The following is a 57,671-nucleotide window of genomic DNA, read 5'->3' as shown; positions in this document are numbered from 1 at the left end:
GGCACCATTCTTTTCTTCAGCCTCGAATATTATCCAGAAAAAAATAACAAAGAACAAGAAGGTTAAAATGATAGAGCTTATGGGTAAAACGGCTAACGCCCTTCCTGGGGGACACTATTAAAAAAGGCAAAAATGAAAAAATGACAAAAAAGGTCGCGAAACAAAAGTTTAAATTATTGCTTAAAGTGTGTATCCCGTTCACTTTAGCCGGAATGGCCGTTGTCCTGGGAGGAATTTACCTGCTGAAATATTTTTTTGAGGAGAGTGAACACCTTTTTGTTATTCTTTTATTATGGCTTGCTTTGTTTTGGTTTATTTATCAACCCATGTTCCGGAGACAAATGCATAAAGCCTTGCAAAAAATGTAACAAGCAAATCACGAATAAAATTCGTTTAGCTAAGGAGGTTCGAAATGAATCGCAAAGAACGGTTTATGCGTCAATTGGAAGGTAAAAGCGTTGACATGACCCCTGTGGGCTCTACAACAACATACGGCGTGGTTGATATAATGAAAAAATGCGGGGCTGAACGTCCCCTGGCAGATACCGATCCCCAAGCCATGGCCACTTTGGCCCTTGGCGGAGTGGAATATGCCGGTTTCGAGTGGGTCAAAGCCATGGGATGGGATATAACGCCTCTGAGCGAAGCCTTCGGCTGCGAGCTGGGAGAGGCGAAAATCGACAGACAGCACTCCATTGCCTCTCATCCTTTTGCGGAAAGCATAGAGGATTTGGAAAAACCAAAAGACCTTTTGCAACGAGGAAGATTCCCCGCCTATAAAGAACAATTCAAAATCCTGAAAGATAAAGTCGATGATGAAATGGTCATTTTCGGGGAAAGCGAAGGGCCCTTTACCTGCGGAGCGAATCTTGTCGGTACAGAATCTTTTATGAAATGGACATTTAAAAAACCCAACCAGGTGGATCAGGTCCTGAGTGTTGTCAAAGAGGGCATGATTGAAGTCATTAATTTTGCCTTTGATCATGGCGCGGATTACTATGTCATTGCTGAGCCCACTTCCGGTCCGGCTCTGATGAGCCCGAAATCCTGGAAAAAACATGTTCAACCCGTAATCACCGAAATAGTTCAAAAAATTAAAGGTCCTTTGGTTCTTCACATCTGCGGAAACACAGATTCTATTATCGAAATGATGTGCGAGACAGGCGTTGCCGGCATCAGCATCGAAGAAAAAGTCGACTTGAAACGAACAGTGGGAATTGCGGAGAAGATGGGCGTCAAAGTATTTGGCAATGTGGGCACAGCTCAAACCTTGTATAGCGGAACACCCGAACAAGCCTATCAAGAATCAATTGCTGCGCTTGACAATGGAACCCATTTTCTTTGCGCTGCCTGCGGTATAGCGCCCTTATCGCCGCTTGAAAACGTGCAGCAGCTGCGTAAGGCCAGAGATGATTATTTTAAAAAGGGATAAAGCAACTAAATCCACAGCCGAGAGAGGTTGAGCCGATGGAAATAAAAAATATCAACATTAAAAATATTCTATACACAACAGACCTTTCGGATACTGCATTGAAAGCCTTTAGCTATGCGGCGAGTCTTTCCTGCGCATATGGAGCGAAGCTAACCATTTTGCACGTTATCGAAGGAAGTTTTTCACCGGAAGAGATGCTTTCCGAATTGCTTACTGAAGAGCAATGGAAAAATTTCAAAGAACGCAATATTGACCAGGCAAAAGAATCGCTATCCGGAAAAAGCAAAGCTCATCTTTTAATGCATGAAGGGATATGCCAATTTACAGAAAATGTTCAGGCCAACGAGGAAACCAAGCCCTTTACCACCGATGAGGTTTTGGTTTTGTACGGGGATGAACCCGTCAGTAAAATTATTGAAACATCAAAAGAGCGTAACAGTGACCTTATCGTTATGGGGACCCACGGTCGCAAGGGACTGTTTGGGGACATTGGTTCAACAACGCGTGCTGTCTTACGGAAATCAAAAATACCTGTATTGGCAGTTCGACTCGATGAATAAGTCATAAACATATCGATATCTTTATGACTTATAATATATAATATTTCACAGATTTATACAGTTCGTTATAGGAGGTGTTATGCTTTTGTATGAAAATGAGCCTAAAGTATACCAGGTCGGAGACGTCAAGTTTGGCGGTCAGCCTGGAGATTACCCATGCGTTGTCTGTAATTCGATTTTTCAGAAAGGGGATCGGGTGTTTGAAGGCAAGCGCAAGGAAGGATTTAATGAAAAAAGGGCTGAAGAAGTTCTTAAAAAACAAGATCAGCTCTGGCAGGATACCGGCATTCCCGGTATGGCCGATATTGTGGCCAATACGGGGAAAGAATTTAAAACATACATCGACTTTGTCACATCAGTAAGCGATATGCCTTTTTGCATAGACGCCTGGGTATTGAAGCCAAAACTCGAAGCGGCTGCCTATTGCGCAGAAAAAGGCCTTTTAGACAGAATGTTTTATAACAGTCTGACGGTGTGGGAAAAAGAAATAGAGACAGAAATCCGGGAGATCGCCAACCTTGGGATCAAGCATGTGCTGCTTGTGGCCTTTGATCAGGAAGACCAAATGCCCACCGGAAGGCTCACCGGGCTACAAAAGCTAATGGACACCATAGAAAAAGTTGGCGCAAACTTTGAAACCATTATTGTGGATACGGCGACCATGAACGCACCTGCCACGGCCATGTGCAGCGAAGCGAACCGAATGATAAAGGAAAAATTTGGATTTGCGACATCCAGTGCGCCGAGCAACGGATCTTACATGTGGCAAGAGGCGAAAGACAAATGGGGTTTTAAGGGATGGGCCGCAGCTGATGCTGCACTTGAAGCTCTTGCTGCTTTTAATCACCATGACATTATTTTTTCCGGACCCATGGGTGGCGCTGACCGGGTGATGCCCGCTGTAGCAATGGCCGAGGCCTTCCTGGCCACATCCTTGTTTTCCGGTTATAAGCGATTGCCGAAAGATGCCAACCACCCGCTTTTTAAGTTGTTCCCTGATTTTGTGGATCAATTAAAGGCATTGTAGTTTATTCATATTAATAAGGAGTTGATCATGGCAGAATTAACATCAAAGGAACGAGTTCTAAAATTGTTTCGCAAAGAGGCTGTCGATACCATGCCTTTTTTTAGCGGAATGAGCATGCTTCCCATCCAGGTTATTGATGAAATGGGAATTCGATTCGCCCAAATCCATACTTCAGCCGAATACATGGCGGAATCCGCTTTGAAATCAGCACGGATGTTTGGCTTTGATTCCACGGTGATTCCATACGACATGTGTACTATCCCAGAGGCCTTGGGAAGAGGTATCAATCTTTATGACAAATCAGAGGGCATCTTATTTCCAACAGTGCCGACAAAATGGCAGACCTTGGCCGAGGTGGAGATTCCGTCCGATTTTATGGAACAAGGACGGATGCCGATGATAGACCAAGCCTATAAAAAGCTGATTGACGAAAGCAAAAATGGTGAATTTGCTGTGGGCGCTTGGTTGCTTGGTCCTTTTACCATGGCCGGCCAGGTGATTGAGCTTGATCTTCTGCTCAAAGGGGCCAAAAAGTACAAGGAACAAGTAGATGAGTTTCTACGAAAAATGACAGATGTGGTAATTGCGGCCGGACAGCATTATCAGAGTTTGGGCGTTGATTTTATCAATATTCGGGAAATGGGCTCCGGCACAGATATATTGTCGCCCCGTATGTGGAAAACCCTTATACAACCCAATTTGATTAAAGTTTTCAATGCGTTGAATTCGCCAAAAGTTTTACATATTTGCGGCAGCACGGATATGATTATTGAAATGATGAACGAATGTGGAGCAGATGCATTAAGTGTTGACCAAAAAAATAACGTTGTTGAATCACGAAAGAAATTGGGCAACGAAACCCTTATTTTCGGCAATTTTGATCCATTTGGAACATTGGTTACAAATCAAGACCCTGCTTTTGTTGAGACCACGGTTAAACAATGCATAGATGACGGAGTGGATGCTGTATGGCCCGGGTGTGATTTGTGGCCAGATATGCCAAAAGAAAACGTTGAAGCACTGGTGCAAAGTGTCAAAAAATACGGAATCAAACCTTCACCGGCTGTTGGCCGTTTAGGTTAATCTAATTTACGGAGGTATAACTTATGACAACAAAAGAAGAATTGCTTGAGAAAATGCACACTGCAGTTGTGGAATATGAAGAAGATGAAGCTAGAGATTTGGCCCAGGAATACCTGGATGCTGGTCATGATCCCCTGGAAGGAATTATGAACGGATTGGCCAAAGGCATGGAGGAAGTCGGGCAACTTTTTGAGAATAATGAATATTTTGTTCCCGAGGTTCTTATGTGTGCTGATGCCCTGTATGCAGGCCTGGGCGTACTTAGGCCTCATGTCCCTGTGGCTGAAAATGAGCGCGGAAAAGGCCAGGTTGTTATAGGAACCATTGAAGGCGATGTCCACGATATTGGCAAAAATATTGTTAAAATGATGTTTGATGTAGCAGGTTGGACTGTTCATGATTTGGGAAAAGATGTGCCTCTTGAAAAATTTGTTGAAGAGCAGCTGAAAACAGAGTCTGAAGTGGTGGCCCTATCGGCCATGATGACGACAACCATGCTTGGCATGCAAAAAGTTATTAAAATGATTAAGGAAAAAAATCCAAACGTACAGATTTTGCTTGGCGGGGCTCCCGTAACCCAGGATGTAGCCGGCAACTACGGTGCCGATGGCTATGCCGACAATGCCAGTAATGCCGTAACGGAAGCCATCAACATGGTCAGCAAATTGCGGGAAATTGAAAGTGACAGGAAAAAGTAATTTTATATGGGTTTTGAAAGGGTCAACTTATATATAACGTTTGATCATAAAAGAAGGGGTCCTGTAGAGGACTCTTTCTTTTTATCCTGTTGCAAAGGAGATAAAGATGCAAGACGATAAAGCAACTGTCATATTCCAACCATCTGGACGCCGAGGCGAAGTTCCCAAGGACATCACGTTAATAGAAGCTTCCCGTTTGCTTGGGGTGGATATTGAATCGTTATGCGGGGAAAAAAAAGTCTGCGGCAAATGCATTGTTCGTATTGAAGATGGTTTTTATGCCAAATACAACATAGAATCCAGTCCCAATCATTTGAGCGAGTGGCAGGAAGAAGAGGCCAAATTTATCAATGCGGAAAATCGAAAAAAAGGATACCGACTGGGTTGTTGTGCCAAAGTAGAAGGGGATGTTTTGGTTTTTGTCCCTGAAGAATCCAGGGCTGGCAAACAGGTTGTGAGCAAGGCCGCCAGGGACATCAATATTTTTCATGACCCCGCAGTTTGTGTTTATTACATAGAGCTGAAAAAGCCATCCTTTGATGAACCCACTGGAGACTTTGAACGACTTTGTGAAGGTTTGGCAAGGGAATACAGCCTGACCAACCTCCGCATTGATATCCAGGCATTGCGTGCTTTACCCGGAGCCTTACGGGACGGAGACTGGAAGGTGACAGTCAGCGTGTGGAACCAAACGGAAATCATCCGGGTTCGCCCTGGCAAAACAGAGGATTATTTCGGCATTGCCATTGATATCGGTACAACTACCGTGGCCGGTTATATGTGCAATTTACGAACTATGGAAGTCGTGGATACGGTGTCTATGATGAATCCGCAGTGTAAATACGGTGAAGATGTCATGGCCCGCATCACCTATCATATGACGACGCCAGACGGTCTGAAACGAATGAGTGAAGATATCATTGAAGGCCTGAATACACTTATCAGTAAGGCGGTAGAGGCCACCCATCCGCCCAAGAAAAAAGTGAAGAAAAAAAACAATGACGATGATAGCGAACTTACTGAGTGGACAGAAAAACATGAAGAAGGCAAAACATACTACAGACTGAGCCTTGATGATATTGAGGATGTGACAATCGGTTGCAATACAGCTATGCACCATATTCTGCTTCAGCTGGATCCTCAGTTTGTCAGTCTTGCCCCGTTCCCACCGGTTAACCACTGTTCACTCGATATTCGGGCCAGGGACCTGGGGCTGCAAATCAACCCTTCAGCTAACATTTTTGTTTTGCCAAATGAGGCCGGCTTTGTAGGTGCGGACAATGTTGGCGTTCTGATAGCTGAAGAGCCTTATAAAACAACTGATTACCAGCTAATCATTGACATTGGAACCAACGGGGAACTCGTATTGGGAAACCGGGATAAACTCATTTCTTCGTCTTGCGCCACTGGACCTGCCCTGGAGGGTGCACAGCTCTCTTTCGGAATGCGGGCGGCCCCGGGCGCCATTGAAAGAATCAAAATAGATCCGGAAACCCATGAAGTGGATTACAAAGTCATCGGACGTGAAGCCTGGCTCAAATTTTCTGCTCCTGAAGAAATGAAAACCAAGGGAATCTGCGGTTCAGGTATTCTGGATGTTCTGGCCGAGCTGTACGTGGCCGGAGTGATCGATAAAAGTGGTGTATTTAGCGAGAACCAAAAATCTAATCGGTGCCGAATCAATCCCGATAGCAACCAACCAGAATTTGTCCTGGCCTGGGCAAATGAAACAAGCATTAAGCGGGATGTGGTCATCAATCAAAAAGATCTGCGTCAAATTCAGTTAGCTAAGGGGGCGCTGTATGCGGGTTGCAAGCTTATGATGCGGCGTATGGGCTTGGATAAAATAGACAAAGTTAAAATAGCCGGGGCTTTCGGAACCCATGTAAACAAACAAAAAGCATTGATTATGGGACTTTTCCCGGATTGTGAAGTGGAAAAGATCCTTGGGGTGGGCAATGCTGCGGGCGATGGCTGCAGAGCGGCTCTTCTGGACCGACGAAAGAGGATTGAAGCCAATTGGGTTTCCAGAAATGTTGAATATATTGAACTGACTGTGGAGGAAGATTTTGAGAAGCAGTTCATGCAGGCGATGCAGATTCCGCACATGAAAGATGAGTTTCCCCATCTGGAGGAAATTGTTCCACCTGAGATCCTGCATCAGAAAGTTAAGAAAAAAAGGCGAACAAAAAATTGAACACCATGGGAACCAACCATAATGCTCCGGGAAAGCATGTCCGGGTTATTGTTCAGCCCGGAGATTGCGGGCTTGAAACCATTCTGACCCTGGTCGGTCAGTCCCCCCGCATGGTTGGCTTGAAAAGCGTTGACAGTGAATGTAAGCGGGTCCATCGTTTACCAACGCTTTTAGAGTCCATTGATCTTGAGCATATTTTTTACCCAATAAGCAAAAATCCTGTTTATATGGCCGCTGAAAAAGCACGACTTCATCCTTCATGTGCGGTCCCGGCCGCTTTGTTGAAAGGAATGGAGATCTCGCTGGATTTGGCTGTACCCAAAAACACATCGGCTATCTATGAGATATTATGATTATTAAAACATCAGCTTTAAAAAATAAGAGTGTGCCCTTTAAAACCGGCAAGGGCCTCTCCCGTGAGCTATTGAATAAAATCCAAATCACCGGTGGAATGCATGGATGGGACAGTATCGTTCCCTGCCCAACCGAAAACATTGTCACCAGACATTGGGTACAATTGAAATGCAGATATGGATGCAAAAATTACAATACAAACTGGTGCTGCCCGCCTGCCAGCATCGACACCGAGAAGGCTCGGGAAATTTTGAATGAATATGAAACAGCCATTATGTTAGTTGGCTCCCAGCAATGCTCATCTTTTTATAACAAAAAAAATCGCAAACGACTATCACAAGTGCGATATTGGAAAGAAACCGTAAGTGTTGAACGATTCCTCTTCTTAGAGGGATATTACAAGGCATTCAGTCTGGTTAGCGGCCCGTGCGCTCTTTGCAAAAATTGCGGCTATCCGGACTATTGTTATTTCCCCCAGGAAAGGAGGCCATCCATGGAATCCTTTTCCATCGATGTCATCGCCACTACAGAAAAACTGGAGATAGCTGCTCCGACTGTCGCCAACACCATTAAAGATACATACCATCATTATGCCATTATTCTCGTTGAATAGGCTATCATAAAGGATCGTGGACACGATGCATTTGCGGAAAATTTATACAGGAACCCATTACGTTATTTCTGGATAGCTGAAAACCCCAAAGGTAGGAGGTTGTTTCAAAAAAACCAAAGTTTCTAAAATATATAACATCTGATATTTAAAACTTTATAATATTTGTTGACAATACAAATCTAAGCTGCTATTTAGAAATGAAAGCTAAACAGGATATTCGACAGTATGCGCATGGCACTAACCTTTAAAAAAAACAGATAAACTAAATTCGGGATCTTTTATGGCTATGGAGTTTAATTTTCAAAACGTGAAACAAAGTAGGATTTCAAGTAATATTGCCGATCAGATACAGAAGGCAATTCTCAACGGAGATCTTAAGGAGGGGGAGCGCCTACCCTCAGAAAATGATCTCATCACGCATTTTGGTGTGAGCAAATCTTCATTGCGAGAAGCGTTTAGGACTTTAGAGGCTTATGGCTTATTAGAGATCAAGCAGGGTGTAAACGGCGGTGCTTTTGTGAAAAAGGTGGATATAGAAGTTGTAAAGAAAGGGCTTGAAAACTATTTGTTTTTTATAAACCCCACGCATGAAGACTATGCCCAGTTCCGCATTTTCAATGAAACACAAATTGTAAAAGTTGCCGCCAGTAAAATTACAGACAAAGATATTGAAGAACTAAAAGAAAATATTCGTGAGATGGAGCAGGAACCTGACGGGGAAAGGTTCTATAGCGATCTCGACGTGGCCTTTCACAAAAAAATTGCTGAAATTGGTGGGAATCCAATTGTCGCGGTGGTTGTTGAAAGCGTCCAGTCCGCTCTGATCCGATTGAAAAGAATAATTGAAACAGACAGGGAGTTTTTGGACATCGTCTGTCGGGGACACTGGGAAATCCTTGAGGCCCTTGAAGCCCGGGACCCGGAAAAAGCCAGTTATTTTATGCTGAAGCACATTAACGAAGTGGAAGAGGGTTTACGAAAATGTCAAAACCGTTCTTCTTCCAAGCAAAAAGAATTATTTAAGAAAAAGAATTATGAAGTCGCCTGAAATTTTAAAGTCGAGTGAAAAGCTTTTCCACGTTTTTTCAAGGGCCTCGCTATCGCTTTCAGGTTCCATACAGGGAAAAATTTTTGGGCTATGAAAAAACAACGTTTACAAAGATAAAGTCCATTAAAGTTTATAGACATACTTCGCACAAAGGATACGGCGAAGGCTTATTTACCTCAGAATTGGTGGATGATAGGCGCTAACAACAATAATTGTTTAGTTTATTAGGAGGTAAACAATGACAAAAACACCACAAAACGGAAACGTGGACCCAAAAATCACTAAAGCTTTGCAGGAGATCGTTGGCGAGACAAATGCAACCGATAAAATTCATATCCGGTATGCTTACTCTTACGATCTGTCATTTGTAGAGCGTAAAAGTCCGGACTATGTGGCAATGCCCACCACGGTTGAGCAGATTCAGAAAATTATGAAATTTGCTAACCAAGAAAAAATTCCTGTCATTCCTTATACAGCAGGAACCAATATCGGAGGTCTCTGCATCCCCGAAGATGGTGGGATATTGTTGGATCTTAAACAAATGAACAAAATCCTAACCATTAATGATCAACTTCATTATGCTGTTATTGAACCAGGCGTTTCACATGCACAATTTGCCCATTCGCTAGCCAAATATGGATTTCGATGGAGTTGGCCGGTCGGCCCCCCTTCAGCCTCGGTTTCTTCTAATGCTCTCTGTCATGGCATCGGGGGTATGAGCGGACGCTATGGTTTGAATAGTGAAGAAATCACAAGTATGGAAGTTGTGCTGCCCACCGGAGAGCTTGTAAGGGTGGGGTCTTGTGCTATTCAGGAAGATTCATGGCACAGTTGCCTGCCGTTGCCAAGAATGGATGGCCTTTTTACAGGTTGGCTCGGTACGACGGGCGTTGTAACAAAGATTGGCTTGAGAGTACATCCCATGCCACCATATCTAAAAGTTTTTACAACATCTGCAGAAAACCTGGGAGATATGGCCTCCTATTGCCGGACAATCGGAAATTATGAAATATGTGACGATATAACAACTGTTTCATGGTGGTTGTCACAGGTACCTATCCCGTATCCTTATAAGCCAAAACCTGAAGATGCACCAGAATGGGTTTCTTTTGCAACTACTTTTTCCTGGACAGAAAAGGAAAGAGATGCCCGGGAAGAAATTTGGCAAATGGCTATGGAGGAAGAAAAAAAGAAAGGAACCACAGTCAAAGAAGCTGTGTACCCTGAGGAAGCCTTGAAGGCCAGAACTCAGCTTCCGAGCCGGATTGTCGGCTCTACAAAAAACTATACGAAACAAGCCGGCGGGGGTATTTCCTGGCCTGGAACCTTTACGCCTCTGGATAAGTGGGAACCCGTTTATAACGAGTGGAAAAAAATCCTTACCAACAGAAATTTGTCCCCTTCCGTTCGTGCAACCAACTATCGTGGTGTGCATTACGGGATGCTGCGCGCTATGATTCCATTTCCCAAGAAAGATCCTGACGCTGTCGAAAATGCACGGCAGGGAATTGTTGAATGTCTGCAGGTCGTTCTAGATAATGGAGGGATTCCTTATAAACCACCCGTTGATTTCGGAGTAGAAATAAATAAACGAGCCCATCCGGGATACCTATCGCTTATGAAGCAGATAAAAAATATGCTTGATCCTAATGATATTATGAATCGCGGGAAATTGGGGGTATAGCTAATTCATTTGTCAGTGTGGCCCATTCAAATACAATTTTAGGAGGTTATTATGAAATGGAATATTCCTTCGCTGGAAGAGTTAGAAGACAAAATATGGAGATGCACTGCATGCGGAAACTGTAAAGTAGCCTACGATTTTGGCCCTCCGCCCTTTTTTGGACAGATCTGCCCAGCAGGGGTAGAATTTGGTTTTGAAGGCAATATTGCATCCAAAGGGAAGGTGGCCTTTGCCAGGGGAATTATAAACGGTGATCTGGAATGGAACGAAGACCTCCTGAATGACGTATACAAGTGTACAGTGTGCGCCGGTTGTCAGGAACAATGTGAACTGGATCATAAACCTTTCATTCCAGAAATCATTGAATCCATGAGGCGCAAAGCTGTGGACGAAGGGGTGGGCCCAATGCCTGCTCAAAAGGTAATTGCCAAGTCCATGAGGAGTTTTGACAATCCTTATCAGGGACCGCGCAGAATGAGAACTGACTGGACAAGGCCGTTTAAGAAGGCAAAAGCTCCCATTAAAGACATAATGAAGGAGGATGCGCCTATTCTTTATTATGTCGGATGTACAGGAGCACTTAATGTTCCTGTCAGAAATCTTCCGGTTGCAACAGCTTCCATTTTTCAGAAGCTTGGCCTGGATTTTGGAATTCTGGGAGAAAATGAGGTATGTTGTGGATCGACAGCAATGCGGATAGGCGATCATGAAGAATTTAAAAGGGTCGCGGAGCACAATTTGCGCCTATTCAAGGATCTTCATGACAATCATGGGGTTAATACCATCGTTACTTCATGTGCAGGCTGCTATCGAGCCATAAAAAAGGACTATAAACTTTCTGAAGAATATGATGAGTTAATGGATGGCATCCAGGTAATTCATACAGTAGAATTACTTTATAATTTCTTCAAAGAAGGAAAAATGAAGTTTACTAAAGAATTGCCCTGGAAAGTCACTTACCATGATCCCTGCCATACCGGAAGACATCTTTCTGAATTTGAGATCGACGAGGATGGATCAGAAGCATGGCAGGGGGCCTACCTTCGAAAAAAAGATGATAACTGCCTTTTCGATATACCGCGTGAAATGCTGCAGTCCATCCCTGATATTGACTTCAGAGAGATGGAACGGATACGCAACAATTCATACTGCTGCGGTGGCGGTGGCGGTGTTATGACAGGTTATCCTGACTGGGCAGCCAAAAATGCAAGTCTTCGCATAGAAGAGGGCGAAAGCACAGGAGCTGAGCAAATGGTGTCTATCTGTCCTTTCTGTCACTATAATTTAAATCAGGGAGCAAAAAGAGTCAAAAGCCCAATGCGGCTTTACGACTTGGTAGAGCTTTTGGATATGGCTCTATAACATTAAATAAAGTGCCGTTTATCAATAAAGCAGAAACAAGGGATGAATCTTTCCATGCCGGGTTCCGTGGATCAACAGATATATTTTTTTGGATGTCCTTTTGATTGCGACGAGCAGTATGATTCCATACAGGAAAAATGCAATGGGATGGGAGCGTTGCAAAAAAATCCTGATCCACTCGACGGCGTGCTGGAAATTTTGCGAAACAAGGAATATCAGTTTGATTTCCGCGAGGCTGGCAAAATTGAAGTGCCGTCCTGGTTGTTACCCAATCCTGCAGCAGAGGATCGTTCAAGTCTAACAACAAAAAACTTTACCGCCTTTATTGATAAGGGTGGTTGCCTGGAAATGGCACAAAAGGTTAGATCGTTTGTAACAGGTGAGATTCTTCCCTCCTCCGGTATACCTTGCTTGGTAGGCATTGACCATTCACTAACAGGGGGTGCTTACAAAGCCGTCTCGGATTACTACGGGAAGGAAAATGTTTCGCTTTTGGTCATTGACACGCATACCGATGCCATCCCCATGTCTGCACATGCAGATGCAATACAGTACGATATTGATATAAACCCTTCATCTGTATATGATCCAAAGGACCCTTATCTTTACGATCGACCGGATTCCTACAATGCCAGTTCCTTCCTTTATCATATGCTGCAAAGTGACGATGTCATTCCCCAAAACCTTTTTATTATGGGCGTTTCAGATTATCCCGAGAAAAAAACATTTCGCATAAAAGACGATAGAATCCAAAGATATACATCTGCATTTAGCTCATTAAAACGAAAAGGATGTAAAATCGTAACCAAAAAAGATTGTCAGTTCGGATTTAATAAACTCAAAACGATAATCAGTAACATTTCAACGGCTTATGTATATATTTCTGTTGACATGGATATTGGCGCCGCCAATGCTGTAAATGGGGTTAGATTTCTTAACTGGAAGGGATTAGATGAGCGAATGATATTTCAGCTTATCAATGAAATCTGTGAAGTTTTCAACCGAAATGTAAAACTGGCTGGCATGGATATTGTCGAGATAAACCCGAGAAAAGCTGGTGAACAATCTCATAACGGTAAAGATAAAACATATGAAATTGCTGCAGAGATAATCAAAAAAATCGGAACTAAGCAACGCATCAAAAATAAACAATAAGATTTAACGGTTATTGAGAATGCAATATCTAATCCAGATTTAAGACCAATTTTTATAATAATGACCTGAAGAATAATAAAAGAAATCAAATATTCTTCCCAAAAAGAAAGGAAAGACCAAAATGGCAGTAACAAAACTGAAGAATTACATTGACGGAGAATGGGTTGAATCTGAATCTACTGAAATCGGAAACATTACGTGTTCAGCTACCGGCGAAATGATAGCAGAGGTACCTTATTCGACAGCGAAAGAGGTAGACCAAGCTGTTAATGCCGCCCAGGAAGCGTTTGAGGCCTGGAGAACGACTCCTCCCCTGGCCCGCGCCAGATATTTTTTCCGGCTAAAAGATGCCTTTGAAGAAAATTTTGAGGATATTTCAAAAACTCTCACCACCGAGCTGGGTAAAGCGATAGACGAAGCCCGTGGCGAAGTCCGCAGGATGATAGAAAATGTAGAGCACTGCACCGGAGTCACCACTATGCAGTGCGGGTACACAATTGAGGATATTGCAAGGGGAATCGACTGCGCCGGCCACAGACAGCCTTTGGGAGTTTTCGCGTGTATTCCCCCATACAATTTTCCTGCTATGGTCCCCTGGTGGTTTCTTCCCTATGCAGTCGTCACAGGCAACACTTATCTTGTGAAGCCTTCAGAGCAAGTTCCCATGACTCAGACGAAAATTTTTGAAGTAATAGATGATGTTGGTTTTCCCAATGGGGTCATCAATATGGTTCACGGGTCAAAGGATGTCGTAAATGGCATACTAGACAATCCGAATATTCAGGGTGTATCGTTTGTGGGGTCTACCCCAACTGCAAAATACATCTACAAAAGATGTGGAGAAACAGGAAAGCGTGTACAGTCCCTGGGGGGGGCTAAAAATATCGTTGCTGTTATGCCAGACGCAAATCTGGAAGCCAGTATGCCCTCATTGATTACTTCCTTTTTTGGATGTGCGGGACAGAGATGCCTTTCCGGCTCTATCCTGGTGCCAGTTGGGGATAACGCCGATGATTTTATAAATAAATATGTCGAGCGGGTGAAAGCCATGAAAATAGGAGACCCATTAAATGAAGATGTTGATATGGGTCCTGTGGTGAGTGAAGAGCACAAGAAAAAAGTTCTTGGGTATATCGAAAAGGGAATAGAAGAAGGCGCCGAACTCATCCTTGATGGCAGAAACTGCCAGGTTGAGGGATATCCTGATGGATATTATGTAGGCCCGACAATATTTGATCATGTTACCCCGGATATGACCATCGCGAAAGATGAGATATTCGGTCCTGTTGTAAGCATTGTGCGTGTAAAAACCCTTGATGAGGCGATTGAATTGGCCAATTCACGTGGTTTCGCCAATGCGGCTTGCATTTATACCCAAGACGGCGGTGCCGTGCGAAAATTTAAATATAATGTCAAGCCAAGTATGATCGGTATTAATATAGGCATTGCCGCCCCAATGAGCTTTTTCCCGTTTGGCGGTGCCGGGGAATCATTCTTTGGTGATATCAAGGGGCACGGCCAGGAAATTTTTCAATTTTTCACTGACACCAAAGTACTTATTGAACGCTGGTTTTGATTAAAATAGAAATGTTTTTTTGAAGGGGCATTAATCCAAACAAAACCATTTAATTAGATATTTGCTTTTGTGGGATTTTTGCCCTGCTTGCTTGCCTTTATGGTGCGGGGAAGGCTTGAAATATAAACTCGCATAAAAATTAAATGATTTTTCCGAGAATGAAATACAACAAAAGCGATTGGCATTTAACTGCGCTTAAAACAAACCTTATTGTGAGGACAACAACATGCCATTGAAGGGTTTTGGAGTCATTTTAACGTTCGCCGAAACGATTGAAACAGAAAATAAGGACTTTTACCTCCAGGGGACATCGCAATTACCGGAGGGTGAAGTGAAATCCTTTCTTTACGAATTGATAAAGGAAAAAGAAAAGCAAATTAAACAGGTCCAGAGGGTGCGCAGGGAAAATGTCGCAGAAATGATTCTGGAGCCGGTAGAGGGTTTTACCCGGGATCGCTTTCTCGTTAATCTAAGTGGTGTAAATGCTGCAGACCCTGGTGCAGTTGTCGAAACTGCACGTAAAATTGAGGAACGCAACCTTAATTACTACAGGGAAGCGGCAAAGAAGATGAAATCTCACCCTGAAGTGGCATCAGCCTTACAGCAGCTTGAAAAAAAACAAAAGAAGCTCTTAAGCAAGATGGACAGTCTATAAGTTGGATTTCCGATAATTAAATTGACTTTCTTCAATAAAACTCATTAAACAGGCGAGGAAAGAAAATGAATATCCGAATTGACGCTTTAAAATGTATCAATTGCATGGCATGTGAAATGGCATGCAGTTTTCACAGAGATGATGGATTCGCTTTTCTATCTTCCTCAATTATGGCCTACCGAGCGCGTGAAAAAAAGGATTACTTTGGTGTTCTTCTTAAGGAAGAAGAAAATTTGATTACAGCGCGTCCAGAAGGCATTGACATTAGCCGAATAGGTGAAGAGGCCGATCCTGATAAAGAAGCAGATGCGTCAGCAAAACCAATACTTCTTAGGGAAGGTTGTGATCTATGTGAAGAGATGGAGGATTATGGCCCTCTGTGCGTAGTAATCTGTCCCGTGGATGCGATTACTTGTGAAGAATAAAAAGATAGAAGGAGCGTGCCATGGAATACTTATCAACCGATAAAATTTTAATTGTTGATTTGGCGACATCAGAATCCGAGGAAGAAGAAGTGGAAGAAAGCCTGGTATCGAGCAAAATCGGTGGGGCAGGCATCACCAAATACCTTTATGAAAAATATCAGGACGATGATCCCATTGTAATTGGTACTGGCCTGCTCACCGGGACAACCTATCCCGCTTCCGCAACGAGTGTCATGACCGCAAAGAGCCCTGTTACCGGGAAAATCTGTCACTGCCCTGTTATTTTTAAGGTCGGTGTTGAAATCAAGTACTCCGGATATGATTACATTGTAGTGAAAGGCGCCGCGAACTCCCCGGTTTATCTGTGGATACATGATGGGGTGGCGGATATCATGGATGCAAGCAATATTTGGGGAAAGGATGTCTGGGAATCGACAGACTACCTTAGGGGCTTTGCCGGTGATGATCTTCTACAAACTATGCTGATCGGCAAGGCAGGTGAAAACCAATTAGACCAGGCTCAAGTCTGCTTTAATCATTGGAGCAGCCCGGATCGATTTGGGATAGGAAAAATTTTTGGAAGCAAAAATTTGAAAGGATTTGCTTTCAGGGGAATGGGTCTTTTAGACGCTGCAGATCCTGAGAGTTTTCTTTCCCGCTCCCTTGAAATTCTGAAAGACATTAAGAAAAACGATTTCATCAGCAAAAAGGGTATTGGCGAATTGGGGGATGCTATTGGAAACCATGACCTCTCCGAGTGGCTGGCCCCTATTGTGCATAGGCACAGTGCCGATTATTTTACGCCCTATGCAACCATTACCGGCTTGTTTATGGACGAAGACCCCAACCTTGTTGAAGAAACAAAGGTTCAAGAACCCGGTGTACTTGTCACAGATATTAACGCCCTGAACAGTTGTAAAAATTTGGGTTTGTCTGCGGAAAATGCTGGCCGATTTCTGAAAGCATGCGCCAAATACGGCATTGATCCACTGGCTGTTACAACGCTTTCCGGCAAAAGTTCATTGGATGAACTCCAGGGAGCTTTTGATGGGTTGACAGGCACCCTCGAATATGAGGGCAAAGCCGTATTTAGCCCTTGGGCACCCCTTAAACCGATCTTCAACGACTTTGGCCTCTCTGACGATCGCGATGAAGTGATATCTTGGTGGGAAAGAAGACAGGCGATTGCCCTTATCTTCGGCATTCACCCTTTGTTTATCCTTATGTCCCCTGAAATCACAGAAGAAAATCTTTTGGAGCTGGCCAATATTGGCACTGATCTTGATATTGGCTTAGAGGCATTAAACGAAGTCGTTAGCTATGTTAGCGAACCGGCTTAACCTGGATTCAATCGACTTTGATCCAAATAAATATTAGTGAACGAAAACACAAGATAGAAAGACGTTTTTACTGGCATGGAATCCAAGGAATCTCATTTTTTCCCATTGCAAAATTTCGCTTGCGAAGGACTACGTAAGGCGAAAATAGGAATTTATGCAGGAAAAGGGGCATCTCACTCCTGGTTGTGGTTTGTGGATCTGTTTCAAAAAAAAGAATTTTTGAATCTTTCTTTTCTTGATGAGGAATTGATCCGGCAAAAAGATTACTTAAAGGCATTGGATGTCTTGATAGTCTCTGGAGGAGACACTTTTGCAGTCGCTGAAGCTCTGAAAAAAGATGGAGCATATCAAATTCAAAGCTTTGTAGAAAATGGGGGGATTTATATTGGCTCCTGCGCAGGGGCATACCTTCCGATGAATTCTTCAAAGGAACCTTTGAATTTGTTTAACTTCGTTAATGTAAAAATAACGAATTTGGCTAAACTGCTCCCTGAAACTTTACGCCAGAGCTACAAATCATTTGTTTTATACGGGTGTGATTACCTTTTTCATCCTGTCAGGGAAGCGGTTAATCTGAAAGTGGCGAATAATCTCTACGACAATGACGTCATAGAGTTTAATGCCCCTTTGTATGGTGGACCGGGAATGACTTATGACCACCCGGAACATATTGTCGCTTATTATGATGATTTTACAAATAAAACTTCATTTCTGGTTAACCGGGAAACGGCTGAACACACTTTAATCAGGAAAGCCGCAGTGATAAGGGTCCCGTATAACAAAGGATGCTTTTATCTTATGGGGCCTCATCTGGAACACCCGGATTACAAGGATGCCAATGATTTTTTAACAAACGTTCTGTTGGGGGAGCTTTCCGAGGCGTTAAGGAAAGCCCCCCAACATCATTTGTCTAATCCAAAGAAGGTAAGCAACCTCCAAGTTGTTTCCGGCCAGGCTGCAAGCAAAATCATTAGAAATATGAAAAGCGAGCTGAGCAACTCTAGAATTGCCGCTTCCGGACTGGAATTTGTTTCAGTCAGTTGGCTGATCGGAAAAAAAGTGTATGCCCCGGATAAAATAAGGGTGTTTCTTGAGTCCATGTGGAAAAGAATAAAACTTCTTGAAAAAATAGAAAAATTAGTGGCCCGCCCTGGGATGCTTTCCTTTATAGTTGGAAATATGGGGTATCTTTCCACAGATCTCAGACAAATTAAAAATGCAGTTGATCAAAACATAGAGTCCCTTGACCTGGCAGTATGCATGTTTGAACGTCTTCAAAAAGTATCCATCAACTTTTTTGATGTCGTCTTCAAGTCCTTAAGGGAAAGTCAGCTTTAAAAAAGTATTTTTATGAACTTTAGCAAATCTTTAACATTTCAAAATTCTGTCAACTATTTTCACGTGACAATTCACTATCATTTTTTCAAAGAGTTGCAGCATCTAAATGCGACATGATTTTAGCCAATAAGCTTAACCGCAGGCCTGAATGAATAACGAGTCATTTGAATTTTCATAAACTACTGAAAAATTGATCATTGATTCCATGATTCCTTAACGAATTTGTAATCATATTTAGGAAAACAAGAAGTTATGTTTTGAGTTTTTTATACCCCGGTCCAGCCTCCGGAGTTTACCTGCAAAAATCATTCAGAACACTCCGTGCAGGCTTAAATTCTCAAATATGGTCGATTTTTCACGAAACCATCAGAGATTATCATATTGCGCCTATTGGCATACTGAAAAGGAGAACCTCAGGCCTTTACAATTAATCTGTGGAATTGATTTACACTTTCCGGTGGAATTTGAAAATTCTGCACCAAGATAGATCTCAATATTGGAATTCGATACTCATCTGCCTCTAATAATCATGATGGGAGAATAAGTTTGGGAATATTACAATTTCACTCTATGATAAAGCAGAAAATTTTGACGTTGAGCACGATCCAGGTTTTTATTTTGGTCTGCTGTGCAATTATGCCTTTAACTTTTTATTCAGAAGCCAGGGCTGAGAACTCGCTTCTGCAAGAGTCTAACTGGTTTGTGGAAATGGATCGGTTTTCGGACTCGGCACATACAGGTATAAATTGTGAGGAATGCCACGGAACCATGACAGAGAACGACTCAGAGCATCCGGATCCCGAGGATCCGGACTACCTTAAAACAGATCCCAAAAGAAATTTCGACTATCAGCTGTGTGAAAAATGTCACAAAAAAACCTATGAAAGATATAAAAAAGGCGAGCATGCCAAAGCCCTTGAAGAAGAAAAGAAAACCGGAGACGTTTCAGAAACCGGGCATGCTCCGACATGCGGCGATTGTCATTCTGCACATTATGCTCCTGCCCATCTTTCAAGGACGCAAATCGGCATGAACATGACGGAAACATGCGGCGAATGCCATACTTCGCAGAAAAAAAGCTATCTCAAAAACTTTCACGGCAAAACAGCGGTTTATCTGGAAAACGAGCGGTCTGCATATTGTACAGACTGTCATGGCGCCCATGAATGTATTTCCCTGGAAGAGGAAACCAAGGCGTTAAATGCATGCCGCAGATGCCATCCTGAAGCCGAAAAAGCCTTCACCAACGTCATTATTCATGAGTCCCAGGCGGAAGTGGAAAAGAAAAGCGACAGTAAAAGGCAAAGCCTTAAAATTGTATATGTGATGGGATCCATTTCATTAATATTTGTTGTAGCTCTATTAACTCTTCTTTATAGTCATTCATTTTTGTTACTTTTAAGAAAAATTCACGAAAAATTAAGGAAACATTAATGACAAAGAATCAGGAAAATCCAGAAACTGTTCAGCGCTTCAACGTTTTGCACAGGCTGCTGCACATTGTCGTCTTTGTAAGCTTTATAATCCTCGCTATAACAGGATTTTCGCTGAGTTTTGCGCATAACGGATTTGCCCGTTTTTTAACTTCCATTTTAGGGGGTGCGGATGGCATAGGCGGCATACATCGGTTTTTTGCAACCTTTTTTTACATAGGCGTTCTCATACACCTTTTATGGCTTATTTTTTACAAGCTGGGCCTCAAGGGGAGACTTACGGGTCCGAATACCATGACACCGGGTAAAAAAGATATCTCAGACATTTACCAAAACCTGAGATATATCTTTGGACGCGGGACCCCTCCATTGTTTAACCGGTTCAGTTATCTTCAGAAACTTGATTATTGGGCTGTAATGTTGGGCATGCAGAGCATGGGTATCACCGGCCTTATCATGTGGTATCCCGAATTTTTTACGTCATTCCTGCCAGGTTATGCAGTCAATATTGCGTTTCATTTTCATTTTCATGAAGCTGTGCTGGCAGTCTTGTACATCGGATTTGTTCACATGACGGATACACATCTTGATCCCGAGGTTTTCCCCATTGAAAAATCCATTTTCAACGGAAAAAAGCAAAGCGGGCTTTATACAAGTGAACAGCAATTGGAGTAACGTCTTACTATATCTTCATATGGAAATAAGTGCGAACTCTATCCGAATTTACCGTGTAGAATAATCACAGGGAGAAATACCCAAATGGATTTTAAAACCTTCATCTCTGCTACTAGTGGTTTTTTTTTAATCCTAATTTTGTCTTCTCACAGTTTTGGCCAAAATCAGGAAATACAGATAAATAATAATCAAATCCCTGAAATGTCCGAACTGCAAGAGGAAGAATCTCTTGAATGCATGGAATGCCATCGGGAAGCGAACATTGATTCCAATGAAGGTGTCCTTTCATCACAGGCTTTCTGCCTTGATTGTCACAAGGAAAAAGACTGCATTACAGAAAAAGATGGCATAGAGCTCAGTTTACAGCTTACCAGAGAAACCTTTATTAAAAACTTACCGATTCATCAATATGTCGCTTGTACAGAATGTCATACAGATGTCGCTCGCTCTCCTCATAGAACCGAAACCGGCTCTCAATGCACGGGATGTCACTCCGTTCACGGTGAAGCAGCCGCGCACGCCCCCCACCTTCGTGTTGAATGTCAGGCGTGTCATTTCAAGTCCGAACATGTCAAACTAGACAAGTCGGATCATATGATCAAGCTTGCTCAAGAAAATAATGCAGGAAAACCCATCAGCTTAGTGGAACATAAATTGGCTGACACATCTGACGAGGAATCCTGTCAAAAATGTCACTCCCTGGACAATTCTGTTGGCGCTCCTGCCGCAGTGCTTCCTTCGAAAGGCGCCATCTGCATATTATGCCACGCCGCTCCACTTAAAATAGGCCATTGGATGTTCGGAGCTGCGCTCCTGGTTTTTCTTGGAGGGCTGCTTTTATGCTTCAGGTCCTGGTTTCAAGGCAATGTGCAGGGCGAAAGCGAATCGCTTTCTCGTAAAATCAATCTAAGCTCTGAGTCGGTCTGGTCCACTGTTTTCTCCAAACAATTCTTTTCCATAGTAAAAATCTTCATTCTCGATATTTTGCTTCAGAGAAGAATTCTCAAGGAGAGCGTAAGCAGATGGTCCATGCATTCATTGATTTTTCTATCCATTTTGCTCCGTTTTGCCCTTGGCCTTTTTACGGCCGCAATCTTTACTGCAAACCCAGACAATGGTGTTGCCATAGCACTGATAGACAAAAACGCACCTTTTACCGCTTTTACCTACGATCTTTTGGGTTTGCTCATTTTGTTCGGCATTATTTGGTCCGTTATTAAAAGATTTATTGTAAAGCCTGAGTATGTTGTTTCTGAATACAAAGACAATATCGCCCTTGTGATCATTGGAGCGCTTATCGTGTTAGGATTTGTTCTTGAGGGGGCAAGAATACTTGTTGCCGGTGTACCTGCCTCAATTGCCGGATATGCTTTTGTTGGGTATCCTCTTTCAAAATGCTTCGCAATATTCGGGCAGGAATGGTGGGCATCTTTTTATTCAGTTCTTTGGTATCTGCATGCCGGAGTCGGCGCCTTGTTTATTGCCTGGCTGCCGTTTGGGAAGATGCGCCATATTTTTACCGTCCCGCTTACTTATTTTATTGAAGCTGTATCCAAGGTAAAAAGGGGAGAAGCCGATAGCCCACAGCGTCAACAATAAAAGTCCTATCAGCATAGGGCATAACAGCCGGGTAACAAAAAAAATCAAAAGTCATTATAAATAATACTAAAAGAAGGCATCTAAAATGACTAATGACGACGAAAAAATTCCTGAATCTTCATCTGAAGAAACAACAGAACCCGAAGAAGTTACACAACTTCCAATTCATAAATTGGATATATCCAGATTAATTGAACTGGACGCCTGTACAAGCTGTGGTGAATGCCTAAGATGGTGCCCGGTCTATGATCAAGATGCATCGGAGAACATTGTTCCCCGGAGAAAGGTTATTGATTTTCTCAAAATAGCCAGGGATCAAAACGGGTTACTGGGAAAAATACTGAGAAATGATAAAGCTCCTGAACTTTTGAAAAGCATATTAACAAAGCTATTCAATTATAAAAAAATGACCCAAAAGGACGTTGAGAGCTTTGTGGCGAATCTGTATGAATGTTCCACCTGCGGGCAATGTGAAGAAATTTGTCCAGCACATATTGACACAGTGAATCTATGGGAAGACTTAAGGGAAATAATCGTTGATGCAGGCTATGGACCTCTTGAAGCCCAGAAGGCTCTGGAAAAAAGCGTAAAAGCCTATGACAATCCATGGCAACAGCCTCGTGCCGGACGGACCAAATGGGCAAGAAGAGCCAAAAAAGACAAGTTGGTTCCCAATGAACCGAGATCCATTAAAAATGGCGGCAAAGTGCTTCTGTTTTTGGGCTGCACTGCAGCCTATGACGCCAACGTAAAACAGGTAGCCATTAATACAGTGAATATCTTAGAAGCGCTGGATGTCGATTACGGCACATTGGGAAAAGATGAAAAGTGCTGTGGCAGTGTCCTTTTGAGGATGGGAGACCCGGAGCATAAACGCCTTTTTGAACAAAATATTGAACAGTTTAACAATCTTGGGATTGAAACACTGATATCTTCATGTTCAGGGTGTTTCAAGACAATTATGCAGGATTATCCAAAGGTGGGTGAGCTCAATTTTGAAGTGCTGCATACCGTGGAATTTCTTGTACGGCTTTTGAGACAAGGGAAATTAAAATTTCCTTATTCGGTAAATCGCACGGTTACGTATCATGATCCTTGTCACCTGGGCAGAGCCTGTAGAGTATTTGAAGCCCCCCGCATAATTATGGATGCCATCCCTGGGCTTAAACTTATTGAGATGCCGCGCAATAAACAATATTCAAGGTGCTGTGGCGCTGGTGGCGGTCTGAAAGCCGGATATCCGGATATTCAAAACAAAATGGCACAAAGACGCGTTAAGGAGGCAGAAGAAACCGGAGCCGATGAATTGGTTTCTTGCTGTCCTTTTTGCTACCAAGGCCTTCAAGTGGGTATTAATGCACTTAGTTCCCATATGGTAATGAAAGACATGTCAGCCTATGTTGCTGAAGCTCTTCTGGGCTATGATGTTTTTGAAAAAGCGACAAAAGACGCAGAAGCGGCAAAGAAAAAGAAAGAAGCGGATAAATTGGCAAAGGAAAAGGAAAAAGCAAAGGCCGAAAATGATGAAGAGGATAAATCTGCCGAAAAAAAGAAAAAAGCCTTATGAAAGGAAATTAAGCCTGCAAGGCAGCTATGATCACAAGTAACGGTTGATCCCTGGATAAATTCGCGCCACTGAACAGCAGTTCTCTTTCCCTGCCTAACCGCTGATTGCTATAAAAATAAGGCTTAAATAATGTATATTAAATTTACATACTGGATGGATGAAAAAAATTTTAAGGATATACGAAAAGAACTTGAAAAAAAGGATATTTTCCCGGCAGCGGCCAAAAAAACAGTTTGCCTTCCTTTATCCTCAAAAATTCCATTTGGTTATATTCCCCCTACGGCGTGGTCCAAATTTGATCTTTGTCGTCGCCAGCTTTCCTGGTATTTTGCGTCAAAATTTGCAGGGCAATACCTTTTGATCGCTGAAAAACCCCTTACCCAATTTGGGCTTGATCTCTTGCCTGAGACAACTATCAAGAAAGCAAAATTTAGGCCAAAACACCTTCCTGATAACGAAACAATCAAGAGACTTGCAGAAAAAGAAGGGTTTAAGCACTATTGCCCACCAGAATTTCTCGATATTGGATCTATGGATGAAAAGATGAAAGACCGGTGGATGAAAATTATGGGGGTCCGTGGAATCACGTATGACGAAGTCTTTGTTGAGCAATGCGCCAACCATGCAAATTTTATTGAGCCTGAATACTTTTTAGACACCGCTAATGGAATTGCGCCGTACTCCATTGGAAAAACCAGCAAAGTCTGCTCGGCATGTCTTGAATTTTTCAATATCATTGGTAGCAAATATAAAAATAAGTACGTTGTGCCCTGCCCAGGTGCAGTATTGTTTGGCGGCATGTCAGTCAATAAATATTATTTTGTATCCAGCTCTCAGTAGAAATATGACAATAATATGCATGCAGGAGAAAAACTATGGCCATTAAAATTATTGGAGTTTCTTGCAGTCCCAGAAAAAAACAATCCACTAGATTTGCCATTGAAACCTGCCTTCTAAAAATACAAGAAGAATTTAGCCATGTTGAGATTGAACTAATTGATCTGGCACAATTAACAATTCACGGTTGTATTTCCTGTGAGCAGTGTAAAAATGGTTTGAAGTGCAGCCAGGAAGATGATTTTCAACACTTGATTCCAAAATTATCCGATCCGCGTTTAGGAGGTCTTATACTTGCCACCCCTGTCTATTTCGGGACAATGAGCAGCCAAGCCAAATCTTTCCTTGATCGATGTGTCGTTTTGCGTCGCAACGGAGCGCTGCTCCGAAATGTAGTGGGTGGGGTTATTGCAGTGGGAGGATTCAGGCACGGCGGACAGGAGACAGCTATCCATTCTGTGCATGCTGCCATGTTCATCCAGGATATGATTATAGTCGGCGATGGGCATTCGACTTTTCATTTTGGCGGAACACTCTGGAGTGGGCACCCGGATGGATATGATCAAGATACCTTTGGCAAGGAAACATTGTATAACTTGGGCAAACGTGTAACGGAAGTTGCACTGACAATTAAGCAGGAATAACGCTACGAAACAGTAGAAACATTTTTTTTCTGCGAACTTATCAATTCTAGAATTTTTTTTCGGATGCGATTTGCTTCCGGGCTTGTTCTATCCCGGGGATATGGGTAATCAATATCAAAAATTTCTAACACCCGCCCCGGTCTGGGTGAGAGAACAATAATTTTTTGACTCAAATAAACAGCTTCGTCTACGTTGTGGGTTACAAAAAGGATGGTTTCTTCCCGGTCATGCCAAACCGAAAGCAGGAAATCCTGCATTTCATTTCTGGTCTGGCTGTCCAAAGAAGCAAAAGGTTCATCCATGAGTACAACTTTGGGCTTATTAATAAGGGTTCTGGCAATGGCCGCTCTTTGCTTCATTCCTCCAGAAAGCTCTTGAGGAAGCCGATGTTCGAATCCGCTCAAGCCAAATTCGTTTATGAATTCTATAGCAGCCGAACGCCGTTGACTACGGGAAAACCCTTTAACTTCTAAACTAAATTCAATATTGCGAATCAACGTTCGCCAGGGAAATAGAGCATATTCCTGAAAAACCATACCGACTCGTTCGTCCCCGAGCTGAATGTCCTCGCCCTGCAATTTCGCCCAACCCTGATTTGGCGTTATCAGGCCAGCAATAATTTTGAGAAGGGTTGTTTTCCCGCATCCACTGGGACCGACTATAGACACAAAACACCCTGAATCCACAGTGAAATTGATGTTATCGAGTATGGCTATGCGCGTACCCAAAGCCTCACTCTCCACATAGGTTTTGCTGATATTCTTTATTTCTATACACATTGCGCAGTCAACGCCACCTTACGATTTTTCTTTCAATGAGCCGAAGCACAATATCTACACTGAAACCGATGCTACCGAATACAAGCATACCGGCCATAATTAAATCCGGTCGTTGGATATCCCTCGCTGTCATGATCATGTACCCAAGTCCGTATCCGGACTTTACACCTGTAAATTCCGCAGCTATAAGGGTCATCCAACTGATACCGATCCCTATACGGATGCCGGTTATGATAGAGGGTACAGCCCCTGGCAAAAGGACTTTCGTAAAAATAGCCGGGGAAGAAGCATTTAATGTGCGGGCTGCATCAATAAGAATAGGATCGATTCGCCGAACCCCGTAGATAGTATTGAGCAATATGGGGAAAAACGCGCCCAAAAAGATTATAAAAGCAGCAGACTTTATACCGATGCCGAACCAAAGGATCGCGATAGGAATCCACGCCAACGGGGGTATGGGTCGGATAAACTCAAAAATTGGTTCCAGGATTTGGCGTATCGCCTTTGACCATCCCATTATTAATCCAAGTGGTAAGGCGATCAATATGGCTGAGAAAAAACCGACCACTACTCTGTGTAAACTGTAGAATATATGCCAATGAAGAGGATGTCCAGGCGGCATCCCTATGGTAATCAAGGACTCAAGACCATCCAATATTTGCACAGGCGAAGGTAATTTATATTCGGGGAGCATCCCCATAAAGGAGGAAGCCTGCCAAATACACAGACAAAAAACAGGAATAACAATCCGGGGCCAATTCATCGAATTTCTGAAGGCAAAAGGTCCAGGCGGATGAAATTACGAATAAAGGCTTCTGGATCCTGTTTTTGTATATAGCCCAATTCAGAAAGGAAATTTACATATTCCTTGGCGTCTTCTATATTTAATTCAGTGGTAAAATGAACATTTTGCATAGCCTTACGAATTGTCAATTCATCCATGCCAGTATATTTTACTGCAATTTGGGCAGCCTTATCCGGATGATGGCAAACGTATTGTGTGGCTTTGGCGTGGGCCTGAATGGTCCTTTCAACAATCCTTGGATGCGCCTTCATAAAGGATTTTTCCACAACAAGTACGCAACACGGGTGTTCAGGCCATAATTTTTTGGATGCAGCCAACATTTTCCCAACACCACTAGTTATTGCTTTAGCGGGATAGGGCTCCCATGCGATAAAGGCATCGATTTGCCCAGTGCGAAGCGAGCCAATCATATCCGGTGGCTTCAGGACCATTAGATGAATTTCTTTCCTGCTTAATCCCACTTTCTTCAGGCCTTTTAGCAGAATCGCTTCTTGCACTGTGGCATGACCCGGTATTGCTATGGTTTTGCCCGCCAAATCCTGCAAACTTTCAAAATTGGCCGCGTCCTGTTTTTTAATGACGATGGCAGTGCCTTCAGTATTTACCTGGGCTACGACGACAACATCTGCAGCTTTATTTGCAAACCCCACGGTCGCAGGCGACTGTCCTACATAGGCCATATCCAAGTCACCGGATGCAAAAGCGGACATGATTTCCGGTCCGGCTCTAAAAGCCCCAACAGTATCTATAATAACACCTTCATCCGCAAAAATATCTTCTTCCTCGGCTACCCAGAAAGCCAAGTGGTGGATATCATTTTGCAAATAAGCCATCCTGACAGAAACGGGATCTCCGGCCCAACTTACAGCCAGAAAAACAATCACAAAAAAAAGGGTAAGAAATAATATTCGGATACTAGTCAATGAGGCTTTCATAGAGACTCCCCCATTTCCAAAATTTTTTTTGGAAATGAATCGCGCAAGTTGTCTTTGCCGACATCTTCTTTTCCGGAGCACTTCAACTTGAGCATTGTTAAAACGCCTTTTTCAATCCATTTTTACCCGGTGCCAAACACTTCGGATCAAAACGTATCCCGGTAATCTCCTCTTTTTCAAAATTAAATAGAGTTTTTCTTTTGCTACCCTTGTGAACACGGACAAGGGGCGAGGAGGTGACTTTCCCAACTATTGCAGAATCGATATTTCTTGCCAGAAACAGATCCTGCACCTCTTTGGAATGCTCCGGCTGAACAGCCAAAATAAATCCAAAACTCTGAAAGCAATGAAGCCAATCGATTAATCCAATGCTCATTGGCCTTGGTATCGCCTCAATATCAATTTCTCCGCCTTTACCTGAATTTTCAAGCATGATGGAAATCGTGCCAAGTATGCCGGCATTGCTGATATCCTTGGCTGCACAAGACAATTCCTTTTCTGCTATTTCTGGCAAAGCCTCCAATCGAAAGAGGAGTTGCTCCGGAGTGCTCCCGGAATTTGCATCCCAGCTTACTACAGATTTACACCCGCGGCGCCCATTGAGATCAATCCCCAGAATCAGATCATCCCCTTCCCTGGCTTGATGAGATCTGAGAAGTTTTGTGGCAGATCCTAAAATTGCAACACTCAGCGAGGCCTCTCCTGTTGCTGTGTCCGGATGGGTATGACCTCCCAACATGGGCACCTGAAGTTTCCGGCATCCCTTTTCAATTCCATTCACAATACTGCTTCGCTGGCGCTCATCTCCACTTGCCAAAACATTGACCATGCCAATAGGGCGCCCGCCCATTGCGTAAATATCATTAACTGTGACCATTACAGCTGCTTTTCCTGCAGCATAAGGCTCATTGATAAGAAGTCCGGCCATCATACCATCTGCGGCCAAAAGCAGGTATTCGCCTTTCCAGGGGATCACAGCCGCATCATCTCCATAGTTTGGCAGTTGGATACCGAACTGATGGGTCTGCTTCAGAATCTCAAAAACATATTTTATGGAATTCTTTCGGACAAGTCCAAGATAGTTCCGGACAGCCTGAACAATATCGTCTAATTCGTCATTTCCTGATAAAGATGGCGAGCCGTTAGCGTTGTCAACCATTCAAATATATGCCTTATTTTGAGTCATCTTCTACGCGGTTCAAGTCCGCTTTCATCTCTAGGTGAGGTACACCAAAATGATCTTTTACCTCCCCAATCGGTTCCCAACCACACTTTATAAAAAAAGGAACGTTGTTTTCCTGTATTTTAGCAGTAAAAAGACGGCATCCTCTTTTTTTAACCCTTTTCATCGCTTCTTTTACAAGAAAAGCCCCGGCGTGGGTGTGGCGTTCATCCATAGCCACTGCGAGACGCCCGCCTATCCAGTGCCCATCATTTGAAGGGGCTTTATAAATTCTAACCGTTCCGATAATTTTTCCTTTTTTTTCTGCAACAAGATGAATAGCATCTTCATCGTATTCATCTGTATCAGAATTTTTGAATATTGCCTGCTCTTCAACAAACACTTTCTTACGGATCTGGTAGGCTTTGTCTTTTTCCTCTAACGTTCTGGCACTGTGACAAATAATTTCAGGAAAAGGGTCAGTGCGTCCGGTCGTGTTTGCAAGCAGGCTCTCATAAACAGACAAAGCGGAGCAAGCGCCGCATTTAACACACCCTGCCTTGGCCGCCTTTGATGAAAGCCCCTTTTTTTGAATTATTCTGGCAACAGCTTTATAAATCCCTTTCATATATTCAGGATTCGGCGGTGTTTGATCCTGAAGCTTTGATCCCGGAATCGGTCTCAGCGGCACGACAAATGGAAACACTCCCAAATCTGCCAGAAATTCGCTTCCCCAAAGGATGGATTCCCGGGTTTCGCCAAGCCCTGATATTAGAAAACTGCTTACCTGGTTTGGACCAAACAAATCCACTGCCCTTTTCCACGCCTTTTCATAATGGGCCAGGCCGATATCCGCCTTGGCAGGTGCAACTGCTTTTAGGATGGCTTGGTCAAAGCTTTCCACATGAATGCCAACAGCCTCTGCCCCGGCATCATGGAGTTGATCAATCAAAGAAAGATCCGGTGGCGGCGCGCATTGAACTTGTATAGGGATATCTACCTGGGCTTTAATTGCTTTTGTACATTGGGCAAGATAAGCAATTTCACTGCCAGGCGGATCCCCAGTACCTGTTGTCAGGACAATATGCGTTATATTGTCATTCTCATATGCTACGCGTACAACCTGCGACAGTTGTGTGGGCGTCTTATATTTTACAGTGGAATTATTTGAAAGGGAAATTTCTGTTGCGCAGAAGGCACATTGCTGTCCCTTTTTCCAGTGAACACAATTCTGCAGCACGGTTGTCGCAAGGCAGTCCTTGCCGTGGAGCAACGCGAATTTCCTATATGGAACACCATCATCTGTTTTGTAATGATAAAATTTGGGTTCTGCTACAACATCAATGGAGGCGATCTTCCGATTATTTTTTAAAAGAAGATAATTTTGTCCCTCTTTTTGCAATGAATAAGGGGATTTTTTTATATAATGACCCGCAATAGGGGCAGAAAAAACTACACCATTAACAATAAATGCGCTGCCCTCCGTAGGTCCTGCACCACCTTTGCTTTCATGCCCGGGTAATGCAAGACGGACACCAAAGCTTTGTAGTTCAGTAATTATATCGTGCATGAAACTCGGTTCCGAATTTTGTTATTTCTTTAATTCTATCCGTTAAAAAGTTCGCGGGGCACTCAATTGAGCTTTGCGCATAATTTCAATCTGTTGGAAATTCGAAAAATCTACTTGCCAGCCTAATTTGCAAGAAATAATTATAACTTAATTCTTAAAAAAAAGTATATTATCATTTTCTACATCGCAATACGCTATACGTTCTGTCCGAATACTGTTTTGTCGGAGATATGTCGGTAAGGGCAATTGTTGGATCTCAATTTTAAGTCGGGGGCCTTGTCCTCGGGGTAAGAATATATTCTCCTGAATCCCAGGTTTTTTGCATGGATTACAAAACTAGTTTGCAGCTGATTCATGGAATACACAGCCTTGGGGAGCCCGGAAAAGTGACTTAAATTTTACTTTTACCAATTGTTTAGTATTTAATCAAAATATCAATCAATGTCAAGAGAAGTTCGCAGAAATTAGCAGTACTCAATGAAAATCTCTGGATATACGCAGTGAGTATATCCGGGAATGTTTAATCAGGATGGACCGAGGAAGCGGGCTGTGCTTTGCATGTCATGCCAGATTCTGTTTTATGGATTATAATATTCTTAAGCCAATTATCGTTGTCTTCTATGGAAAAATCCGTTCGGAAATGGGATCCCCGACTTTCAGTTCGCATAAGTGCGGCCTTGCAGACGGCTGTGGCAATCAGTCGCATGTTATAGAGTTCAAGTGATTTGATCAATTCGGCAGGAGTTCTCACACGAATATCCGGCCATGGATTTTCAAGCATTTGCAGCGCCTGTTCCAGATGGGCTCTATGGCGCAGGATTCCCGCCTTATGCCACATTACTTGTTTTAGATTGGATAGAAGTTCGTCCGAATCTGTGCCCCTTGAAGAAAACTGCTGATCTATTCTATATCTCTCATTGTCGGCAAGAGATTTAATCACATTGGGTTTCTGGGGTGTTTTTGTCTGTACAGCCGCACAGCTGCCTGAAATGGATCCCATGGAAAAAATTTCAGAAAGAGAATTGCCGCCCAGTCTGTTTGCACCGTGTGCCCCGGCCGCGATTTCCCCGGCGGCAAAAAGTCCGGCCAGGGGAGTTTGTCCATAGTCGTCTGTTATGGCACCACCCATGCAGAAATGGGCCGTCGGCACCACCTGAAAACGTTTTTCACCTTTCCAGTAGGAGGCAGGGAGCAAATGCGATAGTTGCTTATCTATGCCTGACGGCATATGAGTGAGATCCAGCACAACGATTCCTTTTACAGTCTCCCTCATCATTATCTGGGCCAGCAAATCCCGGGTTACGGTCAGAAAGTCATCAAATCCATATTTTTTAATTATGTTTTCACCTGCTTGGTTTTTCAGAGAGACGCCATCTTGTGCTAAAAGTTTTTCATTCAACAAGAGACGACTGCCTCTTCTGCCCATAGCTGTTGGATAAAACTGGACAAATTCCATGTCCTTGAGCGGTAATCCCAGTTCATAACAAAGGGCCTGCCCATCTCCGGTAATACCAGGAACATTATTGGTGTTCATAAAAATTTGAGAGTACCCTCCTGTTGCCAATACCACGGCAGGCGCCAATATTGTTATGAAACGTCCATCCGTTGTGATACCACAGGCTCCCGAAACGCGACCATCTGATGATAGAATGCTGGAAACAAACAGATGTTCTTCAAATACAACACCTTGTTTGGCAGCGAAGTGTTTCAGAGGAAAAACGATATCACTACCCCTCCAATTGGCTGCGACCAAATGTCTGGGATATTGATGCCCGGGGATATGCAGCAACATCGGTTTGTCTCCGTCCATGGCAAATGCAGCACCGCATTGCTGTAAAAAAGCAGTTTCATTTTCTTGTTGTCGGGCGATAGCTTCGACCATAGCCCGGTCGTTCAAAAAACGCCCTACTTTCAATGTATCATCAATATACTTGTCAATATTGTCTTCAGCGGGTCCGAATCCCAAGGTGGCCATGACACCTTTAGAAATGTAGGTATTCGATGTTTTTCCGATGTTCAACTTGGAGGCCATCACAACATCCGCACCTGTTGATTTTGCAGCAATTGCGGCTCTAAGACCGGCTCCGCCGCTACCTATAACCAGCACATCACACGAAATTGTCTTGCCCGTCTCTAACGGCATTCGCCTCTCCTTTCCGCAGGCAGATTATTAGTGTTCGCAAAAACACCATCCCATTTGATAATGACTATCCGAAGCTGAGCTTGAACAGAATGGACTTGACCATTAACAAGTCCAGATTCAAGGACTATTAAAGAACAGCGGTAAGTTAAAACCCACGAGGCACTGTCTGTGCTTCGACGAACTCCAAAAGGCCTTCTATACCACCTTCACGGCCGATACCAGAGGACTTCATGCCACCAAACGGTGCTTCCGATGTCGGACCAGTGCCGGTATTCCAGCCAACGTGCCCGAAGCGCAGGCCAGCCGTTACGCGCCGGGCACGTTCTGCGTCGGCGGTAAACACGTAAGAGGCCAAACCAAACTCAGTGTCATTGCCTGCCTCAATCACTTCCTCTTCGGTACCAAACAGCACGATGGGAACCAGCGGGCCGAAAGTCTCTTCCTGGTAACAGCACATCTCCCTGCTCACACCCTTCACCACGGTTGGCGGGAAGAAAAGCCCCTCACCCAATTCATCCGGCAGTTTGCCTGCCATCAAACTGGCGCCTTTTTCAAGAGCATCTTGCAGATGACGTTTTACTTTATCGAAGCCCTGCTTGTTTACCAGCGGACCAATGTCAACGTCTTCATTCATACCATCGCCAACGGTCATCGTGTTGACACGCCCGGTCAGTTTCTCGCAGAATACGTCCGCCACTTCCTCGTGGACAAAGATCCGGTTGGCACATACACAGGTCTGACCGCCGCCTCGGAACTTGTTGGCAATGAGGTTATCGGCGGCAGCATCCAGGTCCGCATCGTCAAAAACGATGAACGGTGCGTTGCCACCCAGTTCCAGGGACAGTTTCTTCACCTGTTCGGCGGTATCAACAATCAGCTTCCGCCCCACTTCTGTGGAACCGGTGAAGCTGAGCATCGGAACATCGGGATTTTTACACAGCACCTTGCCGATCACACTGGCCTTGCCCATCACCAGGTTAACCATGCCATCTGACAAATCCACATGCTTATCCATTAGGCTAAACAGCGCAATCATGGTCAGTGGTGTTTCACTGGCCGGCTTGATGACAGAGGGACAGCCAGCTGCCAATGCCGCGGATAGCTTCTTGGCAATCATGGCAATCGGAAAGTTCCAGGGCGTGATCAGCCCAACCACACCGATGGGACGATAATGTATAGTCCAAGTGCAGTCCTTGGGCTTCTCGGGGATAGTGTGGGAATCCAGCAGCTGGATGTGTTTGGAATAGTAATCAAAAAAACTCGCTGCATAATCCACCTCACCCCGGGCTTCTTTGAGTGGTTTGCCATGCTCCATGCAGAGGATTCGGCCCATCTCTTCCTTGTTATTCCTGAGGGTGTCCCGGATGTCTTCCAGCCATTTACGACGGGTTGCAATACTATAGGGACTGGTCAGCCGAAGCGCGGATTTAGCGGCATCTACAGCGGCGTTTACTTCACCCTCTGACATGGACGCAACCTGAGCCACCACTTCTCCTTTGGCGGGGTTGTAAACATCGTAAGTGTTGCCATGCTCATTATCAGTCCAGCGACCACTGATATAGCCAGTCAGGTTTTCCAACAGGGGGGACTCGATCATGTTGGCTCCTCTTATGTGATTGGCTACGCCCCGGAGCGAAGCGTAGTGATAGGGGTCTTGGTTGCGTCAGGCTTTAAGTATATTAGGGGTTACTCTTTACTTCATTTAAAAATACCAGCATTCCACTTGTATGTAAAGGCTTTTGTTGCCATCTGATTTTGTCGGCGGTTCAGCGCATGCCGTGCGAAAGTCCAACCTGTTTTTCTCCTTTTAAATGGTAAAGGAAAAAGAACCGGGCGGCAATTGTCTGTGCTTCGGGTATATGCCCGGCAAGAGGCAATTAACTCAGCGCGGCGTACCATTGAGTTTGTTTTCACCTGCCGGAGATGACGACGCGGAACAATTTGCAAACAATAATGGCTGGAATTCCGGCGCATAGAATGGACATTGCGGCAATCCCTTCTGATTGGTTAACCACGAGGGTATCGAAATGGTTAAAACTCTGGCGCTTTAGTTTTGAAGATACCTGTAGCGTTGCGCATGTTGCCGATTTAAATTCAAAAAAATATATTTGGAAAACTGTCTGCTGTTTCGATGCTTACTGTTTGATTTAGCAGTGTAATTTGTGTATGTTTGATTTTGATGGGCTTCCGTTTTTTAACTTTTTTTTTGGTTGGTACAATTGATACAAAAATTTTGAGTTAAGAATTGCTCAACCCATAGTATCCTGTGATTATCAAATCTGTTAACACCTCTTGGTAGGGGGAGGAAATATGAAAATTGCTAACGTGCAAGTGTTTACGGGCGACGGGAAAGGAAAGACCACTTCAGCGATAGGCTTGGCAATCCAGGCTGCCGGGGCTAACTTGAAAGTGTTCATCCTGCAATTCGTCAAAAAGGGAAATTACAGCGAAATCAAAGCCCTGAAGAGGTTTTCCGACTTGATCGAGGTCGAGCAGTTCGGCCTGGGCCGATTTACAAATGAAATGCCTGAACCTGAAGATATTAAGGCTGGTAACCAGGGGTTGAAACGGGCTCGGGAAATCATTATCTCTGATCGGTACGATCTCGTGATTCTGGACGAGGCTAACGTGGCGATTAAATTAGGCGTGATAGAGGAACATGAAATTGTCGACTTGATGATTAACAAACCGTCCCGTCTCAAGCTACTGATTACCGGTCGGTATGCCTCAAAAAATATCATCAGTCTTGCTGAAAGCGTTACAGAGTTCACGGCCCGACGACATTATATGGAAGCAGGCGTTCATGCGAGAATGGGGATCGAATTTTAATACAAGTGCACAAAGCGGGCTCTTTGGATATATCCGGTGACAGAATCCATGAAAGAAAAAAGCAGGATAGGGGACACCTGATGCCGCCATATTTCTTTTGCTGCTTGTTTTCTTTTCTGCTCCGGAAAATAACGGGGGAGTAAATCGTTACCCATTATGGCTATATTGTAATGAAACCTGCCTCCTGAAAACGACTCCGCGCCGGAGCCACAAGGTCGGAAAAACAAAGACAAACCCGTCACAAAGCGCCGGAATCAAGGATTTCTTTGAAGCGAAGGGCATTTTGGGGTGCAGCCGGGCCGTCGGTGTTGTCAAAATAGACATGCACGGTTCTGCCTTCATGTCGCCATGCTTTCACCTTCCGGGCCCATTGGGCGAGTTCATCCTCACTGTAGGCGGACTGATAGGTCTGGGTGCGGCCGTGGAGACGCACATAAACCATGTCCGTGCTCACCGCATCCCAGCGGGGCCAGTCAGCGGCATCGGAAATGCATACGCCCAGGCCGCGGTCTTCCAAAAGCGAGGCCACCTCCGGCACAAACCATGAAGAATCGCGAAATTCCAGCGCATGGCGGACTTCTTTCCAGGATTGCAGGGCATCGGCAAAACCCCTTAACCGGTCTATGTCCATGGAAAACGAAGCCGGCAGCTGCCAGAGCACTGCCGGGATTTTGTGCTGCAGTGGCAACACGTTGTTTTTCTGTTTCTGCACCGCCTGCAAAGGATCTTTTAACCGCTTGGTATGCGTGGTGTACCGGCTGCCTTTGATGGCAAAGAAAAAATCATCCGGGGTCCGCGTTTTCCAGCTGCTGATGATATTTTCCTGCAGCAGCCGGTAAAACGTGGCATTGACCTCCACTGCGTTAAAATATTTTGTGTAGTGCTCAAGCCATTTTTTCTGTACAACCCCGGCGAAAAAATCCGCCTTCCATGCCTTGTAGTTCCAGCCGCTGGTGCCGATAAACAGCTGAGGGCTTGTTTCCGTCAAAACGTTTCTCCTGGCTGCTGTGCAAACGAAAGCCGATCAAACAATTGATGACGCCGTAACTACCTAAAACTTATATAACCGCTAACCAATAAAAAAATAACTTTTTTAGTTTACTTAAGACTTGATGCCTTCGTAAAAAGTCGATTTTCAGATGGCACCGTAAAAAAGACTTTTTACAGGCTCATCACAATCAAATTTTCGAATTTTAAAGAAAATTAAACAGATTCCACACCAATGTCAACAATTGCCGGCAAACAAAAACCAGGTGCCTGTACACCAAAGCATACCAGAAAACCCATCATACCATCATCTTGACAAAAAAAAGGAATTCAATTAAGGGTGACTAAGAATCCACTGCGCAAAGCCAAATCGCGCTTTGCGCCCCCAGGCAAGGACTGGTTTTGTCATGAAAGAAAATTCCGGCGTGCACCGGTTTTTACTCACGTTCCTGCTTTTTCTCGTCCTGCCCTGCATTGCCGCGGCGCAAAGCGACAAGTCCCTGAGTTACTGGCTGGGATCCGGCTATGAGGTGCCGGAAGTCCGAACCGGCGCCCTCACCATTGTCCCCGAAATCAAACTTGGCATGGACTGCAGTAATAACTGCTCAATTGACGCCCTGTCCGGCAAAAACGCCTCGGACCTGACAATTGTCATGACACCGGAGATGACCATCCGTTCCCGAGGGCCTGCGCACTTTCTGGGCGTTGATATCGGCTTTAAGAGCGATATATTGACCACCCGATCCGCTGAGCCAAATATAAACAGCCATATTTCCATAAACGGGAGAATGGCGCTGCCGGGACAATCTTTTTTAACCGGCCGCATCAATGTCCGCCGCATGCACGAAGAAAACGGCGGGGCTGAATCCCTGCGCGTCGGCATTGGAACTGTTTTGCCCCTGAACCTGGATGGTGCAATCGAACTATGGGGCGGGCACATGGACCGGGAACGCAAGGATCTCAACGACATTAGCGGATTGTGCTGCGGCATGTCCATTGATTGGAAGGCCACACCGCTGACCTGCTTTGAGGCCAGGGCCGAAACTTCTGTTGAAGAAACCGCCATGGCGGGCTCGCCGGGCAAGGGGGTATTTGACGCCCGGGCGCGGGTGGATCACAAAGTGTTGGAAAACCTTTTGGCGGGTGTCAATGTCCAATACAAAAACAATGACTACAAAGGCATTGATATAACGGATCAATACCTGGATTTTGGCCCCAGGCTCACCTATTTCTGGGACCGCAAAATCAGCGTGGAAGCCAGTCACACATACAGGCAAAAAGACAGTAACGTGGCAAAAAGGCGATACACGGAAAATAAATTCGACCTGGCCATAAACGGAAAATTTTAAGGCAAAATCAACAAAAAGCCCTGGCTTTACACCTCTTCGCAGCGCCCGGAATCAAAATCCCGGGCGCTGCGCATGCAATTTATTTTACCTTGATTCCCGCCAGTTCCTTTACAAGGCGCTTGCGTTCCTTGATGTCATACTGGGAGGTGATGGCGATCTGCTCCATGATGGGGGATCCGCCGCCGTGGTAGTTGCCGTAGTTCATGGTGCCGGCTGCTCCGGTGCAGGTGTTTTCAATGAAATACAGCCAGAACTTGATCTGGTCGTCCACGGATATATTGGGATTGCGCTTGAGGTATTTTTCCAGAATCGGCTTTAGTTCCGGGTTGGTGATATCGCTTTCATACGGAAACGTGGACGGAAATCCGCCGGCGATGTTGCACAGCATTTCCTGCTCGTGAAACACGGCTTCCCCGGTCAGGCAGCGGCCCACGTTGGCATAGATGGAATCGGGAATGTAGCTGCCCGGCCCGTAGGGGGCCCGGCCCATGCCCGGGATATAGACCTCGGGTTTGCCAAAATCAGAGGCGGTGTAGCCGGCTGCATAGCCCAGCTCGGTGACTTTGATGATCTCGGAAAACATTTCCCGCACATGGGAGGTTTTCTCAATGCCGTTGTATTCCGCGGCCGTGGCGGCCAGGCCCAGCAAAACATCTCCCAGGGCCGGCTTGCAGCCCGAATAGCTGTGACGGTGAAACAGGGCAAACAAAAGCGCGCAGATGCCGCCGTGATCGTTTTCCCCGCACAGAAACACCCGATCCCAGGGAATAAAGGTGTCTTCAAACAACAGGTAGGAGTCGGTGTATCCGCCGTCAAAACCTCTTTGGTAGGTTTCCCGCGGCCTGGAATTGTGCGGGTGAATTACCTGGTAAAGGCCCTCGTGATCCGCCGGGACGGCAAAGGCCACGGCATAGTCCTTTTCATTGGGCCCCAGGGCCCGGGTGGGTACCACAAGGATTTCATCGGCAATGGAGGCCTCGGAGATGTGCAGCTTGCAGCCCTTGACAACAATGCCTTCCTTTGTTTTCTCCTTGACGTGCAGGTACATGTCCGGATCGGCCTGATCGGCCGGGCGCTTTAAACGCTCGCCTTTCATGTCGGTCTGGGCGCAGCAGCCCACCAGGTCGTTTTTCTGAAAATTTTCCAGCCATTTTAAAAAGTTTTGATGGTACTCGGTGTTGCCGCTGTTGAGCTTGTCGGCCTCAAAGGAAACCGCGTTAATGGCGTTGATGGCATCCACGCCCATGCAGCGCTGGATGCAGCCGCCGACCTTTTTGCACAAATACCGGGTCATGTCCTGCTTTTTATGCAGATCCGCAGGGGACTGGTGAACGTGGCAGAACCGGTTGATGGTCTCTCCGGTGAGATGGGAGGTGGCGGTGCAAAGATCTTTTCCCTCGGGGCTGGCGGCTTCATCAAACGTCATGCCCATAACATTTAAGGCACTCACCTGAACTTCATCGTCGCGGTCGATTTTGCCGCCATTGAAATACAGGTTGCGCCGCATCTTTTTGAGGCCGTCGATATACTCCTGCTTGGTTCTCATTCTGATTTTCCTCGCTCATATAAAAAAAGTGTTTTAAGCAATGATGGCGCAATCGCTAACCCAAGACCTGCCCCACAAGGGAAGGCTCGTGACCGGGGATTACCAGATCCCGGCTTTGGGCTTGAGAAACGGTTTTCCACATGCTTTCAAACCATTGACTCAAATCAATATGAATGCCCGGCGGGGCAAAAGGCAAATCCGGTCGGGGCGGAAGCGCGAATGTATTGCCCGCAAGGTCCGCGGATTCGGAGAGCTGCGGGTTGATATTATAATTACAGTAAGCCAGGTCTCCTGCAAGCACGGCCCTTCCCTTTGCGGTTTGAATGGAAAGCCCCTGCATGCCCTGACTGTGGCCGGGCAAAAGCATCGTGGACACACCTTCTGCGATTTGCCGCTCCCCATCGACGATCACCAGGTCCATTTTTTCCAACCCGGCAAAAAGCGGCTGCTCATAAACGGCTCTGGCAACGGGTACCGGGTTGAAGGCTGTCTCCCATTCTTTTTTCTGCACCATGATCCGGGCGTTTTCAAACAGATGAACGGCTGCGCAATGATCAAAATGCAGGTGTGTGAGCACCAGGATGTCGATTTCCTCAGGTGCGGTACCCACGGTTTCAAGGGCCTGCCGGATGCCTTTTTCACCGCCGCCGCTGACCGGGAATCCATGAACGAAGCCATCGCTGCCGGGTGCGGCAACCCCTGCATCCACCAGAATCTTCCGGCTGCCGCCCTCGAGGTAAAACACGAAAACCGGTGCGGTCACATAGGTTTGCATGTCGCCCATCATAGCCAGTACTCCCAGAGGAGCGGTGATTTCTGCGACTTTCAGGGGATGAATTTTGTATAAAGCCATGTTATTTGCCTCCCTTTTCCATTTCAGCGCGTGCCTCTTCCTGGACTTTGCGCCAAAGGGTTTTGCCGGTGGCCCCTTTTGGCAGGGAGTCCACAAAAAGAATCTGCCTGGGATATTTATAAGCGGCCATCTGTTTTTTTGACCAATCGATGATGTCTTTTTCCGAGATGCTGTCCCGGTAATCCGCCTTGGGCACGATATAAGCGCGGACCTCCTCGACACGGACAGGGTCAGGGACCCCCACCACGCAGGCTTCAAGCACTGCCGGATGGGCGTAAAGGCTGTTTTCCACCTCTGCCGGCCACACCTTGAAGCCGGCCGCATTGATCATCCGCTTGGTGCGGTCCACGATGAAAAAATAACCTTCTTCATCCATGGTGCAGATATCGCCGGTTCGGAAAAACTGCTTGCCGTCTGTTTCAATAAACGCATCTTTACTGTCTTCCGGGCGGTTCCAATAGCCCTGGAACACTTCAGGGCCGTTGATGACCAGTTCTCCGGAGTTGTTCACGGCCAGTTCCTCCTGGGTTTCCACATCAATAATACGGGCATCCACCCCGAAATCCGGAATCCCGATGCACTGCATCTTGGGCCGGTCCGGGGGGTTGAAATGGGTCTGGGAAATGGTTTCGGTCAGGCCGTAGCCTTCCACGTAGGAAAGTCCTGTGAGTTCGTTTAAGCGGCTGCCGATGGCTTCCGGCAAGGGCGCCCCGCCCCCGCCGACCACCACCAGGGAACTCAGGTCCCGGCCGGAAACATCCGGGGCGGACAGCAAGTCCACTACCATGGTGGAGATGTTGACCCAATGGGTCACCTGATATTTTTCAATGGCATTCAGGGCGGCGCCCCGGTCCCAGCGGGTCAGCAGCACCAGGGTGGCACCGGCAAAAAGCGGGGCCAGCATGCTGTGGATCAGGCCGGTCACATGAAAAAACGGCAGAACCGACAAATGTACGCTGGATGCCGTATTGGTCAGCCAGTAATAGGCGCTGACCAGGTTGGCCATGACCGTGCGGTGGGTATGAATGCAGCCCTTGGGCTTGCCTGTGGAGCCGGATGTATAGGGCAGCAGGCACATGTCATCCGGTCCGACGGTCACATCCGGCGCCGGACTCTGCTTTGCTATCAGGGCGTTCCATTCCAGGCAGGATTCCGGGCAGGCCGGGGTCTTGGGCATGGGATCGGGCACGGGCAGCGCCGGGTTTTCCGGCAGGTAATCGGAATATCGGCCGGCAATAATGAACTTCAGCCCCGTGCTTTGCCCAACGGCCTCTGCAGCGGGCAGCAGGTCAGTGGTGGTGATAAGGGCCGATGCGCCGGCATCTTTGAGGATAAAGGCCAGTTCCTTTTCATTGTTCATGGGATTGACCGGCACCACCACGGCATTGGCCCGCATAACCGCATAAAAAGAAATAATATAGTGGGGCGTGTTCTGCATGTAAACCGCAACCCGCTCGCCTTTCTGAATGCCGCCTGCTGACAGGGCACCGGCCAGGCTCTTGATTTCACCGACCATGCGGCGATAACTCAAAGGCTGGCCGTAATAATTGACAGCGGCTTTTTCCGGGTAAAACTCCGCTGCTGTTTCAATCAGGCGAAAAAGGGGCACTTCGGGATAAGCCAGGGTTTTGGGCAGCCGGTTTGGCCAGAACGGTTCATGTAGCCTGTTCAAGATTTTCCTCCTTGTTATAAAATTTGATATTCGACAAATTGACGCATTTGCAAACACTGTTTCTTCATTGGTTAGCAAAAGCTGTGCCGATCAAGGAGAAGCCCAAAAAAAGGGCTCATTCAGAAAGTTCAGGGGGGCAGAAGCCGGGACAAAACAACAGCACGGGCAACAGAGACAAGCAATGGCGGGTAAATACAGGGCGCTACGCCTGTTGCCAAAAAGCAACAACCAGTGTTGCTTTTTGGCGGCAGATTAAAGACCGTATTTCCTTTTTTTGCGAAGCACGGTTGAAGGCGCCACTTTCAGGGCCCGGGCAGCAGCGCGAATACCCCCGTGGGTCTCCAGGGCCTGCTTGAGCGTGTCGCGATCCCACCGGGTTTTGACCTGCTGATAAGATGAATTTGCAAAACCCGCTGCTGACTCCGGAAAACCGGATCCGTCAATCCACCGGCAGATGTCATCCGCTGTGATTTCGTGGTTTTGAACAATGGCATGCAGCCGCTGCATGGTATTTTCCAGCTGCCGCACGTTTCCTGGCCAGGAAAAGGCCTCAAGGGCTCTTTGTGCGGCCCGGGAAAGCGCCTTGCCGCTTGCGCCCCCGGCTGCGGCATTGGTTAGAAAATGCCGGGCAAGGGGGGAAACATCCTCTTTTCTGTCCCTTAAAGACGGAACAAAAATCGGCATACCGGCCATGCGGTAATAAAGATCCTCCCGAAAGCGCCCCTTTGCAACAGTATCGGCCAGATTCTGGTTGGTCGCGCAGATCACCCGGACATCCACCTGGTGCAGGCTTGTTGCACCCACAGGGTAATAGGCCATGTCCTGGAGAAACCGCAGCAGCTTGGCCTGTGCGGCCATGGGCATTTCCGCCACCTCGTCGAGAAACAGGGTGCCCCCGTGGGCAAGCTTGACCAATCCCTGCTTCCCCTGGCGGCTGGCCCCTGTAAAGGCGCCGCCCTGGTAGCCGAAAAGCTCCGCTTCAAACAGCTGTTCATTGATGGCCGCGCAATTGACCGGTATAAAAGGGCCGCCGGACCGAGGGCCGTGTCCGTGGATAAACCGGGCCACCAGGTCCTTGCCGGTACCGGATTCCCCGAGCAGCAATACCGGCAGCTCCGAGGAAGCGATCCGGCGGGATACATCCAGAACCCGGATCATTTCCGGACTTTCCGCAACCAGCCGGGGGCTGTTCATGTACGGATCATGCCCGGAGTCCGGGGCTTCGGACGGCTGCTGGGTCAGGCGGAGAATATCCGGGTTTCGCACATTGGTCACCACTGCCTGGATGCGGCCCCTCCCGTCAAATATGGGGTTGCCCGTGACCAGCACCTGCTTTCCGGTCTTGATGCGCTGGACAAGGGTCACCGGCTTTTTCTGCCTGAGCACTTCAACGGTAACAGAGGGGGTGACAATGCCATCGGCAACCAAGTGGTGCATGGGCCGTCCCATGGCCGCCTGCACATCCTGATCGCTGACTTCGGTGATTCTGCGATAGCTTTCATTGAGGTTGATGAGAACGCCGTTTGCATCACAAAGCACCAGACCGTCATAAGAGCCGGAAAAAGCCATCATCAGGTCCCGGAAACGATTTGCCGAAGACATTGATTTCATCTGAGCCCGCCTTTTTTAAGTTCAGCGCAGCCGCTGGCGCGGCCGGCAGATGATACATACGCCTAAACCAAACTTTAGGATACTGTATTTATGTAGACGGGCAACAGGTATTTGTCAAACCCAAAGCCGGCCGCGCAATCACCCTGTTTTGCGCGGGACGGATTGAAAAGGGACAAAGCCGTATCGCAGTAAATAGTGGGTGTTAAAGGCTGATGGTTTCGTAAAAAGTAAGTGTTCAGATGGCGCCGTAAAAAGTTCAAGATCAAGGCTTGCGCGATTCCGAAGAATGCAGCGTACTTATCCGTACGTGAAATTCTGAGGAATCGCGTGTAACGCAGATATTGAACTTTTTACGGCGCCATCAAAGGCTGTGATCCAGAACGATTTTTCCTGCGGATTCGGCCTTTAAAAACGCCTTTAATGCATCTCCCAGATCCCTGCGGCCGATGACCCGGGCGGTTTTTTCCACACCAGGGCATGCCCACTGACCGGCAAGCTTTTCCCAGACACCTTTTTTTTCCGCAATGGGGATTTCCACCGAATCCACGCCCAGCAGGTTCACCCCCCTGAGGATAAACGGCAGCACCGTTGTTTCAACCTGCGTGCCGCCGGCCAGGCCGCAGCAGGAAACAGAACCTCCCGGAGAAATCTGTTTGAGCAGCTCTGCCAGGGGGGCCCCGCCCACGGTATCCACGGCGTTTGCAAACCCGGGTTTTAAAAGCGGCTTTTTGGACGGCTCCAAAACCTCCCTGCCAACCACCTCGGATGCGCCGAGTTGCCTGAGGGGCTCTGCCTGATCGACCTTGCCGCTGACAGCCGCCACTTCAAAGCCGATTTTTGACAGAATCTCAACGGCCACGCTACCCACCGAACCGCTGGCGCCCGTGACCACTGCCCTGCCCTGCCCGGCTGCAGCGCCCATTTTCAGCAGCTTCTCCACGCAAAGCCCCGCTGTCAGACCTGCGGTACCGTATACCATTGCTTTTCCGGCATCCCAGCCCGGGGGCATGGGTACGCACCAATCCGCCGGCACCCGGATGTATTGTCCGAAACCGCCCGGGGTGTTCATTCCCAGATCATAGCCGGTCACGATCACCTGCTCGCCCGCGGCAGGCCCCCGCCGGGATTCGACGACTTCGCCGGCAGCATCAATTCCGGGAGTATGCGGGTAGCTGCGGGTAACGCCTTTATTGCCGGAAGCCGAAAGGGCATCCTTATAGTTGAGCGACGAATGCGTGACCCGGATGAGCACGTCGTTTTCAGGCAGATCGGAAATGCTGCAGGCCTCTTCTGCCCCCTCATATCCGCCGTTTTTCTCATGAACCCGCCATGCCGTGTAAAGATCCGGACTTGTCATATGTCTTCTCCTGTACTGGCTGTTTCAGCCGCGTGAACGGTCGATCTATTGTAAAGGAGGTTATAATCTGTTTGAAACTCTATAAATTGATATTATCATGAAATAACAAATGACAAACCAAAAAGCAGGGGGAGAGAATATGAAAGCCATCAGGGGATTGTTTTTTGATGTTGGGGGAACCGTGTTTGACTGGAAAAACACTGCACGGGAAAATATCGAAAAACTGGCAAAGCAGCACGGTGAAGCCATCGACAGCGAGGCCTTTGCCGTTGACTGGCGCAATCAAATGTTTAAGGTCCACACCCAGGTCAGACAGGGCAACCTGCCCTGGATGAATTCCGATGACATGCACCTGCGGGCCCTGGAAAAGATGAAAGCCGAACACCCGCTGCTGACGCATGTGGATCCGGTTTCTTTAATAACATCCACCTGGCATCGCCTCAAACCCTTTAACGGCGCCCCCGAGGCCATAGATCGCTTGCGCACCGGTTATACGGTGGTGGTGCTCACAATTTTGAGCTGGGAAAGCATTGTCAACAGCGCCAAGACAGCCGGCGTCCAGTGGGACGGCATTTTGTCCTGCGAGTTTCTGGGCTATTACAAGCCCTCCTTACAGGCCTACATCAAGGCCACAGGCCTGCTGGGTCTAAAGCCGGAAGAATCCATGATGGTGGCCGCCCATGAAGGCGATCTGGCAGCCGCCCGGCAGGCCGGAATGCATACGGCTTATGTGAAGGTGCCGGAGAAAGACAACATGACCGAGGGGTTTGGAGAGCCGGAAAAAGTCGACTTTGACATTGAGGCACCGGATTTTGAAACCCTGTGCCAAAAGCTGCAGGTTTGATTTCAGGGACGACAACCGCGCAAAGCTACTGGGAAAGGGGGGCAAACACGATTTCAACCCGCCTGTTGCGGGCCCTGCCTTCTGCGGTTTCATTGGATGCAACCGGATTTTGCTGGCCGAGCCCTTCTGAATCAATTCTTCCGGCATCCACTCCGTTTCCGATGAGATAGCTTTTGACAATGTTTGCCCGGATTCTGGAAAGGTGCAGGTTGTACCGGCGATCGCCAAGGGAATCGGAATAGCCCGTCACCCTTGCTTGGAGCCCGGGATTTCGGACAAGCAGGTCTTTGACCCGGTCCAGGGTTTCAACCGAATCCGGGTCCAGGCTGTAAACCCCGTTTGGAAAATTCACAGCGAATTTTTGATCCGCATACCGGCCTGGATCAAGCCTGGCCACTGTTTCGGGCTCCGGCTTGTCCGGCCCGGCCGGATCATCAGCAATATCACTGGTCGGCTCAGGTTTGATTTCGGTTGGTGCACTCTGAGCGGATTGCCTGATATCAGGCGAGGGGGTTTCCTCGGGTGATTTGCCCGCAGTCCGGCTGTTTACCGTTTTTTCAACGGTTTTGTCACCCGGGCTGGCCGAAACCGCCTGTGCCGTGTTTTCCGGCATTGTCAAGGTGCCGCTGCTCTGGACATCCCCGGCCGCCGGCCGGCCGGTATCCGCTCTTTCGGTAGTGGAGACAAACCATCCTGCCGATTCGGGAATCCATTGATATGCCCCATAACCCCCGATCAGCAATAAAACCAGTAATGCCGGAATCGCCAGTCTTGATTTTTTGTGCCTGGGCGCCGGCGGTGCCGGGACTGATTCCGGTTTCTTGTTCGGACCTGCAGGGCCCAACGGCGCAAAGCTTCGGCCCGCGGGCAGTTCAAAGGAGCGCACCTTCAGGTCACGGGCGCATTCGGCAACAATGTCTTCGGAAATCTGTTTTTTATCCCCGGCATAAGCGCTGAGCAGCGCATGATCGCATATAATATTGATCAGGCGAGGAAAGCCGCCTGAAAATGCATATATGCGTTCCACCGCCTTTTTTGAAAAAAGATCTTTTTGAGCGCCGGCCACCTTTTGCCGGTGGCGGATGTACTCGCCCACTTCTTTTCTGTTGAGCGGCTCAAGATGATAGCTGAGGGTAATGCGCTGGCGTATGGCCCGGCTCCTGTGATCCAGGAGCATGTCATTGAATTCGTCCTGGGCCACGAAAAAAACATTGAAGAGTTTGGCGTTGGGTTTTTCAAGGTTGGACAGCGCGCGAATCTCTTCAAGCAGTTCATAGGTGAGCCGCTGGGCCTCGTCGATGATCAGCAATACATTTCTGCCCATATAATGCTGACGATTGAGAAACTTCTCAAAACTGATAAGAAAGGGGCCCCTGGAGGCAAATGACTCGTTCATGCCCAGCCTGTCGGCCAGGATATTGATAAAATCCATCAAATCAAGCCTGGGGTCGGGTATCCGGGCCACCAGGACATTGGAGTCGTCAAGATTCTGCAGAAGTGCATTTAAAAGTGTTGTCTTGCCGGTGCCCACATCCCCGGTCAGAAGTAAAAACCCCCGGTTTTCCAGAACCCCGTACCTGAGAAACGAAAGCGCCTCTGTATGCTGCTCGCCCAGCCATAAAAACGCCGGATCAGCATTAATCTGAAAGGGTTTGACATTAAATCCAAAATGCGAATGATACATAACCGCCCTCTTTTCGGGTTTAAAACCCGGTCAGCAACAGCCCATAGCCGATGCCGGCAGACCCGCGTGCAACGACGCAAATACTGCCTTGTATCAAACATAAAACCAACTGCATCTTTGTCCAATGAAATCCGGTTACTTTTTCGTATCATCCTGATCATCGGCCTCAGCCTCCTCGACCACCCCCTCGGAAGCCTGCTTTTCAGAGGCAACCTGTATCTGCGGTGTGGCTTCAGGCGCTGGTTCCGATTCCGGGCCGGGTGCGGATGATAAAGATCCGGTCTTATCCATGGCCAGCCGCATGGGCGGGGCTGTGCCGTCTTTTTCGGCTCCGAACCAGACGGTCCTGTGGGGAAACGGGATTTCAATGCCCCTTTCATCAAAAACACGCTTCATCCGTTCCAAAAAGGCACGCTTTATGGCAAATTGCTGCATGGGACGGGTCTTTAGACGCACCCGGATTTCAACAGCCGAATCCGCCAGGTTGTTCATCCCAAAAACCTCCAGCTCACCGGTTATATGCTGACGCCAGGTTTCATCGCTTTTGAGCTCGGCCGCCGTATCCTGCAGGGCCTGCACCACGTCCCCGTACCGCTCCCGATAGGCCACGCCCGCATCTATTAGTGCATATGCGTAATCCCGGTTGTAGTTGGTTACGGTGGTCACCTCGCTGAAAGGAATCAGGTGCACGGTTCCGGACAGATCCCGCAAAGTCACGGTGCGGACCGTAAGACGCTCAACCGTGCCGCTGTGCCCGCCGGCCTCCACCCAGTCGCCGACTGCCAGTGCATCTTCGAGCAATATAAAAGCGCCTGTAATCATGTCGCGAACCAGGGTCTGGGCACCAAAACCCACGGCCAGGCCGATGACCCCGGCCCCTGCCAGAAGCGGTCCGATATTGATCCCGAGCCGTGAAAGTACCAGCATTGCGGTGATTACAATTAAGATTATGAGAACCACATTTTTCAGCAGGGGCAGAAGCGTGAACTTTCGCCGGTTTGTAACGGTATCCCCGTCCTCCCTGGAAAGGGAGCGTTCTATGCGAAGATAAACAAACTCCCAGAGGACCACAGCACCTGCAATTATCAGCAAAAGCACACCCAGTTCCGCTGCTAATGCACCGCCCGTGGGTGAGAAAAGAAAGCCAAAGGTGCCAAGGCCCCATGCCTCTAGGACCGCAAAGGCGGCTATCAGGTAAATCACTCCGGAAAGAGCCCCAAGAACAAAAGGCTGGTAACGGTTTGCCCTTTGCTCAAGCCCGGGATAATCCTGTTTCAGGCTATCGCTGATATAAAACAGCCTGCCGACTCCATGCCGGAGCAATCGCACAAACATTCCTGCCAGAAATATCACCACAAGGGTTTTTAGGAAGCCGGCCAGTAAAAAACGTTTTCCGCCGGGGATTTCAAGAGCCCAGGTTATATAAAATCCCGCAACCACAAGTATAGCAATGATGTGCCAACCGTCTGTCAGGCGGCGCAGAAAAGCCCGTCCTGCTGAGGGCCGGGCCGCCCTTTTTTCCTTTTGATCCGGTGCGCCCCGCGGACGGCCGATCCAGGCGGCGACTTCCTGTTTGTTCTGCAGGATAACCGACACCAGCAGAACCATTACGGCAAAGCCCAGAAACTTGATCAAAAAAGAATGCAGGGCCCCGGGCATCCCGATGAGCAGGGCGGCTTCCAGGATGAAATAGCCGTAGACCCCCAGAATGGTCATACGCCTTATCCAGATATAGCAATAGCGCCCGGTTTCCCGGTCTGCGAACAAAAAAGTCCGGCCCGGGACTTCAGGAAGACAGATCAGGCGGGCAACAACAAGCACAAAACGCGAGACTGCCACTGCGGCGACCAGACTGATGGCAACCAGACGGGTTTCAGGGCCGGGATCCGTGGAGGGCACAACCGCGTATGCAGCAATGACAAATCCGGCAATCGGCAGCATGTCCATTAGTGTGCGGCCCAGGGCCAGCAATATCCTGACCCAGTCCCTGTCACCCTCCCGGTCCCCGAGGGCAAGGCGGGCACGCATCAAAAGCCGCCTCAGCACCCATGCCGCAATAAAGCCGGCAAAAAGCGCCAGCACCACCTTCAGGCCGGCCGCAGCCCAGGCAAAAAGATTTTCAGAGTCCTGCGCCATGACAAGCAGATCCTTTGCCAGGCCGGGAATCTCAGCAAGTCCCCGGGCAGCGCCGGACAACTGCTCTGCGGCCTCTGCCATCTGCTCTGAGACAAATTCTGTCAGGCGGCCCCCAATATCTGCCGAATCGGAGGCCTTTTGGGGAGCCTGAGCTTCAGAGCCCTGCTGTGCCGGCGCGGTTGCTGTAAGCAAAAAAAAGAATCCGGCAAAAACCAGGATGGCAACAATATACTTACATGGTGACAAACGCAGCAAAACAACCTCCCTTTATCAGCAATTTTTCAGACTCCGGCTGATATAATCGGCAAATACCGATACAGCTTCATTGGCCGGGTTCGGTGATACATGCAGGCAGATATCCACCTGCGGCAAATCCGGCAGACCCTGATCCGGTTTGATGATCTGCATGCTCGCAGAAACGGTGTTTTCCGTTACCACTGTCACGGCCATGGCTGAAGCCACCACGGCCCGGATGCCGGCAAGCCCCCGGCTCGTGCATACCAAGCTCCATCTGCGGCCGCAGCTTTTCAGGGCCTTAAGGGCGGATTGCCGGAATACGCACACGCCGTCGGGAAACAGTGCCAGGGGCAGTGGATCTTCATGATGCAGCCCGCATCCCGCGGCCTGGGCCCACACCATCTGCTCCCTGCGAATCACCACCCCGCCCGGGGACTGCGGCTGGCGGGTTGTCACTGCCAGATCCACCTCCCCCTCATCCAAAAGCCGCAGCAGATCCACGCTCAACTCGCAGCAGACCTCCAGGCTGATGCCGGGATACAGCGAGGCAAACCCGGACAGGGCCGAAGGAAGCAGATAGGCCGCGTAATCATCCGGAATGCCCAGCCGCACCCGGCCCTTGACCCGGGGGTCACCAATTTCGGCCATAACCTGATCATTTAGCTTCAGCATCTGCCGGGCATATTCCAGCATGACCCGGCCGCTGTCAGTCAGCCCGGCCCCTGCCCTGTTACGGGTGATCAGGGTTCTTCCCAAGTTCTGCTCCAGCCGCCGGAGCTGCATGCTAACAGCTGACTGGGTGCGGTTTAGCCGCGCGGCCGCCAGGGTGAAGCTTTTGCGTTCCGCCACGGTGACAAAGGCGCGCAGCAGATTGATATCCAGATCCGGATTATAAACCATCGATGTTGTTATCCTGTTTTTGACTGAACAAACCGATAATTTAGGCCAGTATCGGGCCGCGATGCAAGCCAAAACCAACGCCGAGTGCATGCCGTGGTTATCAATTTTCGTGATGGCCATATCACAACTATTCGTTGGCCTAGACGATTTTGCTGCATTACATATCAAACCCGGAAAACATTGCATCAAAAAGGAGACAGCAGCATATGAAAACACTTCACGGCAGGGCGGTGCCGGCCAATGATATCAACATGTTCCTTGTCATTCACTTCTGGGGCCTGACCTTTCTGTTTACCAAGCTGGGCCTCAAAAGCCTGGACCCGCTATCGTTTGCCAACCTCCGGATGGCCAGTGCAGCGCTTGTGCTCATGATCATGGCCGCATTTACCGCGGGCCATCACAAACAGGTCCGGATGGATTTCCGGGAGCACCTGCTGGCCGTGGGCCTGGGACTTTTGGGAATGGCTTGCTTTCCGTTCTGCTTTAGCCTGGCCATGAATTATACTTCCGCGGCCAATGCAGGGCTGATCTTCGGCACCACCCCGGTGGCCGTTGCCCTGATCAGCCGGCTGATAGGCATGGAACGGCTCAATAAAATGCAATGGGCCGGGCTTCTGCTTTCCTTTGCCGGCATTGCAGTGATCCTGCTTCCCCGGGGGGCGAATTTTTCATTCACCTCCCTGAAAGGGGACATGCTCATGACTGCGGCCATGCTCAACTGGGCCCTGTATACGGTTGCCAACCGGTTTGTCCCGTCAACACGCTCTGCCCTGAAATTTACCGCTTACGGTGCCATATGGGGAGCGGTCAGCCTGAGCCTGCTGAGTTTCAACACCCTGGCGAGCCTTCCCGTGGCGGAAATCAAGCCCGAGTCCTGGCTGGGCGGTTTGTGCGCCGGCGTTCTGGGGACAGCCCTTTCCTATGTGATCTGGAACAATACCGTCCGGAACATGGGGCCGGCCAAAACAGCAGTGTATTTGAACCTGGTGCCCCTGATCGCGGCGGTGAGCGGATTTTTTCTGTTAAACGAATCCCTGGGCCGGCAGCACCTGGCCGCCGTGTGCCTGATTGTTCCCGGGGTACTGATGACCCGCGGCAGCCGCGGCCCATTGCCGGAAACCGGAAAAAACGGTAAAGGCACTTAAAAATCCAAAGAGTCCGCTTCCCAATCATCCCGGACCAGGGGCAGATGCACGTGAAAGACGCTGCCGCGGCCGGATTCGGAGTCCACAGTCAAAAATCCCTTATGCACCTTGACGATGCCGTGGACAATGGACAGGCCCAGCCCCGTGCCCGTGCCTTCTTTCCGGGTGGTAAAATACGGCTCAAAAATCTTGCCCAGGTCCTGTTTGTCAATTCCCGAACCGGTATCACTTACTGAAATTCTTGCATAATCTCCGGCCGCGGCATCAAGATGGCAAAGCGTGCTCTCAGGGTCCATGCAAAACCGGGTCACCTGAACTTCCACCACCCCGTCCCGGCCCTGCATGGCATGGCCGGCGTTGGCCGCCAGATTCGCGATCACCTGTTGGAGCTGGACGGGATCCGCGTTAACAGTCAACTGATCACGGCGGATGTTTTCCCGCAGCGCAACCCCGGGGGGAAAACCGGATCTCACCGTTTCCAGCGCATCCCGGACAAGGCCGGACACGGCCACGGGCCGGAAGGCCTGCTTCTCATTGCGGGTGATGGCCAGAATCTGCCTGACCAGATCCCTGGCACGATTTCCGGCAGCCAGCACCTGGCAGAGATTATGGTGCAGCTGGCTGCCTTCAGCCGCTTCATCTATGGCCAATTCCGTGTATCCAATCACAGAAAAAAGAATATTGTTGAAATCATGGGCAATGCCGCCGGCCAGAGTTCCGATGGCCTCCATCTGCCGGGCATGTCTGAGCTGTGCCTGGAGTTTTTCCCTTTCCCGGAGGGCGGCATTGCGCTCTGTGATGTCCCTAGAGACACCGGTAAAGGATACGGGCCGGCCGCCGGCATCCCTGTGGAGCAACGCGTTGACCTCCATGCTGACCGTTCGCCCGTTTTTTCCCAGATGCTCGGCTTCTGTCATCACCCGGCCGTCACCGTCCGGATCCCCGGCTGCAGATTCAAAAGCAGCCCTTACTTTTTTTTCGGTTTCCGGGTCAAAAATATCATCAAGTCCCACCCCGCTGGCCTGATCCTGGGGAAAGCCAAGGATCCGCTCCACGGACCTGGAAACATAGACAAAAGTCATGGAGGACAAATCAAAGGTCCAGATAATATCATTGGATTCCTCGACCAGAAAACGATATCGCTGTTCGCTTTCTTCCAGCTTCCGGGCCGCCTCCTTTTGTTCGGTGATATCCCTGGCAATGCAGACCACTTCCAGATGCTGGTCTGTTTCCTTGACAATGGTGTTTTTCGCAGAAAGCCATCTCCATTGGCCGTCTCTGGCCAGGGCCCGGTATTCCAGCGTCATGCGGCCCACCCCATGGACTCCCCGGTTCTGATAGCGGGTGTAAATCTCAGAGAGGATATTGAGAATGCCCTCCACGTCATCGGGATGCACAAAGGGAATAAAGGGTTTTCCGATAAACGCCTCCGGGCCGTAGCCCAAAATGGCCCGAGAGTTAGGGGAGATATAGACGAACTCGCCATTTTCATTGACCGTGAAAATCAGATCTGCGGCGTTTTCCACAATCATCCGGTAATATTGCTCGCAGCTTTGCTGCCCGGCATGGCTTTGCCCCGCCTCCGGCGGACCTGACGGCTGGTGCCTGAGAGCTGCGATTTCTGCTTCCAGTTCCCGGATCCGTTGTTTTAACGCTTCTTTTGTTGCCTCTGCCGTCATATATACTCATAAGAAATCAAATGGATTTGTTTGCAAGGACAAACGGGCGGCCAACCCAATAATAAAAACCAAAATAGTCTTTCATATAATTTTATTTTATGATAGTAGCCAACATTTCGCAACACTTCAGATCGCAAGATTTCAAAAATAAAAATCTGTATTTGGACCGCGCCCCCAAATCCCAACACGGAGCTTTTCCTGAATATGGCAGACAAAAAATCCATTCTGATTCGCTATACCCTTTATACCCTGCTTTTGCTGCTGCTGGGCGGTTTTTTGAATTACGTGGCCGGATGGGGCGATACCCGGCAGTTCAAGGAAGGCGGCATCGTGGAATGGCTGCAGCTTGCTGTTCTGGGCCTCTCAGCAGCACTCATGATGGCCGCGGCAATGCGCCGGAAACCGAAAGCAAAATTTTTTCCCGTGATAACGGCATTTGCAGCGCTGCTGGCCATGGTCCGCGAGTGCGACGCCCTGCTGGATCAGGCCATACCCGTTGGCGGCTGGCAGGCACCGGCGGCCATCCTGTTGGTTTCAGCAATTTTGCTGGCCTGGTATAACAGGGAAGTCTTTGGCCGCGAACTGGCACGCTTTGCCGCAACGCCTGTTTTCGCCCTCATGTGGGCCGGGCTGATCGTAGTGATATACGGCCAGTTAACCGGGCACGGGCCCTTTCTCGAACCCCTGCTGGGAGACGATTACGCCCGGGACTACAAGCGCCTTTTGGAGGAATGCCTGGAAATGCTGGGCTACTTTTTCATCCTTGTCGCCGGTATTGAACTGTTTTTGGAACGCGGAGACCCGCCTGACACGGATTGATTTTCCAGATCCCGGAAAACGCATCAATATTTTCCGCCGTGCTCATTTTTAACCTGGTCCCGGTCGATTCCGCCCTTTCCGGTTTTGGGCAGGGCATCGACAAACACCACGGAGTGCGGCTTCTTATACCGGGCGATCCGGGAGGCCACAAAATCGATCAGATCCTTTTCCCCTATGGTTTTGCCGGGCTGTGCCACGCACACGGCCAGAACCGCCTCGCCCCACTGCCGGTCCGGCACGCCGATAACGCTGACCTCCGAAATGTCAGGATGTTCCATGATCACGCCCTCGACCTCCGCGGGATAGACATTTTCCCCGCCCGGCTTGATCAGCTCTTTTTCCGGTTTACGCTTCACATACCAAAGATAGCCGTCCGCATCAAACCGGCCGATATCCCCGGTATGATGCCAGTTGCTGCGAAATGTATGCGCGGTGTCCGCCACCCGGTTCCAGTAACCGAGAAAAACAGAGGGACCGCGCACGCAGATCTCGCCCTCCCCGCCGACGGCCACGGGCTGGTCGTCATCGTCAAACAGGGCCACCTGCGCAATGATGGTGGGCTTGCCCGCACTCCCCGGCCGCTCGCTATACGGCGCCCAGGTCACCGCCATGGCCTCGGTCTGGCCGAATCCCGCACCGAATGAAACATTGGGGGCGATCCGGCCGAACTGATCCAGGTTTTCAGACTGATCCAGCCCGCCCACGGTACGCAGGCTCGAAAGATCAATGCGGCCGCCCAATTCCCTGTGCTTTTCGATCAGGCGTTCCAAAATCGGGGAAAAATTAAAAAACGTGGTGCCTTTTTCCGCTTCAATGCCTTTTAGCACCTGTCCGGGATCAAAACGTTCAAAAATCACGTTCTTCCCGCCCGCGTGCATGACTGCCATGAGCCTGGCCAGTCCGGCAATATGGAAAAGGGGCAGAAGGCATATGTGACAGGACTCCGGGCCAAAACCCTCGCTGGCGATTCGCTGAAAATCAATGGCACAGATATTTCCCTGGCTCAGCAGCGCCCCGCGCGGCCGGCCCTCAACGGCCGCGGTATGAATGATCACAAAACCCGTATCCGTGGTGATATCGATTTCATCCGCAGCACCAGCGTCATCATACAGGGCGGAAAACGGCTCATAGCCGGCCGGTGCATCCCCGCCGCCGATGGTATAATATTTTTCAATATCAGTTTCCGACTGCAGTGCCAGCACCTGGTCCCGGTAGTCCGGGCCGGCAAACACGAACATGGGCGTGACATCTTTTAGGACATAAGCCACTTCGTCTGCTGAAAAACGCCAGTTGACCGGCACGACAATGGTGCCGATTTTTGCGGCAGCCCCGTAGAGAATCACGAACTCATCGCAATTGTGCGCCACCACGCCCAGGCGGTCGCCGGGCCCCACGCCGGCACGCAAAAGCCCGGCTGCCAGACTGTCGCACTTTTGCTTGAATTCCCGGTGTGTCAGACGGACGTCCTTATAGACAATTGCCTCCTGATCGGCATACAAAACGGCATTGCGGCGGATAAAATCATAAATAGTATAATCCCGAAGTCCCATCAGTCCTCCTTGTTGCACAGCACGTCATTTATGGCGCAATGATTTTCCAGATTTCCGCATCTGCGATTCAATGTTTTGTCTTGATCCGCAGAACGGATTCGATAAATTTATAGGACAATACATTGTTTTACCCCCCGAACGCAAGTTAAGCTTTCGGTACGTGTGAATTCTGGTTTAAATTTATTTCAAAAAGGTTTATAGTGATTCTATTTTGTTTCCTGGTTTAACGTTTATCTGGTTTAACACTTATACTGACAGCGCAAGGAGGCATGCATGACGTTTCGAAAAATCGACCCCAGCCCCTCGGCCTACAACTATCAGCTGCTGATCAAGCACATCCTGGAAACGCCCCTGATCTATTCCCCGGAGCGGGAAATTGTATACCGGGACATGGTCCGCTACACTTATCGGGATTTAAACCGAAGAGTGCATCAGCTGGCAAACACGCTGGCATCCCAGGGTGTGGAGCCGGGCAGCACCGTGGCGGTCATGGACTGGGACAGCCATCGCTACCTGGAATGCTTTTTTGCCGTTCCAATGATGGGCGCGGTGCTTCACACCATTAACGTGCGCCTTTCCCCGGAACAGCTGATCTATACCATCAATCATGCCGAAGACGACGTCATCCTCGTAAACGAAGAATTCCTCCCGCTTCTTGAATCGGTCAAGGACAAATTCACCACGGTCAAAAAAATCATCCTGATCAGCGACAGCGGCAAAACGCCGGACACTTCGCTGACCCTAGAAGGCGAATATGAAGACATGGTCAACAAGGCGGAAAAGTCCTATGATTTTCCGGACTTTGACGAAAACACCATGGCCACCACCTTCTACACCACCGGAACCACAGGTCTGCCCAAGGGCGTGTTTTTCAGCCACCGGCAGCTGGTGATGCACACATACGGCATGCTGGCCAACATGGCCGCATTCGAGTCCCAGGCGCCGATCACTTCCAAAGACGTCTACATGCCCATCACCCCGATGTTTCACGTGCATGCCTGGGGTGTGCCCTATGTCATGACCCTGCTGGGGGCCAAGCAGGTCTATCCCGGCCGTTACGAACCGGAAATGCTGCTCAAACTGCTGGTATCGGAAAAAGTCACATTCTCCCATTGCGTGCCCACCATCATGCACATGCTGGTTTCCAGTCCGGCCATCACGAATTTTGACCTCACGGGCTGGAAGGTGATCATCGGCGGCTCGGCCCTGCCGCGCGGACTTTGCAGGGAAGCCCTGAAACTGGGCATTAACATTTATGCCGCCTACGGCATGTCCGAGACATGCCCGCTGCTGACATCCGCGGTGCTCAAGCCCAAAATGATGGACTGGAACGAGGAGGAACAGGTCAAGTACCGCTGCCGAACCGGCCGGCCCGCGCCCAACGTGTACGTGCGGATCTGGGACCCCCAGGGCAACGCCCTGCCCCATGACGGCGAGTCCACCGGTGAAGTGGTGGTGCGCTCGCCGTGGCTGACCCAGGGCTACACCAAGGATGCGGAAAAAAGCGAGGAACTCTGGCAGGGCGGATGGCTGCATACCGGCGATATTGGCTACTTGGATGAAGAGGGATATCTGCAGATCACAGACCGGCTAAAAGACGTGATCAAAACCGGCGGGGAATGGATTTCCTCGCTGACCCTGGAAGACATCATCAGCCAGCACGAGGCTGTCAGCGAATCAGCCGCCATCGGCGTGGCTGACGAAAAATGGGGGGAACGGCCCCTGGTGCTGGTGGTGGTCAAAGACAGCCACAAGGACAAGGTCACTGAAGACGAGC

Annotated in this window: 48 protein-coding genes (2 of these 48 cut by a window edge); 30 read left to right on the top strand and 18 right to left on the bottom strand. The window is 48.0% G+C overall.

The window, feature by feature from the left end; translation table 11 throughout:
* The 24 genes from HNR65_RS15480 to HNR65_RS15365 all read left to right on the top strand — a co-directional run.
* Positions 1 to 66: the 3' portion of a permease family protein gene (locus HNR65_RS15480; RefSeq protein ID WP_181552432.1), read on the top strand. Its footprint begins 1,326 nt before the window's first position; only the last 66 of its 1,392 coding nucleotides appear in the window; its start codon lies beyond the left edge, outside the window; the stop codon is at positions 64 to 66.
* Between the two features lie 346 nt (positions 67 to 412).
* Entirely contained in the window at positions 413 to 1,432 is a 1,020-nt protein-coding gene (locus HNR65_RS15475; RefSeq protein ID WP_181552431.1) for an MtaA/CmuA family methyltransferase, read from the top strand.
* 35 nt (positions 1,433 to 1,467) lie between these two features.
* A complete protein-coding gene (locus HNR65_RS15470) occupies positions 1,468 to 1,992 on the top strand; it encodes a universal stress protein (protein WP_181552430.1) in 525 nt (174 codons plus the stop codon).
* A gap of 79 nt (positions 1,993 to 2,071) precedes the next feature.
* A complete protein-coding gene (locus HNR65_RS15465) occupies positions 2,072 to 3,019 on the top strand; it encodes a pterin-binding domain-containing protein (protein WP_181552429.1) in 948 nt (315 codons plus the stop codon).
* A gap of 27 nt (positions 3,020 to 3,046) precedes the next feature.
* A complete protein-coding gene (locus HNR65_RS15460) occupies positions 3,047 to 4,102 on the top strand; it encodes a uroporphyrinogen decarboxylase family protein (protein WP_181552428.1) in 1,056 nt (351 codons plus the stop codon).
* A gap of 23 nt (positions 4,103 to 4,125) precedes the next feature.
* On the top strand, positions 4,126 to 4,800 hold the full coding sequence (locus tag HNR65_RS15455; RefSeq protein ID WP_181552427.1) for a cobalamin B12-binding domain-containing protein: 675 nt from the start codon (positions 4,126 to 4,128) through the stop codon (positions 4,798 to 4,800).
* A 106-nt stretch (positions 4,801 to 4,906) separates the two neighbouring features.
* Entirely contained in the window at positions 4,907 to 6,997 is a 2,091-nt protein-coding gene (locus tag HNR65_RS15450) for an ASKHA domain-containing protein (protein WP_181552426.1), read from the top strand.
* 5 nt (positions 6,998 to 7,002) lie between these two features.
* On the top strand, positions 7,003 to 7,350 hold the full coding sequence (locus HNR65_RS15445) for a DUF6951 family protein (protein WP_435051293.1): 348 nt from the start codon (positions 7,003 to 7,005) through the stop codon (positions 7,348 to 7,350).
* Positions 7,347 to 7,964, top strand: a complete 618-nt coding sequence (locus HNR65_RS15440; protein ID WP_181552424.1) for a DUF2284 domain-containing protein — start codon at positions 7,347 to 7,349, stop codon at positions 7,962 to 7,964. Before HNR65_RS15445 ends, HNR65_RS15440 begins: the two co-directional genes overlap by 4 nt.
* A gap of 280 nt (positions 7,965 to 8,244) precedes the next feature.
* On the top strand, positions 8,245 to 9,012 hold the full coding sequence (locus HNR65_RS15435) for a FadR/GntR family transcriptional regulator (protein ID WP_181552423.1): 768 nt from the start codon (positions 8,245 to 8,247) through the stop codon (positions 9,010 to 9,012).
* Between the two features lie 238 nt (positions 9,013 to 9,250).
* Positions 9,251 to 10,696 (top strand): FAD-binding oxidoreductase, encoded by a 1,446-nt coding sequence (locus HNR65_RS15430; RefSeq protein ID WP_181552422.1) that lies wholly within the window; start codon positions 9,251 to 9,253, stop codon positions 10,694 to 10,696.
* Between the two features lie 51 nt (positions 10,697 to 10,747).
* Positions 10,748 to 12,058, top strand: coding sequence for a (Fe-S)-binding protein (locus HNR65_RS15425; protein WP_181552421.1), 1,311 nt, complete (start codon positions 10,748 to 10,750; stop codon positions 12,056 to 12,058).
* A 42-nt stretch (positions 12,059 to 12,100) separates the two neighbouring features.
* Positions 12,101 to 13,213 carry an arginase family protein gene (locus tag HNR65_RS15420; RefSeq protein ID WP_181552420.1) on the top strand — a complete coding sequence of 371 codons (1,113 nt, stop codon included), beginning with the start codon at positions 12,101 to 12,103 and terminating at the stop codon, positions 13,211 to 13,213.
* Between the two features lie 121 nt (positions 13,214 to 13,334).
* Positions 13,335 to 14,789 (top strand): CoA-acylating methylmalonate-semialdehyde dehydrogenase, encoded by a 1,455-nt coding sequence (locus tag HNR65_RS15415; protein WP_181552419.1) that lies wholly within the window; start codon positions 13,335 to 13,337, stop codon positions 14,787 to 14,789.
* 226 nt (positions 14,790 to 15,015) lie between these two features.
* Positions 15,016 to 15,444 (top strand): ferritin family protein, encoded by a 429-nt coding sequence (locus tag HNR65_RS15410; protein WP_181552418.1) that lies wholly within the window; start codon positions 15,016 to 15,018, stop codon positions 15,442 to 15,444.
* Positions 15,445 to 15,509: 65 nt separating this feature from the next.
* Entirely contained in the window at positions 15,510 to 15,869 is a 360-nt protein-coding gene (locus HNR65_RS15405; protein WP_181552417.1) for a 4Fe-4S dicluster domain-containing protein, read from the top strand.
* A 20-nt stretch (positions 15,870 to 15,889) separates the two neighbouring features.
* Positions 15,890 to 17,209: an aldehyde ferredoxin oxidoreductase N-terminal domain-containing protein gene (locus HNR65_RS15400; RefSeq protein WP_181552416.1), complete on the top strand. Its 1,320-nt coding sequence runs from the start codon at positions 15,890 to 15,892 to the stop codon at positions 17,207 to 17,209.
* A gap of 75 nt (positions 17,210 to 17,284) precedes the next feature.
* Entirely contained in the window at positions 17,285 to 18,547 is a 1,263-nt protein-coding gene (locus HNR65_RS15395; RefSeq protein ID WP_181552415.1) for a BPL-N domain-containing protein, read from the top strand.
* A 546-nt stretch (positions 18,548 to 19,093) separates the two neighbouring features.
* Positions 19,094 to 19,981: a multiheme c-type cytochrome gene (locus HNR65_RS15390; RefSeq protein ID WP_181552414.1), complete on the top strand. Its 888-nt coding sequence runs from the start codon at positions 19,094 to 19,096 to the stop codon at positions 19,979 to 19,981.
* Positions 19,981 to 20,655 carry a formate dehydrogenase subunit gamma gene (locus HNR65_RS15385; RefSeq protein ID WP_181552413.1) on the top strand — a complete coding sequence of 225 codons (675 nt, stop codon included), beginning with the start codon at positions 19,981 to 19,983 and terminating at the stop codon, positions 20,653 to 20,655. The genes HNR65_RS15390 and HNR65_RS15385 overlap by 1 nt, the downstream gene beginning before the upstream one ends.
* Before the next feature lie 84 nt (positions 20,656 to 20,739).
* Complete coding sequence (locus HNR65_RS15380; RefSeq protein WP_181552412.1) at positions 20,740 to 22,254, top strand: respiratory nitrate reductase subunit gamma; 1,515 nt, start codon at positions 20,740 to 20,742, stop codon at positions 22,252 to 22,254.
* An 85-nt stretch (positions 22,255 to 22,339) separates the two neighbouring features.
* Positions 22,340 to 23,821, top strand: a complete 1,482-nt coding sequence (locus HNR65_RS15375) for a (Fe-S)-binding protein (protein WP_181552411.1) — start codon at positions 22,340 to 22,342, stop codon at positions 23,819 to 23,821.
* Positions 23,822 to 23,950: 129 nt separating this feature from the next.
* A complete protein-coding gene (locus tag HNR65_RS15370) occupies positions 23,951 to 24,661 on the top strand; it encodes a hypothetical protein (protein WP_181552410.1) in 711 nt (236 codons plus the stop codon).
* A 35-nt stretch (positions 24,662 to 24,696) separates the two neighbouring features.
* Positions 24,697 to 25,302 carry a flavodoxin family protein gene (locus HNR65_RS15365; RefSeq protein ID WP_220128412.1) on the top strand — a complete coding sequence of 202 codons (606 nt, stop codon included), beginning with the start codon at positions 24,697 to 24,699 and terminating at the stop codon, positions 25,300 to 25,302.
* A gap of 2 nt (positions 25,303 to 25,304) precedes the next feature.
* On the opposite strand, the gene HNR65_RS15360 is transcribed toward HNR65_RS15365, so the two are convergent.
* The 7 genes from HNR65_RS15360 to HNR65_RS15330 form a co-directional block, all read right to left on the bottom strand.
* Complete coding sequence (locus tag HNR65_RS15360) at positions 25,305 to 26,081, bottom strand: ABC transporter ATP-binding protein (RefSeq protein ID WP_181552409.1); 777 nt, start codon at positions 26,079 to 26,081, stop codon at positions 25,305 to 25,307.
* A gap of 7 nt (positions 26,082 to 26,088) precedes the next feature.
* Positions 26,089 to 26,844, bottom strand: coding sequence for an ABC transporter permease (locus HNR65_RS15355; protein WP_181552408.1), 756 nt, complete (start codon positions 26,842 to 26,844; stop codon positions 26,089 to 26,091).
* Positions 26,841 to 27,821 (bottom strand): ABC transporter substrate-binding protein, encoded by a 981-nt coding sequence (locus HNR65_RS15350; protein ID WP_181552407.1) that lies wholly within the window; start codon positions 27,819 to 27,821, stop codon positions 26,841 to 26,843. The genes HNR65_RS15355 and HNR65_RS15350 overlap by 4 nt, the downstream gene beginning before the upstream one ends.
* Before the next feature lie 97 nt (positions 27,822 to 27,918).
* Complete coding sequence (locus tag HNR65_RS15345; RefSeq protein WP_181552406.1) at positions 27,919 to 28,980, bottom strand: AIR synthase related protein; 1,062 nt, start codon at positions 28,978 to 28,980, stop codon at positions 27,919 to 27,921.
* 13 nt (positions 28,981 to 28,993) lie between these two features.
* On the bottom strand, positions 28,994 to 30,553 hold the full coding sequence (locus HNR65_RS15340) for an MSMEG_0568 family radical SAM protein (protein WP_181552405.1): 1,560 nt from the start codon (positions 30,551 to 30,553) through the stop codon (positions 28,994 to 28,996).
* 520 nt (positions 30,554 to 31,073) lie between these two features.
* Positions 31,074 to 32,696 (bottom strand): FAD-binding protein, encoded by a 1,623-nt coding sequence (locus tag HNR65_RS15335; RefSeq protein ID WP_181552404.1) that lies wholly within the window; start codon positions 32,694 to 32,696, stop codon positions 31,074 to 31,076.
* Between the two features lie 145 nt (positions 32,697 to 32,841).
* Positions 32,842 to 34,293, bottom strand: a complete 1,452-nt coding sequence (locus HNR65_RS15330; RefSeq protein ID WP_181552403.1) for an NAD-dependent succinate-semialdehyde dehydrogenase — start codon at positions 34,291 to 34,293, stop codon at positions 32,842 to 32,844.
* Positions 34,294 to 35,006: 713 nt separating this feature from the next.
* Between HNR65_RS15330 and HNR65_RS15325 the strand changes: the two genes are divergently transcribed.
* On the top strand, positions 35,007 to 35,525 hold the full coding sequence (locus HNR65_RS15325; RefSeq protein WP_181552402.1) for a cob(I)yrinic acid a,c-diamide adenosyltransferase: 519 nt from the start codon (positions 35,007 to 35,009) through the stop codon (positions 35,523 to 35,525).
* Between the two features lie 238 nt (positions 35,526 to 35,763).
* On the opposite strand, the gene HNR65_RS15320 is transcribed toward HNR65_RS15325, so the two are convergent.
* Positions 35,764 to 36,513, bottom strand: a complete 750-nt coding sequence (locus tag HNR65_RS15320; RefSeq protein ID WP_181552401.1) for a DUF72 domain-containing protein — start codon at positions 36,511 to 36,513, stop codon at positions 35,764 to 35,766.
* Positions 36,514 to 36,919: 406 nt separating this feature from the next.
* Between HNR65_RS15320 and HNR65_RS15315 the strand changes: the two genes are divergently transcribed.
* The gene (locus tag HNR65_RS15315) at positions 36,920 to 37,861 is read left to right on the top strand and encodes an outer membrane beta-barrel protein (RefSeq protein ID WP_181552400.1); all 942 of its coding nucleotides are present in this window, start codon (positions 36,920 to 36,922) and stop codon (positions 37,859 to 37,861) included.
* Positions 37,862 to 37,940: 79 nt separating this feature from the next.
* Here HNR65_RS15315 and HNR65_RS15310 read toward each other — a convergent pair whose 3' ends face one another.
* From HNR65_RS15310 to HNR65_RS15290, 5 genes are all read right to left on the bottom strand, one after another.
* Positions 37,941 to 39,407, bottom strand: a complete 1,467-nt coding sequence (locus tag HNR65_RS15310) for a 4-hydroxyphenylacetate 3-hydroxylase family protein (protein WP_181552399.1) — start codon at positions 39,405 to 39,407, stop codon at positions 37,941 to 37,943.
* Positions 39,408 to 39,462: 55 nt separating this feature from the next.
* Positions 39,463 to 40,260, bottom strand: coding sequence for an N-acyl homoserine lactonase family protein (locus HNR65_RS15305; RefSeq protein ID WP_181552398.1), 798 nt, complete (start codon positions 40,258 to 40,260; stop codon positions 39,463 to 39,465).
* Between the two features lies 1 nt (position 40,261).
* Positions 40,262 to 41,932, bottom strand: a complete 1,671-nt coding sequence (locus HNR65_RS15300; protein ID WP_181552397.1) for a long-chain-fatty-acid--CoA ligase — start codon at positions 41,930 to 41,932, stop codon at positions 40,262 to 40,264.
* 252 nt (positions 41,933 to 42,184) lie between these two features.
* Positions 42,185 to 43,543 (bottom strand): sigma-54 interaction domain-containing protein, encoded by a 1,359-nt coding sequence (locus tag HNR65_RS15295; RefSeq protein ID WP_181552396.1) that lies wholly within the window; start codon positions 43,541 to 43,543, stop codon positions 42,185 to 42,187.
* Between the two features lie 361 nt (positions 43,544 to 43,904).
* Positions 43,905 to 44,900, bottom strand: coding sequence for a YhdH/YhfP family quinone oxidoreductase (locus HNR65_RS15290; RefSeq protein ID WP_181552395.1), 996 nt, complete (start codon positions 44,898 to 44,900; stop codon positions 43,905 to 43,907).
* A 139-nt stretch (positions 44,901 to 45,039) separates the two neighbouring features.
* Between HNR65_RS15290 and HNR65_RS15285 the strand changes: the two genes are divergently transcribed.
* Positions 45,040 to 45,744, top strand: coding sequence for a haloacid dehalogenase type II (locus HNR65_RS15285; protein WP_181552394.1), 705 nt, complete (start codon positions 45,040 to 45,042; stop codon positions 45,742 to 45,744).
* Positions 45,745 to 45,769: 25 nt separating this feature from the next.
* Here the strand turns inward: HNR65_RS15285 and HNR65_RS15280 are convergent, their stop codons facing one another.
* The 3 genes from HNR65_RS15280 to HNR65_RS15270 form a co-directional block, all read right to left on the bottom strand.
* Positions 45,770 to 47,428: an AAA family ATPase gene (locus HNR65_RS15280; protein WP_181552393.1), complete on the bottom strand. Its 1,659-nt coding sequence runs from the start codon at positions 47,426 to 47,428 to the stop codon at positions 45,770 to 45,772.
* A gap of 135 nt (positions 47,429 to 47,563) precedes the next feature.
* Positions 47,564 to 49,756, bottom strand: a complete 2,193-nt coding sequence (locus tag HNR65_RS15275; protein ID WP_181552392.1) for a mechanosensitive ion channel family protein — start codon at positions 49,754 to 49,756, stop codon at positions 47,564 to 47,566.
* A gap of 78 nt (positions 49,757 to 49,834) precedes the next feature.
* Positions 49,835 to 50,701, bottom strand: coding sequence for a LysR substrate-binding domain-containing protein (locus tag HNR65_RS15270; RefSeq protein WP_181552391.1), 867 nt, complete (start codon positions 50,699 to 50,701; stop codon positions 49,835 to 49,837).
* 206 nt (positions 50,702 to 50,907) lie between these two features.
* On the opposite strand from HNR65_RS15270, the gene HNR65_RS15265 reads away from it, so the two are divergent.
* Complete coding sequence (locus HNR65_RS15265; protein WP_181552390.1) at positions 50,908 to 51,846, top strand: DMT family transporter; 939 nt, start codon at positions 50,908 to 50,910, stop codon at positions 51,844 to 51,846.
* Here the strand turns inward: HNR65_RS15265 and HNR65_RS15260 are convergent.
* Complete coding sequence (locus HNR65_RS15260) at positions 51,843 to 53,525, bottom strand: PAS domain-containing sensor histidine kinase (protein ID WP_181552389.1); 1,683 nt, start codon at positions 53,523 to 53,525, stop codon at positions 51,843 to 51,845. The genes HNR65_RS15265 and HNR65_RS15260 overlap by 4 nt on opposite strands.
* Before the next feature lie 204 nt (positions 53,526 to 53,729).
* On the opposite strand from HNR65_RS15260, the gene HNR65_RS15255 reads away from it, so the two are divergent.
* Positions 53,730 to 54,344 carry a hypothetical protein gene (locus tag HNR65_RS15255; protein ID WP_181552388.1) on the top strand — a complete coding sequence of 205 codons (615 nt, stop codon included), beginning with the start codon at positions 53,730 to 53,732 and terminating at the stop codon, positions 54,342 to 54,344.
* 23 nt (positions 54,345 to 54,367) lie between these two features.
* Here the strand turns inward: HNR65_RS15255 and HNR65_RS15250 are convergent, their stop codons facing one another.
* A complete protein-coding gene (locus tag HNR65_RS15250; RefSeq protein ID WP_181552387.1) occupies positions 54,368 to 55,894 on the bottom strand; it encodes an AMP-binding protein in 1,527 nt (508 codons plus the stop codon).
* Positions 55,895 to 56,167: 273 nt separating this feature from the next.
* Between HNR65_RS15250 and HNR65_RS15245 the strand changes: the two genes are divergently transcribed.
* Positions 56,168 to 57,671, top strand: the 5' portion of a protein-coding gene (locus HNR65_RS15245; RefSeq protein WP_181552386.1) for a fatty acid--CoA ligase. Its footprint extends 146 nt past the window's final position; 1,504 of the gene's 1,650 nt are visible here — the first part of the coding sequence; it begins with the start codon at positions 56,168 to 56,170; its stop codon lies beyond the right edge, outside the window.

It is taken from the genome of Desulfosalsimonas propionicica (assembly GCF_013761005.1).
GTDB lineage: Bacteria > Desulfobacterota > Desulfobacteria > Desulfobacterales > Desulfosalsimonadaceae > Desulfosalsimonas > Desulfosalsimonas propionicica.
Note: the sequence above shows the minus strand (reverse complement) of the source record. Positions and strands in the feature narration are given on the sequence as shown.

What these genes read in the sequence shown, in the direction of transcription:
- HNR65_RS15280 (WP_181552393.1), bottom strand. Translation starts at nt 47,428, where the DNA reads ATGTATCATTCGCATTTTGGATTTAATGTCAAACCCTTTCAGATTAAT.
- HNR65_RS15410 (WP_181552418.1), top strand. Translation starts at nt 15,016, where the DNA reads ATGCCATTGAAGGGTTTTGGAGTCATTTTAACGTTCGCCGAAACGATT.
- HNR65_RS15380 (WP_181552412.1), top strand. Translation starts at nt 20,740, where the DNA reads ATGGATTTTAAAACCTTCATCTCTGCTACTAGTGGTTTTTTTTTAATC.
- HNR65_RS15370 (WP_181552410.1), top strand. Translation starts at nt 23,951, where the DNA reads ATGTATATTAAATTTACATACTGGATGGATGAAAAAAATTTTAAGGAT.
- HNR65_RS15405 (WP_181552417.1), top strand. Translation starts at nt 15,510, where the DNA reads ATGAATATCCGAATTGACGCTTTAAAATGTATCAATTGCATGGCATGT.
- HNR65_RS15265 (WP_181552390.1), top strand. Translation starts at nt 50,908, where the DNA reads ATGAAAACACTTCACGGCAGGGCGGTGCCGGCCAATGATATCAACATG.
- HNR65_RS15315 (WP_181552400.1), top strand. Translation starts at nt 36,920, where the DNA reads ATGAAAGAAAATTCCGGCGTGCACCGGTTTTTACTCACGTTCCTGCTT.
- HNR65_RS15290 (WP_181552395.1), bottom strand. Translation starts at nt 44,900, where the DNA reads ATGACAAGTCCGGATCTTTACACGGCATGGCGGGTTCATGAGAAAAAC.
- HNR65_RS15440 (WP_181552424.1), top strand. Translation starts at nt 7,347, where the DNA reads ATGATTATTAAAACATCAGCTTTAAAAAATAAGAGTGTGCCCTTTAAA.
- HNR65_RS15445 (WP_435051293.1), top strand. Translation starts at nt 7,003, where the DNA reads ATGGGAACCAACCATAATGCTCCGGGAAAGCATGTCCGGGTTATTGTT.
- HNR65_RS15335 (WP_181552404.1), bottom strand. Translation starts at nt 32,696, where the DNA reads ATGCCGTTAGAGACGGGCAAGACAATTTCGTGTGATGTGCTGGTTATA.
- HNR65_RS15340 (WP_181552405.1), bottom strand. Translation starts at nt 30,553, where the DNA reads ATGCACGATATAATTACTGAACTACAAAGCTTTGGTGTCCGTCTTGCA.
- HNR65_RS15435 (WP_181552423.1), top strand. Translation starts at nt 8,245, where the DNA reads ATGGCTATGGAGTTTAATTTTCAAAACGTGAAACAAAGTAGGATTTCA.
- HNR65_RS15295 (WP_181552396.1), bottom strand. Translation starts at nt 43,543, where the DNA reads ATGAAATCAATGTCTTCGGCAAATCGTTTCCGGGACCTGATGATGGCT.
- HNR65_RS15470 (WP_181552430.1), top strand. Translation starts at nt 1,468, where the DNA reads ATGGAAATAAAAAATATCAACATTAAAAATATTCTATACACAACAGAC.
- HNR65_RS15330 (WP_181552403.1), bottom strand. Translation starts at nt 34,293, where the DNA reads ATGATCGAGTCCCCCCTGTTGGAAAACCTGACTGGCTATATCAGTGGT.
- HNR65_RS15465 (WP_181552429.1), top strand. Translation starts at nt 2,072, where the DNA reads ATGCTTTTGTATGAAAATGAGCCTAAAGTATACCAGGTCGGAGACGTC.
- HNR65_RS15270 (WP_181552391.1), bottom strand. Translation starts at nt 50,701, where the DNA reads ATGGTTTATAATCCGGATCTGGATATCAATCTGCTGCGCGCCTTTGTC.
- HNR65_RS15310 (WP_181552399.1), bottom strand. Translation starts at nt 39,407, where the DNA reads ATGAGAACCAAGCAGGAGTATATCGACGGCCTCAAAAAGATGCGGCGC.
- HNR65_RS15415 (WP_181552419.1), top strand. Translation starts at nt 13,335, where the DNA reads ATGGCAGTAACAAAACTGAAGAATTACATTGACGGAGAATGGGTTGAA.
- HNR65_RS15385 (WP_181552413.1), top strand. Translation starts at nt 19,981, where the DNA reads ATGACAAAGAATCAGGAAAATCCAGAAACTGTTCAGCGCTTCAACGTT.
- HNR65_RS15460 (WP_181552428.1), top strand. Translation starts at nt 3,047, where the DNA reads ATGGCAGAATTAACATCAAAGGAACGAGTTCTAAAATTGTTTCGCAAA.
- HNR65_RS15260 (WP_181552389.1), bottom strand. Translation starts at nt 53,525, where the DNA reads ATGACGGCAGAGGCAACAAAAGAAGCGTTAAAACAACGGATCCGGGAA.
- HNR65_RS15355 (WP_181552408.1), bottom strand. Translation starts at nt 26,844, where the DNA reads ATGAATTGGCCCCGGATTGTTATTCCTGTTTTTTGTCTGTGTATTTGG.
- HNR65_RS15255 (WP_181552388.1), top strand. Translation starts at nt 53,730, where the DNA reads ATGGCAGACAAAAAATCCATTCTGATTCGCTATACCCTTTATACCCTG.
- HNR65_RS15425 (WP_181552421.1), top strand. Translation starts at nt 10,748, where the DNA reads ATGAAATGGAATATTCCTTCGCTGGAAGAGTTAGAAGACAAAATATGG.
- HNR65_RS15375 (WP_181552411.1), top strand. Translation starts at nt 22,340, where the DNA reads ATGACTAATGACGACGAAAAAATTCCTGAATCTTCATCTGAAGAAACA.
- HNR65_RS15250 (WP_181552387.1), bottom strand. Translation starts at nt 55,894, where the DNA reads ATGGGACTTCGGGATTATACTATTTATGATTTTATCCGCCGCAATGCC.
- HNR65_RS15450 (WP_181552426.1), top strand. Translation starts at nt 4,907, where the DNA reads ATGCAAGACGATAAAGCAACTGTCATATTCCAACCATCTGGACGCCGA.
- HNR65_RS15360 (WP_181552409.1), bottom strand. Translation starts at nt 26,081, where the DNA reads ATGTGTATAGAAATAAAGAATATCAGCAAAACCTATGTGGAGAGTGAG.
- HNR65_RS15285 (WP_181552394.1), top strand. Translation starts at nt 45,040, where the DNA reads ATGAAAGCCATCAGGGGATTGTTTTTTGATGTTGGGGGAACCGTGTTT.
- HNR65_RS15345 (WP_181552406.1), bottom strand. Translation starts at nt 28,980, where the DNA reads ATGGTTGACAACGCTAACGGCTCGCCATCTTTATCAGGAAATGACGAA.
- HNR65_RS15420 (WP_181552420.1), top strand. Translation starts at nt 12,101, where the DNA reads ATGAATCTTTCCATGCCGGGTTCCGTGGATCAACAGATATATTTTTTT.
- HNR65_RS15475 (WP_181552431.1), top strand. Translation starts at nt 413, where the DNA reads ATGAATCGCAAAGAACGGTTTATGCGTCAATTGGAAGGTAAAAGCGTT.
- HNR65_RS15395 (WP_181552415.1), top strand. Translation starts at nt 17,285, where the DNA reads ATGGAATCCAAGGAATCTCATTTTTTCCCATTGCAAAATTTCGCTTGC.
- HNR65_RS15365 (WP_220128412.1), top strand. Translation starts at nt 24,697, where the DNA reads ATGGCCATTAAAATTATTGGAGTTTCTTGCAGTCCCAGAAAAAAACAA.
- HNR65_RS15350 (WP_181552407.1), bottom strand. Translation starts at nt 27,821, where the DNA reads ATGAAAGCCTCATTGACTAGTATCCGAATATTATTTCTTACCCTTTTT.
- HNR65_RS15430 (WP_181552422.1), top strand. Translation starts at nt 9,251, where the DNA reads ATGACAAAAACACCACAAAACGGAAACGTGGACCCAAAAATCACTAAA.
- HNR65_RS15455 (WP_181552427.1), top strand. Translation starts at nt 4,126, where the DNA reads ATGACAACAAAAGAAGAATTGCTTGAGAAAATGCACACTGCAGTTGTG.
- HNR65_RS15400 (WP_181552416.1), top strand. Translation starts at nt 15,890, where the DNA reads ATGGAATACTTATCAACCGATAAAATTTTAATTGTTGATTTGGCGACA.
- HNR65_RS15305 (WP_181552398.1), bottom strand. Translation starts at nt 40,260, where the DNA reads ATGGCTTTATACAAAATTCATCCCCTGAAAGTCGCAGAAATCACCGCT.
- HNR65_RS15325 (WP_181552402.1), top strand. Translation starts at nt 35,007, where the DNA reads ATGAAAATTGCTAACGTGCAAGTGTTTACGGGCGACGGGAAAGGAAAG.